General features: G+C 63.0%; 43 protein-coding genes. 29 read left to right on the plus strand and 14 right to left on the minus strand.

Going from position 1 to position 47,642, the window contains the following annotated elements:
* The 4 genes from KF724_12920 to KF724_12935 all read left to right on the plus strand — a co-directional run.
* Positions 1-957, plus strand: a 957-nt coding sequence (locus tag KF724_12920; GenBank protein ID MBX3356592.1) for a hypothetical protein, incomplete at its 5' end; no start/stop codon positions are given.
* A 1,090-nt stretch (positions 958-2,047) separates the two neighbouring features.
* Positions 2,048-2,293: a hypothetical protein gene (locus KF724_12925; GenBank protein ID MBX3356593.1), complete on the plus strand. Its 246-nt coding sequence runs from the start codon at positions 2,048-2,050 to the stop codon at positions 2,291-2,293.
* A gap of 366 nt (positions 2,294-2,659) precedes the next feature.
* Positions 2,660-3,739, plus strand: a complete 1,080-nt coding sequence (locus tag KF724_12930; GenBank protein ID MBX3356594.1) for a hypothetical protein — start codon at positions 2,660-2,662, stop codon at positions 3,737-3,739.
* Between the two features lie 458 nt (positions 3,740-4,197).
* Entirely contained in the window at positions 4,198-4,497 is a 300-nt protein-coding gene (locus KF724_12935) for a hypothetical protein (protein ID MBX3356595.1), read from the plus strand.
* 120 nt (positions 4,498-4,617) lie between these two features.
* Here KF724_12935 and KF724_12940 read toward each other — a convergent pair whose 3' ends face one another.
* Complete coding sequence (locus KF724_12940; GenBank protein MBX3356596.1) at positions 4,618-5,586, minus strand: IS5 family transposase; 969 nt, start codon at positions 5,584-5,586, stop codon at positions 4,618-4,620.
* A gap of 379 nt (positions 5,587-5,965) precedes the next feature.
* On the opposite strand from KF724_12940, the gene KF724_12945 reads away from it, so the two are divergent.
* A complete protein-coding gene (locus tag KF724_12945; protein MBX3356597.1) occupies positions 5,966-7,195 on the plus strand; it encodes a hypothetical protein in 1,230 nt (409 codons plus the stop codon).
* 412 nt (positions 7,196-7,607) lie between these two features.
* Positions 7,608-8,018 (plus strand): hypothetical protein, encoded by a 411-nt coding sequence (locus tag KF724_12950; GenBank protein ID MBX3356598.1) that lies wholly within the window; start codon positions 7,608-7,610, stop codon positions 8,016-8,018.
* A gap of 739 nt (positions 8,019-8,757) precedes the next feature.
* Here the strand turns inward: KF724_12950 and KF724_12955 are convergent.
* From KF724_12955 to KF724_12965, 3 genes are read right to left on the minus strand one after another with little or no spacing between them, the layout of a single operon-like run.
* Positions 8,758-9,231, minus strand: coding sequence for a hypothetical protein (locus tag KF724_12955; protein MBX3356599.1), 474 nt, complete (start codon positions 9,229-9,231; stop codon positions 8,758-8,760).
* Between the two features lie 40 nt (positions 9,232-9,271).
* Positions 9,272-10,225 (minus strand): DUF4238 domain-containing protein, encoded by a 954-nt coding sequence (locus tag KF724_12960; protein ID MBX3356600.1) that lies wholly within the window; start codon positions 10,223-10,225, stop codon positions 9,272-9,274.
* 41 nt (positions 10,226-10,266) lie between these two features.
* Complete coding sequence (locus KF724_12965) at positions 10,267-10,500, minus strand: HNH endonuclease (GenBank protein ID MBX3356601.1); 234 nt, start codon at positions 10,498-10,500, stop codon at positions 10,267-10,269.
* A gap of 646 nt (positions 10,501-11,146) precedes the next feature.
* On the opposite strand from KF724_12965, the gene KF724_12970 reads away from it, so the two are divergent.
* From KF724_12970 to KF724_12990, 5 genes are all read left to right on the plus strand, one after another.
* Positions 11,147-11,353, plus strand: a complete 207-nt coding sequence (locus KF724_12970) for a hypothetical protein (protein MBX3356602.1) — start codon at positions 11,147-11,149, stop codon at positions 11,351-11,353.
* Complete coding sequence (locus KF724_12975) at positions 11,353-11,967, plus strand: DUF2924 domain-containing protein (GenBank protein MBX3356603.1); 615 nt, start codon at positions 11,353-11,355, stop codon at positions 11,965-11,967. Before KF724_12970 ends, KF724_12975 begins: the two co-directional genes overlap by 1 nt.
* A gap of 95 nt (positions 11,968-12,062) precedes the next feature.
* Complete coding sequence (locus KF724_12980; protein MBX3356604.1) at positions 12,063-13,457, plus strand: recombinase family protein; 1,395 nt, start codon at positions 12,063-12,065, stop codon at positions 13,455-13,457.
* On the plus strand, positions 13,454-13,804 hold the full coding sequence (locus KF724_12985) for a hypothetical protein (GenBank protein ID MBX3356605.1): 351 nt from the start codon (positions 13,454-13,456) through the stop codon (positions 13,802-13,804). The genes KF724_12980 and KF724_12985 overlap by 4 nt, the downstream gene beginning before the upstream one ends.
* A 1,362-nt stretch (positions 13,805-15,166) precedes the next feature.
* Positions 15,167-15,847, plus strand: coding sequence for a hypothetical protein (locus tag KF724_12990; GenBank protein ID MBX3356606.1), 681 nt, complete (start codon positions 15,167-15,169; stop codon positions 15,845-15,847).
* Between the two features lie 254 nt (positions 15,848-16,101).
* Here KF724_12990 and tnpB read toward each other — a convergent pair whose 3' ends face one another.
* A complete protein-coding gene (tnpB, locus tag KF724_12995) occupies positions 16,102-16,473 on the minus strand; it encodes an IS66 family insertion sequence element accessory protein TnpB (GenBank protein ID MBX3356607.1) in 372 nt (123 codons plus the stop codon).
* Positions 16,470-16,799 carry a transposase gene (locus KF724_13000; protein ID MBX3356608.1) on the minus strand — a complete coding sequence of 110 codons (330 nt, stop codon included), beginning with the start codon at positions 16,797-16,799 and terminating at the stop codon, positions 16,470-16,472. The genes tnpB and KF724_13000 overlap by 4 nt, the downstream gene beginning before the upstream one ends.
* A gap of 187 nt (positions 16,800-16,986) precedes the next feature.
* Between KF724_13000 and KF724_13005 the strand changes: the two genes are divergently transcribed.
* From KF724_13005 to KF724_13020, 4 genes are read left to right on the plus strand one after another with little or no spacing between them, the layout of a single operon-like run.
* On the plus strand, positions 16,987-18,414 hold the full coding sequence (locus tag KF724_13005; GenBank protein ID MBX3356609.1) for an IS4 family transposase: 1,428 nt from the start codon (positions 16,987-16,989) through the stop codon (positions 18,412-18,414).
* Between the two features lie 31 nt (positions 18,415-18,445).
* Positions 18,446-18,619: a hypothetical protein gene (locus KF724_13010; protein ID MBX3356610.1), complete on the plus strand. Its 174-nt coding sequence runs from the start codon at positions 18,446-18,448 to the stop codon at positions 18,617-18,619.
* 32 nt (positions 18,620-18,651) lie between these two features.
* Complete coding sequence (locus KF724_13015; protein MBX3356611.1) at positions 18,652-18,900, plus strand: type II toxin-antitoxin system prevent-host-death family antitoxin; 249 nt, start codon at positions 18,652-18,654, stop codon at positions 18,898-18,900.
* Positions 18,900-19,316: a type II toxin-antitoxin system VapC family toxin gene (locus KF724_13020; protein ID MBX3356612.1), complete on the plus strand. Its 417-nt coding sequence runs from the start codon at positions 18,900-18,902 to the stop codon at positions 19,314-19,316. Before KF724_13015 ends, KF724_13020 begins: the two co-directional genes overlap by 1 nt.
* A 604-nt stretch (positions 19,317-19,920) precedes the next feature.
* Here KF724_13020 and KF724_13025 read toward each other — a convergent pair.
* On the minus strand, positions 19,921-20,862 hold the full coding sequence (locus KF724_13025) for a hypothetical protein (GenBank protein MBX3356613.1): 942 nt from the start codon (positions 20,860-20,862) through the stop codon (positions 19,921-19,923).
* Positions 20,863-21,625: 763 nt separating this feature from the next.
* Between KF724_13025 and KF724_13030 the strand changes: the two genes are divergently transcribed.
* Both KF724_13030 and KF724_13035 read left to right on the plus strand, forming a co-directional pair.
* Positions 21,626-22,372, plus strand: coding sequence for an FKBP-type peptidyl-prolyl cis-trans isomerase N-terminal domain-containing protein (locus tag KF724_13030; protein MBX3356614.1), 747 nt, complete (start codon positions 21,626-21,628; stop codon positions 22,370-22,372).
* On the plus strand, positions 22,369-22,776 hold the full coding sequence (locus KF724_13035) for a hypothetical protein (protein MBX3356615.1): 408 nt from the start codon (positions 22,369-22,371) through the stop codon (positions 22,774-22,776). The genes KF724_13030 and KF724_13035 overlap by 4 nt, the downstream gene beginning before the upstream one ends.
* A 123-nt stretch (positions 22,777-22,899) precedes the next feature.
* Here the strand turns inward: KF724_13035 and KF724_13040 are convergent, their stop codons facing one another.
* On the minus strand, positions 22,900-23,700 hold the full coding sequence (locus tag KF724_13040; protein ID MBX3356616.1) for a hypothetical protein: 801 nt from the start codon (positions 23,698-23,700) through the stop codon (positions 22,900-22,902).
* A 233-nt stretch (positions 23,701-23,933) separates the two neighbouring features.
* On the opposite strand from KF724_13040, the gene KF724_13045 reads away from it, so the two are divergent.
* Positions 23,934-26,990, plus strand: a complete 3,057-nt coding sequence (locus KF724_13045) for a hypothetical protein (GenBank protein ID MBX3356617.1) — start codon at positions 23,934-23,936, stop codon at positions 26,988-26,990.
* 264 nt (positions 26,991-27,254) lie between these two features.
* Here the strand turns inward: KF724_13045 and KF724_13050 are convergent, their stop codons facing one another.
* Positions 27,255-27,701: an META domain-containing protein gene (locus KF724_13050; protein MBX3356618.1), complete on the minus strand. Its 447-nt coding sequence runs from the start codon at positions 27,699-27,701 to the stop codon at positions 27,255-27,257.
* Between the two features lie 249 nt (positions 27,702-27,950).
* On the opposite strand from KF724_13050, the gene KF724_13055 reads away from it, so the two are divergent.
* Positions 27,951-29,546, plus strand: coding sequence for a hypothetical protein (locus KF724_13055; GenBank protein MBX3356619.1), 1,596 nt, complete (start codon positions 27,951-27,953; stop codon positions 29,544-29,546).
* A gap of 161 nt (positions 29,547-29,707) precedes the next feature.
* Here the strand turns inward: KF724_13055 and KF724_13060 are convergent, their stop codons facing one another.
* Positions 29,708-30,196, minus strand: a complete 489-nt coding sequence (locus tag KF724_13060; GenBank protein ID MBX3356620.1) for an SRPBCC domain-containing protein — start codon at positions 30,194-30,196, stop codon at positions 29,708-29,710.
* A gap of 203 nt (positions 30,197-30,399) precedes the next feature.
* On the opposite strand from KF724_13060, the gene KF724_13065 reads away from it, so the two are divergent.
* From KF724_13065 to KF724_13090, 6 genes are all read left to right on the plus strand, one after another.
* Positions 30,400-30,870: a hypothetical protein gene (locus KF724_13065; GenBank protein ID MBX3356621.1), complete on the plus strand. Its 471-nt coding sequence runs from the start codon at positions 30,400-30,402 to the stop codon at positions 30,868-30,870.
* A 381-nt stretch (positions 30,871-31,251) separates the two neighbouring features.
* A complete protein-coding gene (locus KF724_13070; GenBank protein MBX3356622.1) occupies positions 31,252-32,493 on the plus strand; it encodes a hypothetical protein in 1,242 nt (413 codons plus the stop codon).
* A 136-nt stretch (positions 32,494-32,629) separates the two neighbouring features.
* Positions 32,630-33,022 (plus strand): winged helix-turn-helix transcriptional regulator, encoded by a 393-nt coding sequence (locus tag KF724_13075; GenBank protein MBX3356623.1) that lies wholly within the window; start codon positions 32,630-32,632, stop codon positions 33,020-33,022.
* A complete protein-coding gene (locus tag KF724_13080; GenBank protein ID MBX3356624.1) occupies positions 32,955-33,482 on the plus strand; it encodes an arsenate reductase ArsC in 528 nt (175 codons plus the stop codon). The genes KF724_13075 and KF724_13080 overlap by 68 nt, the downstream gene beginning before the upstream one ends.
* Positions 33,479-34,444 (plus strand): arsenite methyltransferase, encoded by a 966-nt coding sequence (gene arsM, locus KF724_13085; protein ID MBX3356625.1) that lies wholly within the window; start codon positions 33,479-33,481, stop codon positions 34,442-34,444. Before KF724_13080 ends, arsM begins: the two co-directional genes overlap by 4 nt.
* Positions 34,441-34,890, plus strand: coding sequence for an arsenate reductase ArsC (locus tag KF724_13090; protein MBX3356626.1), 450 nt, complete (start codon positions 34,441-34,443; stop codon positions 34,888-34,890). Before arsM ends, KF724_13090 begins: the two co-directional genes overlap by 4 nt.
* Before the next feature lie 492 nt (positions 34,891-35,382).
* Here the strand turns inward: KF724_13090 and KF724_13095 are convergent, their stop codons facing one another.
* From KF724_13095 to KF724_13110, 4 genes are all read right to left on the minus strand, one after another.
* Positions 35,383-36,480: a recombinase family protein gene (locus tag KF724_13095; protein ID MBX3356627.1), complete on the minus strand. Its 1,098-nt coding sequence runs from the start codon at positions 36,478-36,480 to the stop codon at positions 35,383-35,385.
* The gene (locus KF724_13100) at positions 36,477-36,995 is read right to left on the minus strand and encodes a DUF2924 domain-containing protein (protein MBX3356628.1); all 519 of its coding nucleotides are present in this window, start codon (positions 36,993-36,995) and stop codon (positions 36,477-36,479) included. The genes KF724_13095 and KF724_13100 overlap by 4 nt, the downstream gene beginning before the upstream one ends.
* Positions 36,992-37,246: a hypothetical protein gene (locus KF724_13105; GenBank protein ID MBX3356629.1), complete on the minus strand. Its 255-nt coding sequence runs from the start codon at positions 37,244-37,246 to the stop codon at positions 36,992-36,994. Before KF724_13105 ends, KF724_13100 begins: the two co-directional genes overlap by 4 nt.
* Before the next feature lie 1,626 nt (positions 37,247-38,872).
* Positions 38,873-40,006 (minus strand): hypothetical protein, encoded by a 1,134-nt coding sequence (locus KF724_13110; protein ID MBX3356630.1) that lies wholly within the window; start codon positions 40,004-40,006, stop codon positions 38,873-38,875.
* Positions 40,007-40,656: 650 nt separating this feature from the next.
* On the opposite strand from KF724_13110, the gene KF724_13115 reads away from it, so the two are divergent.
* From KF724_13115 to KF724_13130, 4 genes are all read left to right on the plus strand, one after another.
* Entirely contained in the window at positions 40,657-41,019 is a 363-nt protein-coding gene (locus KF724_13115; GenBank protein MBX3356631.1) for a hypothetical protein, read from the plus strand.
* Between the two features lie 143 nt (positions 41,020-41,162).
* Positions 41,163-42,536, plus strand: coding sequence for an efflux RND transporter periplasmic adaptor subunit (locus KF724_13120; protein MBX3356632.1), 1,374 nt, complete (start codon positions 41,163-41,165; stop codon positions 42,534-42,536).
* Positions 42,537-42,584: 48 nt separating this feature from the next.
* Positions 42,585-45,941, plus strand: a complete 3,357-nt coding sequence (locus KF724_13125) for an efflux RND transporter permease subunit (GenBank protein ID MBX3356633.1) — start codon at positions 42,585-42,587, stop codon at positions 45,939-45,941.
* A gap of 26 nt (positions 45,942-45,967) precedes the next feature.
* The coding region (locus KF724_13130; GenBank protein ID MBX3356634.1) for a hypothetical protein at positions 45,968-47,642 on the plus strand (1,675 nt) is incomplete at its 3' end.

Below are 47,642 nucleotides of genomic sequence, written 5' to 3' on the forward strand. Positions count from 1 at the left end.
ATCGGTTGGGACGGGTATGTGTTCAATCCGGCGACGGGGGATTACCTCGTTCGGCACAGGACATACAGGCCGACGCTGGGGAGGTGGGGGGAGAGAGATCCGGCGGGGTATATGGACTCGGCCTCCCTTGTCCTTTACGCACTGGCTCGTCCCGTCTCGCTATGGGATCCCTTCGGGCTTGCGGTCAGAACTCCGGAGATCGGGACCTTTAGGTCGGATCTTCAGATGTGCCTGAGAGCACTCTGTCCAAGCGCTACAGTTGACGGCTCTGGGAACATCACTGTTCCGCCAGCGGGTGATGATTTGTACACACCGCCCAAGGGTCCGACCAGGACTCCACCCTGTAATTCCGATTGCGGTGCTGTCAACTGTGACAGCCCACCTGGCTGCGAGATACTCCGTCAACTCATCGCAAAATCCGCGCTGGCAATTCGAAACTGGGAGCATTTCCCCAAGGATCGATTGAATGACCGGATGCCAACGGACTTTTACGAACCTGGCACTCCTGGGACAGAGACCGATTTCTACGGCAACAAGCTAACTCGCCCCATTCCAGCTGTGGGGCAATCGGTGTGGTGGAAGAGGCAGGGCTTTTCAGAAGGGGGCTGTCGTCTAAGCAAGTGCGAGGTGTTGTGGCATGAGCTGGTTCATGCGTGGCGAGACGCGAATGGACTCTTGAACACTCTTCCTGGCGGACAGCAGAGTCACTCGGTCCGGAGCGCAGCGGAAGCCTGGGAGGAGATCCAGACGATCTCGTATCTCAATGACACTCTCAATCCGTGGTACAATTGCTGTGTTGTTGGCCGAGATGATTCCAAGAGAGTGGGCGGATGTTGGAGCTGGAGAGATCCTCGGGGGCATGGGTATGTATCGAAGGCCATCCGCGCTGGCCATATTCGTGATGATGAGGTGCCGAAGCGGCCACAACCTGCAAGAAAGCGGCAAGGAACAGAATGAGGTGGGCGATGTGTGTACGCCTTGCCATCTCGCTGCTCGGCGGGTTCGTGGCCGCCATTGGCGTATCGTGGGCCCTTGCTGCCTTTACTTCTCCTTGGGACCGTGGGAAAGAAGGCTCCATCCCAGCTGAGAGTTGGCCGTTGGGCTCCAGCTTTGTGAGCCTCGGTCCGGATGTCGAGATTGAGGCGATCGTTGTGTCAGGAACGGGGACCGCGTTGGCGATGGTGTCGCTCTGGTCTCCAGAGCACCAGGTATCAAGTACAACGATGTCTGAGGAGGAGGTACGACTCCTGCTGCCGAGTTGGGTCTGCGTTGATCTACTGAGGTGGCGCCGGCATCAACTGGCGCCGGGGGACCGAGTTCATGTAACTCAGTTTGCCGCAGGATGGCCAATGTTGGCATTGTCGTGCGTGCTCTCATCCGTAGGCCCAAAGGAATCCCGTGGACCGATGGTGCCATCTGGGATCGCAGTGCCATTTGGGCCTTGGCGGTACGAATACGCGCCCTCGGGTGTTCGAACACTTCCATTAACTCCGATCTCGGTCGGACTTCTGTTGAATACCATCACATATGCGATCACCATTTGGATCGGCTGGAGCGCATGCGGGCTCGCCCGCCTCTATTGGCGGCAGCTGCGTGGACACTGTCCTGCCTGTGGGTACACGTTGATAGAGGGGGGCGTCTGCTCGGAGTGTGGGCAGCGGTGCACCCCTTTCCCTATTGCCCGCGCGAATCGGGATTGAATTGAGTGGACGAATCGGCGGGCTCCGCAGACCGACGGGGCCTATCAGGGCAGATGTCAGGACCTCCCAATCGATCCCCACCGATCGGTGGCGACCGATTGAGCGGTCCGATCGATGAAACTGGCGCGCGACATTTCGCAAAGTGTCCGGTTCCCTCTACTTCGAGGCCGGTTGCAACAGAGACCGGCCGCAGAGATCACGCGAAACGCCGACGATTGACCTCGTCGGCGTTTTCGCTCTCTACGCACCGGCGCGACGGCACAGAAGTGCCCGCTGCTGGGCACCTATGCGACGTCGCCCGTTTCGAACGCATGCGGCTCCGGGGTCCTGATGACGGGGATGGTGTCATGAGCAACGGCGTAACCATCTATCCGTGCCCGCACCGTGACCGAGATCGTTGCACGCTCGGACGATTCCGCGGCAAGCCTTCAGTTGGCGCCTGCGCGGTGCACTGCGACATCGGCGCGAAGCTCGTCTGGCCGATGATCACCGCGCCGCGCGTGCAGGCGCCGTACCCGGGGACCGAGCTGCTGCCGCGGTTCATGCGCGAGGGCTGCTGTGGCGACGGTGCTGGCCCACCCGTTCGGCCTTGACGCAGTCGGAGGTGGTGCTACCTTGATCCCAGATCTCTCCTGCCCCCGGAAGCGCCCGGCTGAGCCGCAAGGTTCGCCGGGCGTTTTGCTTCCTGAGACAGGCCAGGAAAAAAGGGAAGTTTTTCTGGCAGCGGTTCTGGGATCTGCTATGTTGCCGCTATCTCGGCGTGTTCGCCGGGCCGCGCCGTGGGGAAGCGACGCACAGGTTGGACCGTGGGCCACAGGATCGAGGGCGTCGGCGTGGGATTTCTGCGGCAGATTAGAGAGATCGCGGGTGCCGGGATGCGGCAAAGGCGAGCGTCGCCCAACGCGCCATCCGCCGTGCGCTCGAAGCGCTTGGTTGCCTCAGCGAGGGGAGTGCGCGCCTTGGCTTCGCCCAACAGCATCTTCGACCGCCGCTTTCTCTACGAGGCTGCGCGCGCCGGAATCGTGGTTATCCCGTTGCTGCTCGGCGCGCAAGCAACAGCGTCGATCGCCGATGTTACGGATGGCGCGCTCTGGTGGTTTGGAGGCTTTAGATTCACGGCTACGCGATTACTTTTGGATTGTGAGTTGTTCGATGCGTTCGTTGGGAATGGCGTCAAAGGGTCATACGACCGCTTGCGCAGTACCTGCCAGTCCGATGGTGCGGCCGAGATTTTCGATGGTTGGTTCTGGGGAGACCCAGCCGCCACCTTCGCGAGTGTTGTAACCCGTCCTGACGATATTCCAGCTACTGGCTGGACAAGTCAGAACGCGATGAACACAGATCGCTTGTGGGAAGATCTGGCTGCCCCTATTTTTTTTGTCGGCAGAGGACCTGGATTCGGATGGTACGGATCCTCTGATAGCGCGATTGCGGTTCGTTGCGCCTCAAGCACTGGTCGCGATATTGCGCAACTCGGCTTCTGGTTAACACACAATATCTTCGAGCGCGCGGCGCGCCTCGTTGCAAATCCTGATTCGGCACGCCAGCATGAGGCGCGCCTCTACAGCGGTGCTGAGGAAACGGACTTCGCATGGTTGGCACACGATCGGGGAGATACTGTCGAAGCCCTCAAGCTCGAACTCCAGAATGGAGAAGTGATCTTACTGAGCCGACCAACCGCCAGCGGGGGCAGGATTGCATTACTGGCAGTACGGCTGAATCTGCTTAGCGAGACACGACTCTATTGTTTTGAAGGCGCACCCTTAGGTGCGCGGCGTCCGCTACCTATTGCGCCCCGAGACTTGGAGTTCGTGTACAGCACAAATGTGAAGTTTGCGCAGACACCGGCACTTGACTATACCGGATATGGCGCATGGAGCCGAGAGCACGTGCGGTATCTTTCGGATACCTGGGGAGACCGCATGCGTCGAGCGATTCAGGACGACTTGGGGCACATACTCATTAACGGTTGCATCGCCACAGCGATGGTTGTATTTTTCATTCGCCAACATCTTTTAACGAGGAGCATTGTGTCATGACGATCACAACAGCCATGAACGTTGTCAGGTTCGCGAGATCCGATTGGGCGATTCGATTCACAAGCGCGGGTGTCGTTTGTGCAGCCCTTGGCGGTTCAGCCTGTTGGGGTTTGGTCTTCGGTGGCAACTGTGGTACTCAACAGGAAGAGGGAGCCCTTTCATGCCCAGGCTATTTTGACCCGGTCACGGGCCTCGCAGTTCTATGCGGTACGTTCCCGGAGTACATTACGACACCCACGCCCATTAACAATTGCCAGAGTGGGTATCAAACCGGAGGTATGACCTGTTCACAGACTGGTAGCGTCTATGCGAAGAAGCAAAAGTACAAGTGTGAGTCGCCCGGAACGTCGTGTAACTGGGTAGCTGACGGGAGGCCCGAAAACACTGGATCTCCGTGTTCTACAGGGATACTGTCGCCCACAAGTTGCGTTCGCGGCTCGACCTGAAGGGAGCGCGAATTGGGCGATCAAAAGAGCGTGCGTCGAAGCCGGTTGCTACGCTATCTTTTGGCCGCGACCGTAGGTGTCGTCTTTCTCGTCGCGGGTCTTGGGGATGTCGCAAGCCAAGGCCGCGGGACTGCGGCATTTGTCCAATCGCTAGGTGTGCCGGCTGAGATCGCCGCAGTGTTACCAGCCGTCGTCCCAGGAGTGAACTTGGCGATTGGAATTGCGTTGCTCGGCGGCTGGCACTCCATCTGGTTATTTGCTGTTGCCTTCGCGGCGCTTCTGAATTACTTGATTGTCCTTTGGGACACCTGAACAAATGAGCATGAACGGCACTGTATGCGGTTGATCGGCTCTCAGGTGAGTAATGACACGACGGCCTCGGGCTCCACCGGGCCGCTCGAAGCGACTCGGGAGGCCGTGCGGGGCCCTCGCCTACGCCCTTGCGAGGCTCAAACTCCGTCTCCAGTTGTAGGCCACCAGGTGCAACGCGAAGTCGAACGCGTTCCGTCGCAGGCCTCGATACCGCACTCGGCGGTAGCCCGTCCGTTTCATCCAGGCAAAGGGATGCTCGACCACGGCACGCAGCGAGGCCACGATCCGGTTGAAGACGCGAAGCTCCTTCGCGAGCTCCTTCTCTCCACGCTGCCGCTTGAACGCGATCACCGGCGTCACGCCGCGGGCGAGCAGCTTCCGCTCCCGCTCCTCGCTGCGGTACGCCGTGTCCGCAACCACCATGCTCGTCTCGTCCTCCGTCAGCTCGTCGATGAAGTTGCTGTCGTGCGGCGCCGCGTCGCTGAATCGGAAGTCCGTCACCAGACTCGAGCGGTCCGCGGCGATGTGACCCTTGAAGCCGAAGTGCGTCTGGCCCGACTTCTTCGTGAAGCTCGCCTCCGGGTCGCGCGTGCTCGTGCCGTCGTCCCGATGCGATCCGCGCGACTGCTCGATGATCGTGGCATCCACCAGCGTTCCTTCCTTCACCAGCAGCCCGCGCTTCTCGAGCTGCGCCAGCGTCGCGTCGAAGATCGTCCGATCGAGCCCCGCGTCGCGAAGCCTGCGCCGGAAGACCACGAAGGTCGTCTCGTCCGGCGTCGCGTCGGTCAGGCTCAGCCCGACGAAGCGACGGAACGAGAGGCGATCCTTCAGGCACTCCTCGAGCTGCGGGTCGCTCAGGTTGAACCACTTCGCGAGAAGCAGGGCGCGAAGCATCGTCTCCGGCTGCCACGCCGGACGGCCGACGCCGCGCTTCTCGCGGTACTCCGGCAGCTTCGCGATCGGCGCAACGAGTTCCTTCCACGACACCGACTTGTCGAGACGGTCGAGCAGCCTCGCCGTCCTCGGTCCTCCGAGGTCCGCCGTCATGCCGTCGACCAGACCGAACTCCGCGTTGACTCGCTGTGCCATCGTGATCCTCGCTGGTCGGCATCATCGCCGAACACGGGAACACTTCGCGGCCGAGCGGCTCACGGTTTTTTGAAAGGCCCGATTTCATCGAGATTGTTCAGAGGTCCCCTTTCTGCATCCGCGCTCCTGGGCACATCTCCGAATAACTGTCCATGTTTCACTGGCGCGGCGGCAATGTGGTTTGGGGGATCTATTCAGATTGCGATTGGGCGGAATGTACTGCTAATATCAATGGTGGCATGGGCGGGTTGGCTTACATATTGTTACGGCCGACCTGATACTCGACCAGACAGAAAGAGGTATTTGAATGCGATCGACAGGTGAGAGGACTCCGACGCATCTGGGTATTGCCGTGAGCGTGGTGATCCCATTGTGGTGCATGGCGCTCCACGCTATGGCTGCGACGCGCAGTCAAAGTGTCGGCGTGTCGGTCCATCCCTGGGTTCCCGGGCTGGAGGCGCCCCTTAAACCATATTTGGAGCGGGCATCGGTAAAGCGTATCCTGGACCGGTACCCGCCCGAGGATCATTCGATTGCTCATCTAATTGCCCAGGAAGTGGAGCAGTTCGAATCGCGGTTTCAGGCGTTCGCTGCCGAATGGCAAGGCACTGTGCGAAGCCTCTATGAACGCGAGCGCGTCGTTCAGCCGAGCTCGTATGGCGCATGGCAGCTAGGCCTGGAACGAGAGCGTACCCTAGCCGATGTCGCGGACCGTCAAGCGTTCATGCATCGCGACGCGTTGGAGAGCATCGTGAATGCAATTCAGCCAGACTCAAAGAATTATGGCATTAGGTTCGTGTACGCGATCGAGCGAGAGCGATGGCAGCACGGTATGCTAGGCTTGGCATCGAGCGCCCCCGATCTCATGAGAATAGTGTACGAGACGCGCGATCAGGAGAATCGCCCACTGGATGTAGTGTGCCCAGATCTTCATGAGATAATGACCGGGTACTGCCGGGAGGTCGTCCATCGCATTCGAGAGGTCGAAGCGTGGCAGATTCAATTGGCGCGATATCACTATCGCTTCAATGACAAGCGGGTGCGGAACGTGGAAGGAGTGACGACATTCATTGATGCTGATGACTCATGGAAGCGGAGATCGAATGAGCTTGTTCGCAAAGGGGTCAGTTCGCTAGAGGGGCTACGAACCGTCAATTGGACGACTTTGGATCGATTGAGAGCGGCGTTACCGCCGGCGGTATCGCAGCTGATCGAGACATGCTTCTTGAAGGCAGCTATTGAAGACGAAGGAAACCCGGGATTTGGTGTCGGCGAAGCGCTGGTTGACCGGCTCTTGAGAGATATCGATGATCGGAGCGATGAACTCAATACGGCGATCGCCGCCCTTCGGGAGCAGTATCATCGCGACCTGTTGTCCGCAGCAAAGCGTCTGGTCGATGCGCGTGAGGCGCGATGCATCGAGCGCATAGGAGGAAAACCCAAGGGGCCCGTCGTGGATGTCGAGATTGCAGTTGCCTTGGCGGAGGACGCGCTGCAGTCAGTTGAGCAAGCGTTGGTGGATGGCGTGTGGGCTCGGCTCTCAGCGGAGCGGTTGGTCGACGGCGAACGCCCTGCGCTGCCATTCCGGACCGATGCGATTGCTCCATAGCCGTGAATCGCGCGTAACGGTGTCCTTTTGCAATGCTGGGACAACGAGTGTCGGTGCCGTGTCTCTGTCTGACCCCGGACCGATTTCGAAGACGGTCCTTCCCCCTCTACTTCCAGACCGAGCCGCCAGCGACTCGGTCAACCAGTTAACGATGAACGCCTCGGCCCAACAGCCGGGGCGTTCCTCGTTCTAGCGCGTGGATTCGCAAGGTGTTGCGGCGGGAGAGTGCTGGGTAGACTGGTCCGCGTGGCCGTCGAGAGACACGCAAGTCGCGCCTATCCGGTTATCGAGAGCCCCGAAAGTGCTCAAAGTCTCGCGAGATATAACCGGGAGGGCGGTGGCGGTTATGGGGGTGGGAGGCTGTTGGGCCGAGCGGTCGAAAATGAAGAGGCATGACTCGATAGTACTGGTGATGACCGTTGCCTTGTTGCTGGGTGCGTGCTACTCAACGAGCACCGCGCCGGATACGCGGGGATCACAATCGAGCGGCAATTCTTTGTCGCAATACGACGAAAGAGTACTGGCGCTTATCCGCGCGATAGATTCCGGCCGAGTGATGCGAGGAATGAGCATTGAAGAGGTCGAGAAGGAGCTAGCTGGTGGTCTTGTCCTGATGCAGGATCGCTGGTACGGCTACTCAACGCTTGGTGCAATTGAATTGTCTCCCCCGTTTGTGCCGGAGAACCCCGCTTATAGCGCAATGTCAACCGGTTGGGGAGCGCGATTGGGATTCGATGCGAATGGACGGCTCGTATCCTGTTGGATGATTCCGGAAGAGTGGGAAAGAGGTATCGGCCCATTGCCGCGGGTCAACCCTGGCTAAGCTCCGAAGATCAGGAATCGGGGCTGTTGATTCCGGCGGGCGGAAGGACCCGTCGGGGTCAAAAAATTATGGCGACGATGGATCGCACGATCTCGGCCGTAGAATGGGCGTTCGTTCATAGATCGCTCGCTACGCAGCGCGACGAAAGTAGTGTTTCAACACGCCGCCGAGCCGTTCGCGGCACCCGATCTCGGCGATCCGTTTCAGATCGACTTCGCCCGGCGGCGCCGGACCGCTTGGGGTTCGGTAACCGATCCCGGAATGAGGGCGCTCCTGGTTGTAGTGTCAACTCGCGCGTAAAACTGACCCACTGCCGAGCATCGAGACCGACTCCGGTCCGATCAGCCACGGCATCTGCGGATCGAGGACCAGTTCGGTAGGCTTCGACGCGTAAACGTGTTACCCATGTCCCCGGAGTAAAGTGGCACCTATGTCCCCGGCCGTTCAGTACTGTGGCGAACACTATCGAGCGTGAGGCGGCGCGGGGGCGCCACACTCCGGGCAATCCCGTCTGTGGGCGAGCAGAGTCGACCGTATGGAATAGCCGCAGCGAGGACAGTGGGCTCCTGCTTGCGCGTCCACAATCTTGACACCGTCGAGCGGAAACCAAAGCGGTGCCATCCGTCATGCGTTGTGCGCACCGCAGCATGAACCGCCGTCCAGAAGTGTTCGGGTCCGCCTCTGTCATCGGCTACCTCGCAATTGGGGGCAAGGCGCATTGAGAAAACCGGCTCGGAAGTCACGCCTTCCGATACCGCCCCGCGAGCCCTCGCTCACCGTTCGGCTTGAGGACTGGCGCGTGCTTCTTGCCGTGGAGGGTAACGCCCTCGGTGGCCCACTTCCACGCGGCGGCAGACTTGTCCACGCTCAGTCCAGCGGCCTTGATGATCTCAGCCTTAGTCTTCCAGTCGGACGGCGCCTTCGCGGTGATCGCGTGGTACATCTTCTCGACATCGGCGGCGGTGGTGCGGAACCGCTTGCCGCCGTTGCCGCTCTTCTTCGGTCGGCCCGGGCCGCGCTTCGCACCGGCACCTGATCCGCGTGGCCGTCCCGGTCCGCGGCCTGAACCGCCGAGCATCTTCTCGATCTCGGCCTGATCCTGCCGCAGCGCCTTCACCTCGACCATGAGCGACGCGTTCTCCTTGCGGAGCCGTTCGAGTTCGCCGCGGTCGGCGATGAGGGAGCGGAGGCGGGAGGCGAGGGATTGGGGCATGTCACCAGTATATCACCGCACGCATGCCCACACGACCATGTCAGGTTGCTGCAGACGAAGCCGCGCCGCCGTCTGCGAAGTTCGTGAGACCATTGGCCAATTCGGGACTCGTTCTAAGCATGTCGAGCGCCAGGTCGAGATCCGCCCTGCTTCGCCCAAAGACCCAGCGATGAGCCTCAATCACTTGCAGTGAATTGGTGAACGTGACATTCTCAGCTTGCATTGAGGTCGAAGTACCTTCTCGAAGTCCCTGCACGAACTCGTGTCGATTCGGGAGGGTGACCAAGGCGGCCTTGGTTAGCTCTGGGCAGATCAAGTGCAACACATATCGAGGTGAGATAGGAAAGTGCACCTCGATACCCGGTACTTTCAGCCCGAGAGTGCCTCGGCCGGGTCGCGGGAACATGTTGCTAAAGGCAATTGGCGAGTCTGAAATCAGGAACGGGGCGCTCGTAGGCCCTTGCGAGAGGAACCACTGCAGCCGCTGCAGTAGCTTGGCGATCGACGGCACTTCTTCTTGGAGTCCAACGAGGCAGCTCGCCTTGATGTCTTCAGCGGTGATATCCCCAATCCGTTGTTCGTCGCCCTCAAACCGTGCATCCGGTCCGGCGCGCTGGATCAGCCGCTGAAGCAGTTCGTGGTCATCACTACGAACGCGTGGCGCGCGAAGTAGCTGGCTCGCCATCACATATGACAACCAGACACGGTCTTGGCCCGCGAGGGGTATTCGACCAGTGCGATTAATCTCCGCGATGATACGGGCCCCGATGTCGTCTATCTTTGCGAGTAGCGGCTCGAATGAGAGAGGTTCACCCTTGTGGTTCAAGATGGCGTTGTACGCATTCTCGTGTGCGACCTCGCGAATTGAAGATCGACGAACTCGCCCATCGCGCTTATCAAGCACCCAAACATAGGGGTTGCCACCCTGCAAGACGGCGAAGTGCCGAAGTAGGTATTGCGGCACATAGTGATGTTTCTTGGACTTGGGCGTCATTGGGGTGCCAACAGCACTGGTCGATCAGCACGGCTCTCAGGTCACAGCGTCGATGTTACGGGCCGGTGCTCGTGATGCGAGAGTCGGTCCCGAAGTTCGTCCGGGTGCATTGGTGGGTCTACTCGGTGCAGCACGGCATGACAATTCGGGCAGACTGGGCGGAGGTCACGAACTGCGTCGACCATGTGCGCCTCCTTCTGTGTTGCGATTGGCCCGATGTGATGCACATGGATGAAGTCCGCCGCAATAGCTCCGTAGCGAGTTGCAAAGTCCATGCCGCAACTTGTGCATGAGGTCCCGTAGTGATCGATACAGGCTTTGCGCGCAGCTGGATCGCGTTCATAGTGAGTGAGCTCGCAGAGGAACGGTCGCCCCTCCTCGAAGGTAGCTGGCGCGGTGGGAAGTGCATGAGCTCCCTCTGCCGTCGCAGGGTTGAAAAGATCGCACTGACAATCGGGAAGAATGAGGACCCCGCGCTCGTTGATTCTCGTTGGTGTCGCGTCCTCTTCGTCCCGCCAGACGAAGGCAACCTGCCAGTCCTGATCGTGTCCAAAGACACACCAGGCGAGGGTCCGTCCGCGTCGATGTTCCAGTGGGCCTTTAGGGCTCCCAGTCGTGAACTCAACTTCCTGCGACACCCATCTGGTGTCGACTGCGGGAAGGTAGACGGTCGGCCAGCCTTGGACGCTGACAAGCGCAGGAACCCCTGTCGCATGGAGCTCCGCTGCGATTCGCGCCATCTCGGCATCCGTCGGTACCACAACATCTCGCATCTGAGCGCGAAGACGATTCGTGGGTCGAAGGCGTCGAGCGACCCCTTCGCATGGATAGATAGGGATCAAGTCCACACGACTCACTTTCGACGTGCTCGCGCCGCACGCGCGGGCGGTGATTGGAGCTTGACAGCGTACCTACTCCTTCATGGACGCCCCACATCGCCGCCACGGACCGGCGGCCCCCGACCTTGACCCAGCCGACGCCTTCACCGACATCTCCCGCATTTTGGCGCGGGCCGCGATCCGGCTGGCCAATCGGCGGCGGTGCATCGAACTTGCTCCCTCGCGCGGCTTGAGGCTCAGTGTCTCCACCGGTGCCGCGACCAATGCGGCCGTGAAGGAGACCTCGTGATGGCCCTCGATATCGCGGCAAAGCAGGCGGAGCTGGAGCAGATGGCCACGAGCGAACTCGCGGAGCGTTACGCCGAGGTCTGCGGCGAGCGGTGCCACAGCAGGAACCGCACCTATCTCGTTCGTCGCATCTTGTGGCGGATGCAGGCGGCCGTCTATGGCGGCTTGAGCGCGCGTGCTTTGGACCGCGCAGAGGAGTTGGCGCGCGACGCGGATGTTCGCGTGACGGCACCGCGGCCCCGGAACTCTCAGAACGCGCGCCGCGGCCCTTGCGGCCCACGCGGCCCTTGCGGCCCACGCGACCCTTGCGGCCCACGCACTGGCGGCCAGTCGCGATCGGCTGAGTTGCTTGCCACCGAAGCCCCTCGCCTCCGCCTTCGCCCCGTGCCGCCACCCAATCCATGTGCAGACCCCCGGCTGCCTCGCGTCGGTTCGATGCTCACGCGGCGCTACAAGGGCCGTGACCTCGTGGTCCACATCCGTGACGGCGGCATCGAATTCGACGGCGTTCTCTACGGCTCGCTCAGCGCCGTGGCCAAGGCGATCACAGGTTCGCATTGCAACGGGTTTCGGTGGTTCGGCTTGAGCGGTGCAAGCGGTGGAGCGCGATTATGAGGAAGCCGTCTCCATCGACTGCCAACGGTCGGCATGTGAAACCGGGAATCCGCTGCGCCATCTACACAAGGAAGTCCACCGACGACGGACTCGAGATGTCGTTCAACTCTCTCGACGCTCAACGCGATGCGGCCGAGTCCTACATCCGTTCGCAGGCGGGCGCTGGCTGGGTCTGCCTGCCCGACCGCTTTGACGACGGCGGCTTCACCGGCGCAAACACTGACCGTCCTGCGTTCCAGAGATTGATGGCAGCGATCGAAGCGGGCCGCATCGATTGCGTGGTCGTCTACAAGATCGATCGGCTGAGTCGCAGCCTCGCCGACTTCGCGCGGATGATGGAGGTCTTCGAGAAGCGCGGCGTGGCGCTTGTTTCGGTCACGCAGGCGTTCCGCACCAACGACTCGATGGGCAGGCTGACGCTGAACGTGCTGCTCTCGTTTGCGCAGTTCGAGAGGGAAGTGATCGGCGAGCGCATCCGCGACAAGATTGGCGCTCAGCGAAGACGCGGCATGTGGGCTGGCGGCAAGCCAGTGCTTGGTTACGACATCGATCGCACAGGCCCGAGCCCGCGGCTGGTGGTCAATCCTGAGGAAGCGGAACGCGTCCGCGCCATCTTCGATCTCTATATGGAGCTCGGTGGGCTGCTGCCTGTGGTCACGGAACTGCGGCGGCGTGGCTGGTGCGCGAAGGCGTGGACCACGAAGGCTGGCGTGCAGCGTGGCGGCCAGCCGTTCGACAAGGGCAACCTGCATTTGCTGCTCACGAACCCGATCGTCACTGGCATGATCGTCCACAAGGGCGAAGTGCATGACGGCGTGCACGAGGCGATCGTCGATGCCGCCACATTCGCAAAGGTGCAATCGCAGCTCAAGGCGAACGCGCGCGCGAAGAGCTCGTTCGGCATGGCGACCGCGACCGGTGCACTCCTGCGTGGCCTGCTCCGCTGCAAGGCGTGCGATGCGGCGATGACGCACGCGATCACCCGTCGCGGCACGCGGGCGTATCGCTACTACCGCTGCACGAAGGCGTGCCGACATGGCGCAGCTTCGTGCCCAAGCGGCTCGCTGCCCGGTGCCGAGATCGAACGCTTCGTGGTCGAGCAGGTGAAGGAGACGCTGAAGCGACCGGAGTTTGCGCGAGCTGCACTCAAGGAGGCGAAGCTGATGGCGAAGGGAGGCGGGGGAAGCGGGGGAAGCGGGGGAGGCAGTGGCACCGACGGCACCGGCACCATCGATCTCGCCTCGATCCGCGCCGCCATCGCCGACATCGATGCACTGTGGCCCACGCTGATGCCGACCGAGCAGTTCCAACTGGTGCATCTGCTGCTTGAACGCGTGGAGTACGACGCGGCCACAAGCAGCATCGCGCTGAGCTTCCGTGACGGAGTCGTCGCCGGTCACATTCCACGCAGCACCGAAGTCGCAGCACAGTCCAGCGCCGCTGCCTCAGGTGCCGTTGCCAAGTCCACCGCAACCGAGGTCGCAGCATGAGCGTCGTCGTCACGAAGTCGCTCCACTTCCGCACCCGCGCCCACGGTCGCAAGGTGGCCACGACGCGGATCTCACCGCTCGCGATCGTCGGCGACCGCGTGCCGCGAATCGCCCGCCTCATGGCGCTCGCGATCAAGTTCGATCGCATGCTCCGCACCGGTGAGGTGAAGACGATCTCCGAACTTGCTCGCCGCCATCATGTGAGTCAGCCGAGGATGACGCAGATCCTGAATCTGACGCCCGGCGTCGCCGATTCGCTGTCGTACCCTCGCCGACGCGTCCGATCCCACATCTGCCCCCACAACGCACCGCCCCGGCGTCCCACAAGGATGAGCGGAGCGGTGTGATTTGAGTCTGCGTCGATGCAGGTGTTCGAGCGAGTGCCTTCGAGAGCTTCGAGCGTCGCGGCAGCCTTTCCGCTGCAAAGTTCCAACTTCGCTGTCCCTCTGAGGCAATCGGCCTCGATAGGAAGATTGAGGGACGGATGTTCCGACCCTCAGAGGTCAGGTTCGAGGGCGTCGGCGTGGGCTTTCCCGGGCAGATTAGAGAGTTCCTCATTGGGCGGCATGTCGGGCGAGCGTCGCCCGACGCGCCATCCGACGTACGCGCTTCGTCGCGTGCGCGGGGCACGGACACGGGGGCCAGGAATCTGAATACACTCGAAAGGAGTTTGTTATGTCACTTGTCTCAGTCATGCGGTCGTGTCATCGCCTCATCGTGATCGTCTCGGCCGCCTTGTTTGTGCAGCTTTCCGGACAAGCGAGAGCTGATTCGCCGCTCACAGTTCGATCAGGGGACATTTCGACGGTGTGGCAAGAGGTTTGGGGCCACGCGTACTCCCCAAATGCATCTACGATGCTAGTCAGCCAGGCCACTGCGGGCGGTCTGCAGATTCAAGACCTCCTTGTTGACACTGACGAGCAGCGCGACCCGCGCTCTGAAATGATCTCGACGCTGAGCCGGGGCACCTTCGAGCGCCTCAACTCGACGCATCTCAGTTCGCTGGCTCCGACGCCAACCCAACTCGCAAGTTGGAGTCTCGACGCCATGGATTACTACGTAGTGGCAGCCGTGGTGCGGGGTGACACCCAGAATACCCGCTATGTTGTCGGAATCGAAGTCCGCATGACATTTGCAGACATGAGTGAGACCATCGTGTTTACTCCCAGCTCGGTGGAGACAAGTATCTCCGACGCCATCGGGGAGCAGATTTGGGCCGTGCAGATGCTAACATCGACCGTTCCCGCACCGTCGGCGCCGCAGCCGTCTCCGGGCACGCCCTCTGCCAACACGGTCGATTGCTTCTGCCAAGTCTGCTATGACGACTGCGAGGCGGATTGCTCTATCACGCGCAACTATTGCTTGGGAAGCGTTTGCAATCCCCTTCACCAAACATGTATGGCTGGCGCTGATCAAGTCTATGCGACGTGCATCGGCGCGTGTCCATGCACTGGTCTTCCGGGCTTTTGGTGCTCCGCCCGCTGCTATGGCTGTGCCATCGTACTCGGATTCCAACAAGGTATCTGTTGGGCTGCGCGACTTGGATGCCTTGGCGGCTGTCACGCGTCCTATCACACTTGCGAGGTGGGCTGCGTGATTGGTTCCACTATCACCTACTCTGTTCCGCCAGGATGTCCACCGCAATGACGGCGCGGTCTTGGTCGGAATTGCTTCTGCCGTTTCCCGACGCTGCCTTCGCTATCTAAGTAATGAGTTCCAAGAACGCGTGCCCCAACTGTGGCTCCAATGAGATTTTTGAGGGCCGCGTAATCGGCCAGCTTGATCTGGGCGGCGGCCTTGGCTTCCGCCCAGATCGAACGGGATGGTTCAGCGCGCTCTTTAAGGTCGACCTGCCGCTCGCAAAGGGATGGTCAGGATGTGCCCACTGCGGGATGATCTGGAGTTTCACCGATGCGGCCCGTCTCGCCCGAACCGTTGGTTCATCCAATCAAACACCCGACCCAGTGCAGAGCGGCGAAGAGGCCCGGGTGCCTCGGGGCACCCTGATCTGGAACCAAGGCGCGTTCGTGCCGTTGCTGGTTCGGCGTCGTCGGACGGCGCGACGCGTGCTTATGCGTTGCACAGTGGCGATCATCTTGATCGTCGGTTCGTTTGCGATGTACTCGATAAAGGTCCAGCGGCGCGTGCCACCGTGGCTTGGTGCGCTGTGCGTCGCGACGGCGGTCCTGATTCTCGCGCTGTGGACTTGGGAGCTCATTGCAACGCGGCGCCTCCGCTGGTGGGTGACTCGGCATGGTGCATCTATCTGTCCGCAATGCAACCATGTGCTGTCCCCAACCGAAGGCGTGGCTCGTTGCCCCGAGTGCGGAGTGAAGTATGACCCTGCAGAGTTGCCGAAGGTATGGGGAGAGACTCGCGCGGCCCGATGACAGGAGGCACCCCTCGCCCACTCCCGCGCTCGCAAACCGTCGGGTTCCCTAGGTTCGACCCGACCGCAGACAGCGCGAGACATTTCGCAACCAGTACAGTCCGCCGCGAGCGACGCATCCTTCTCCGCGACATGAGACATCAGCATCGCGCAGAGCGCCTTCAGGGCATCGACATCTTCGGGAAGCTCGATCGCGGCCGCGTCGTCCATGACGACATCCTCTCCGCGCCAGGCCCCGGCGCGGATGCAGGGAAATCACGAACTTCGTGCGGATCGCTTCACGCGCTTCAGGCTCCGCAGGTCGACGCCGTCGAGCAGCATCGCCAGCTCGCTCGCGCGCAGCTCGATCGATGCGGCTTCGTCGGCGCGAGGCAGACGGAAGGTGCCCGCCTCGAGCCGCTTGTACCAGAGCGCGTAGCCGTCGCGATCCCAGTAGAGAATCTTGAGGCGATCGCCTCCGCGCGAACGGAAGACGAAGAGATGGCCGCTGCGAGGGTCCTGGCCGATCACTGACTGTGCCATCTCTGCGAGCCGATCGAAGCCGCGGCGCATGTCGGCGGGCGTCGTCGCCAGCCAGATGCGTGGCGCGCCTCGATCGAGCTGCGCGAGCGACGGTAGCGAGATCATGACGCGGCCTCGGCGTCGAGACGCTCGAGCCGAACGACGAACCGTGCGACCCACGCCTCGTCGGCGCCGGATGCGATCTCGATCCGTCGTCCACCGGCAATCGTGATCACAACGCCGGGACCCGAGATCGAAGGTGGCGCCGCGAGCTCGACGAAGGACGGGCGATCGTCGCGTCGATGCGACGCCGAGCCATCGCCTGCGAGCATGCGTCGCCATCGATGGAACGAGCTCGGCGACACCCCGTGCACCCTGCAGAACTCGACGATGCTCAGTCCGCTCCGACGCTGCTCGCGCAGCAGCCGGCGCCAATGCGCGTGATCATGCATCCACGAAGTGTCGACGCCGGCGGCCCGTCATGGAAGACGGGTTTCGCGGGCTTTCAATTACCCACATCTTTGTCTGTTGGTTCCGCTGAACAGGGGTTGGATTGTGCGGCACGGACTGGTCATGCCGATCCACTGAGGGTACCGATGCCATGGATGGCATCGCACACCAACGGATGGAGTCGCGACCATGGGACCGTGGATCAATCAGGAGCTTGCTGGCTGCCGCTTTGCCGATGCCCGACTGGCTGGGCGGTTCGGTCTACTCATGGAGCAGCTCTCCAAGGGGCTTGGCCAGTCACTGCCGCTGGCGTGCGGTGATTGGGCCAGCACCAAGGCCGCGTATCGCTTTCTTGACAACAAGCGTGTGAGCGAGGCAGAGATCCTGGCCGGGCACATGCAGGCCACGCGGGCGCGTGTCGGCGCTGTCGATGGTCCAGTCCTTGCACTGCACGACACGACCGAGTTCTCATTCACCCGTGAGCGAGCGCACGCGATTGGTGTCACCAACAGGGTGGCCGCGGGTCACAAGGATGAGAAGGGTCGCCAGCGAATGCACACTGTCTGCGGCATCCTCATGCACTCGAGTCTCATCGTCACCACTGACGGCGTGCCCCTCGGTCTCGCGGCGATCAAGCTCTGGACACGCAAGAGGTTCAAGGGCACCAACGCGCTCAAGGGCAGAGGTCTCGACGCGGGCACGCATTCGGTCAACACCACTCGCATCCCGATTGAGCTGAAGGAGAGCATCCGCTGGCTTGAAAATGTGCGTCAATCGACCGCGAACATCGGTGACGCCGCTCGCTGCATCCACATCGGCGACCGGGAGAGCGACATCTATGAGTTGTTCAGCGAATGCGCGTCGCTGGGGACGAAGTTTGTGTTCCGCACTTGCGTCGATCGTCGCGTGGAGGACGGCAGGCGCACCGTGGCCAACGCGATGGACGAACAGCGCGTGAGGGCTGTGCATCGCCTCGAGGTCCGGGACGACAAGGGCCGCCCGTCGAACGCAGTGCTGGAGCTGAAGTACCACCAGATCGAGGTGTGCCCGCCCATCGGGAAGGAGAAGCGCTACGGAACCATGGTGCTGAGTGTGATCCACGCGAAGGAACGGGGCGTGCCCAAGGGCCGCGCGGCAATTGACTGGAAGCTCGTGACCAATCTTTCGATCCGATCGAAGGCCGATGCGATCGAAAAGCTCGATTGGTACGCGCTACGCTGGAAGATCGAGACATTCCACAAGGTGCTCAAGTCAGGATGTCGGGCCGAGGACTCGAGGCTGCGGACTGCCGAGCGACTGGTCAACCTGATCGCGATCATGTGCATTCTGGCATGGCGTGTGCTGTGGCTGACGATGATGAACCGCGCCTCTCCGGACCTCCCGGTGAAGCTGGTCTTCACGAACTCAGAGATCAACCTGCTCGAGCGCCTCGTCCCGGTCAACGACGGCTCAAGAAAGAAGACGGTAGGCAACTTCCTGACGAGGCTCGCTCGACTCGGTGGCTATCTGAACCGGGCCCGCGATGCGCCGCCGGGAAACATGGTCCTATGGCGCGGCATGGCGAGATTGACCGACATCCACCTCGGTTACTGTCTGGCCAAAGATGTGGGTAATTGAAAGTTTCGCGGGACGGACACCATCTGCAAGCATGTTGCAACCCGCGAGCCTGAAGGCGCTCTGCGCGATGCTGATGTCTCATGTCGCGGAGAAGGATGCGTCGCTCGCGCTCGACACGCCCATCACGACCATGACACGGCCGCAAGCGATGTTACAGGACATTGGTTTCTCGCTCTGTGGTCTGGAAATCGGGCTCCGTGGATGATAGACTGGTTGTCATCTAGTTGGAGAAGACTCATGGAAACGATCGGTGCCTTCGATGCAAAGTCCCGCCTGAGCGAACTCCTGGAGCGCGTGTCCAGGGGGGAGCGCTTTCAGATCACGAAGCACGGCCGGCTCGTCGGCATGCTCGTGCCACCTGACAGGTCGCGTGATGTCGCCTCGATCGAGCAGGCCGCCCGGAGGTTGAAAGCCTTTCGCGGTGTGCTGCGGGGAATCACTCGCGAGCAATTGTTGGCCATGCGGCGCGAAGGGCAGCGATTCTGATGGCGCTCGTTGCAGACGCCTCAGCGATACTCGCTCTCGCACTCAACGAGGAGGAGGCACGGTACGGCGAAGCCGTCATTAACGCGATCGTGGCCGACGAAGGATTCGTGCCCGCTCTCTTTTGGTTCGAGATTCGCAACGCACTGCTCATGTCGGAGAGGCGAAAGCGCTTCACCCCCGAGCGAACAGATCAGTTCCTCGCCGATCTGGAGGTGCTGCCGATCGTCGTCGACCCGCAACCTCGATGGGAGGCGACCATTGGGCTCGCTCGGAGGCATCAGTTGAGCGTCTATGACGCTGCGTATCTCGAACTCGCCCAGCGCAAGGCGGTGTCGTTGGCAACCATCGATGCGGCGCTGAAGAGAGCGGCAGGGAGCGTGTCAATCACGGTGTTCCAAACCACGAGGCGCAAGTGACCTGCCGCAGTCACGATCTCCTAGTCGATCCCCACCGCACGGTGGCGACCGATTGAGCGGTCCGACCGATGAAACTGGCGCGCGACATTTCGCTTTCTGTCAGGTTCCCTTGATAGGGGTGCGCTGAACAGGTCCAGGTCTTGTGAGAGACTTTCGCGGCCCGAGGGGCCGAGAGGAGTCTGTCATGAAGGGACCAGGACGCTTGCGCACTGTCGCCGTCAGGTCGCTCAGCCCCAGTCCCAGATCTTGCGAAGCCGCGTCCTCGAGCGTCTCGATCAACTCGCCGGCAAGACTCCACCGTCCGGCCTCTTCCGCGTATCGAGCGGCCCAAATGTTGGCGTTGCTGGCCTGATACTCCAAGCCCCCCAGGGAGCTCGGCGACACCCCGCGCACCCTGCAAAACTCGACGATGCTCAGTCCGCTCCGACGCTGCTCGCGCAGCAGCCGGCGCCAATGTGCTTGATCATGCATCCACGAAGTGTCGACGCCGCCGGCCCGTCATGGAGGACGGGTTTCGCGGGACGGACGCTTCACAGGAGCAAAAAGACAGAGGTGCGGCACGAATGCCGCACCTCTGCGTCGAGCGTTGCAAACTCTCGTCAGCTCAGTTGCGCCGACGACGAGTCACGCCAGCAAGCGCCAGGCCGAGCAGGGCCGCGGCACCCGGGGCGGGGATCGGACCAGCAACCGTGAAGAAGCCGGAGACACCGGGGGCAGTGCCCGAGAAGGTGGTCGCAACCAGCGTGTACTGCTGGCCAGCGGTGAGGCCAAGGAACATGTCGGCGCTGTTCGGATCGCCGAGCCCGCCAATGTCATCGAGGCCGATGAGGTTGGCCAGCGGGTTGGTCGGATCGAAGGACCCGCCCGCGTAGGCATACAGATATCCGTCGAAGGCCGGATCGATGTACATACCGAGGTGGTGCGCACCCGTGGCCAGCGCCGTGAAGGTGAAGGTCTGGTAGGTGTAGGTGCCAACTCCGGAGAGGGCGGTCAACGAGGTCGGACGCTGGGCCATCGACAGGCCGGTCGTCGCGGTGTTGAACGCGCTCGGAGCGAGGATGTCAGTCAGGAAGTGAACCTGCGCGTTGGCGAGGTTCGCGCTGCTTCCACCGAAGGTCTGACGCAGGCCCAGCGAGAAGTTGCCACCCAGGTCCGAAGTCGCGGCATTCGCGAGCATCGTGTTGTAGCCCCATCCAACCGGATTGGTCACATTGTTCACCCAAGTCGTGGCCGCAGGCGCCGCAAAGGTGAACGGATTGCCATTGTTAACGCCACCGTGAGTGCGCTCCAGAGCGCCGCCGCCCTGATTGGTCACGCCAGCGAGCTGAACCCGGAACTCGTTCGACCAAGGATCACCGCCCGCGACACTCCAGTCACCGGTGACATAGAACGCTCGCGCTCGGCCGGAAGCCCCGCTCGTGTCGATGTTGTAAAACGATGCGGTGTTGGTGATGACACCCGGGTTGAACGCGTATGAGAAGACATCCGCGCTCGCGACCGAAGCACCGGCACCAATCACCAGTGTTGAAACAAGAACCTTCTTCATGACTCTAACTCTCTCCTTGAACAACCAACCCCATCGCCGCACGGAACCAATCGGGAACACGGTGACCCAACAAGGGCCAAGTGCCGTGACGGCCAAGAATCTGTAATCGATTTGTAAACGCCCGCCGCTGCGATCGCAGCGTGCCTTCCCTACTCCTCAGTTCTCACACACTTGAAATCAAGATCTGCCCAACACCCAACGCCGCAGATGGCCAGTCCGAATGCGAATCATTCGCAACCTGAGCACCCCACTTGTCTTGGAGCATGCCTCAACGCCAAGCGCTGGTCAAGAGGATTTCAGCCGCATTTCATTTCCGACGGTCAAGTCCGTGATTCGACGGGCCGCCCCGCGCGAGGGTCGGATGGGCTCGAGGGCTCTTGAGGCCGCTTGGCGATGCGGGCCCGGGCTGTTTCGGGGGCACGAATCCGTTATAGGCCGTCGTCGGCGGCCATCGTCGACGGTGGTTGCTGTGGCGAGTTCCAGTGAATCGACGATCCAGTCGAGCAGGATGCGCCGGTGATCTCGATTGAAGTGGCTCGAGTTGGGACCGTGACAGGCCGTCCACAGGCCCTGGGATGAGCGTGCTTGCTCGATGCACTCCGGCCTCGCTCCCAAGCGAGGCGCAATGAAGCCCCGTGTGACAGACCGCGACGGTCTGCCTGTGGAGCGCTCCGCGTGTCGACGACTTGCTACGCTGACCACGGCACTGGACCGGGAGTTTCCTGTGGAGCTCCTCGACTTGTGCTGAAGAGGCTCCTCAGAAATGCCAAGTTCAAAGCTCCTGCTCGTGGTTTCGTGTGTGGGCTCGGTGGCAGTTTTGGGGTGCGTCAGCGACGGCACATCGTCGGCGCTCTCCCGACCCAATGACTCGGCCCGCTTCTCTTATGGCGTTGGCTTCGACCTCGGCCGGAAGGTGAGCGAAGGCCTCGCCGAGGATGACATGGTTGCGGACATGGCGCTCGTTCGTCGAGGCTTTGACGACGGGCTCCTTGGACGAACACCCGCCATTCCGGAAGCGGAGATGGACGCGGTGCTTCGAGCCGTGCATCAGCAGCTCTCGGAGCGTGCGGCGCGCCGACAGTACGACGAGAATCCCGAGTTCCGTTCACTCGCTGATCGCAACGCAGCAAACAGCGAGGCGGCCATGCGGGCCTTTGCTGCGAGGCCCGGAGCAAGGAAGATCGAGGACGGCATCTGGGTCATTCCCGAAGCCGATGGATCGGGACCCGTGGTGGGCGAGGATTCCGTCGCCATCGCCACGCTGACCGTCCGAACCGCTGACGGCGACGAGGTGAACCGTGCGGCCAACTCCCGCCTCGATCCTCGGAGCATGTTGCCCGCGCCGGGTCAGGTGCTTTCGAAGATGAGGGCCGGTGACCGATGGTCCATCGCGTTCGCGCCGTCGCGGGCGTTCGGACTCGCGGGCGATCCGCCACAGGTCGGACCCAACGAGGCAGTCTTCGTTGACATTGCGGTCATCGCCGTCGAACCACGACGAGGATCACGATGAGCCGCTTCCGCACACCGGTCATGGCAACAGGTCTGGTGGCCGCGACACTCCTCTGCGGCACATCGGCGTTCGGTCAAGCCGCAAGCGGTCACGCGCTCGATGCAAGCCTGCGCGTGGGCGATGGCGGCTACAACTACGCGACGAGTCGAAGCGGCCCGCCTCTCCACGCGACGCGCTACGCAGCATCTCGCGCCAGCAGCCGCGCGTTCTGGAGTCCGGCTGGAGGAAACCTTCAGCGCATCTCCGAAGACCGCGTCAGGAACGAGGACATCTTCTTCTATGAGAAGTCCTATGACGCCACTCGGCGCTCGTCGTCCTACTCGGGACCGCCGACCGGAGGCGGCGGCGGGCGCGGTGGTGGCTACAACCCCGGTGCGACCCGCATCGACACCCGCATCGAGTGAAAGAGGTCGAGTCGGCTCCGATTGATCGCAGGTTTGGAGAAACGCCCGCGACGGGCTGCGCTGACGGCTCATCGCCAGTCCGCACAGCGCCGCCGCGGGTCATTTCTTCGCTGTCGCTCTCGTTCAGTTGATCACGGTCCAGTTGCCGAGCAGGATCGCGATGTCGGCGCCGTCAACGACGCCGTTGCCATCGAGATCAGCCGCGCAGCCCGAGCAGGGGCCCCATGACCCGAGGAGCAAGGCGAGATCAGCGCCATTGACGAGACCATCACCATTCAGGTCGCCCGTGGCCGGCGCGGCCTCCCTGATCAGCACGGAGAACTGCGCAATGCCCAGGCAAGGGTCGGGACCGAACGCGAAGAGGCTCCAGTTGCTTCCATCGAAGAATGACGCGTTGTTCGTGTAGAAGCCGACGACCTGGTCGAAGCACGCGCCGACCTGGAAGCCGAAGCTGCCCTCGAAGTTGAAGTTCTCAAGCGCCACCGACCAGCCGACATTGTTGAATCCGCCCAGAGTCTGCACGGATGGCAGGGGAATCTCGATCGAGAAGTACTCGGGGAAGCCCTCGAAGGCCGCCGCAGGGAGCGTCACGCCCCGAAGGGTCGTCGAATAGAGTTCGGCGCCCGATCCGAAGACCATGCCTGATGGATCGCCATCGTTGATCGTGAGGATCAGGTCGGTCGTGCCCGGGCTCTCGGCGGCGAAGGTCGCGAGGTTCAGCGTGATCGACCCGAGCTTGACCGGGGGCGAGTCGGGCCCGCCGAGCCAGCCGCTGTCGCCGTACTTCACCGTGGATGCGTTGCCCGAGTTGAACGGGGTGAAAAAGCCGTTGCTGCTCTCGGTGAGGAAGACGATGGCTGGCTCGAAGGCAAGCGCTGCGGTCGCCGCGAAGCCTGCGGCCGCAATGCCGAGGGTGCTGATCATGCTTCGTGAGACCCGATTTCGCGATGAGATGCTGGTATGAGTGAGCATGTGAAACTTCTCCCTGATGTCAGAAGTGGGTCGTCGAGGCTACCGATCCGCGCGGGGCGATTCAAGATCTCGAATCGTCCATTGTGTGCGAAGCGGCTGTCTGTATTCTCGGCAACTGCGGGCCGACGGGGAATCGTGGCAGGCAAGGCCCTTCTTACATCTCTAGGTCGAAGGGAGAACTCAGCATGTCAATGGCCAGCCCTCATCGGATCGTGACCCGCGCTGCCATCGGTGCGGCACTTTCAACGGCGATGACCGGAGTGGGTGGCGTGGCGTCCGCCGGCGAGATCGTTTCGCTCTGGAACGGACCCGTCGGCGGCAGCTGGAACGCGGCCGGAGCGTGGCTGCCGATGGTCGTGCCCAACAACAGCGGTGGCAACACCTACGCGGTCGTTGTTGCACCAACGGGCAACGGACTCGTGTTGGTCAATATGAGTCCGACGATCAACTCGCTGTCCATCGACTTCGATGATGTCGTTCGTCTGCTGAACGGGCAGACGCTCACCATTGCGGGTGGATTGCTCACCGGATCGGGCGTGCTCGAGATGGGGTCCGTCGGCGGGGCCACCGATCTTCGATTCGCCTCGGACGCGCAGGCGCTCGGATCACTGACCATCGGCAACGGGTCGTCCCATGGAAACCGCGTGTACGGCCTTGCGGGCGCCGTGCGCCTCACGATCGGCCCGGACGCGAGCGTCGTCGGGGCGATGTTGCTCGGTATCGGCCAGATGCGCCTGACCAACGACGGACTGATCCAGGCGGAGGGGGGGGCGGGAATCAACCTCGACCTCACGGACGGGCTGGGGAACTTCAACAACGGTCTCATCCGCAGTGCGCCGGGTTCGCAGTTGTTCATCCTCGGGACGACGCTCGAGAACGAACTCGGCACGGTCGCGGCTGGTGCGGGCACGACGGTGAACTTCCAGAGTTCGCGCGTCAACGGCGGCGTCATCGACGACGAGGACGGCGTCGACGGCAGCGGCGTCGTGCGGTTCCTCGCGACCAACTTCCTCAAGGGGGTGACGATTCGCGGCAATGCGCTCGTGCCGAACGGGAACACGCTTCGCCTGGAGAATGATCTCACGCTCAACGATGCGCGGCTCAGTCTGGCCAGCGTCGGGGGAGTCGTGGACCTGATCATCGACACGCCACTGATCGCGCCGACGGGAGACGGTGAGATCATCGGCTCGAACCAGGTGGTCAACCGGATTTACGGCGCGGCGAGCACCCACCGGCTGGTGGTACCGTCGACGGTTCCTATCCGCGGCGGCTTCGCGATCGGTATCAACCAGATGCGATTGACCAACAACGGACTGATCCAGGCGGAGGGGGGGGCGGGAATCAACCTCGACCTCACGGACGGGCTGGGGAACTTCAACAACGGTCTCATCCGCAGTGCGCCGGGTTCGCAGTTGTTCATCCTCGGGACGACGCTCGAGAACGAACTCGGCACGGTCGCGGCTGGTGCGGGCACGACGGTGACTTTCCAGAGTTCGCGCGTCAACGGCGGCGTCATCGACGACGAGGACGGCGTCGACGGCAGCGGCGTCGTGCGGTTCCTCGCGACCAACTTCCTCAAGGGGGTGACGATTCGCGGCAATGCGCTCGTGCCGAACGGGAACACGCTTCGCCTGGAGAATGATCTCACGCTCAACGATGCGCGGCTCAGTCTGGCCAGCGTCGGGGGAGTCGTGGACCTGATCATCGACACGCCACTGATCGCGCCGACGGGAGACGGTGAGATCATCGGCTCGAACCAGGTGGTCAACCGGATTTACGGCGCGGCGAGCACCCACCGGCTGGTGGTACCGTCGACGATTCCTATCCGCGGCGGCTTCGCGATCGGTATCAACCAGATGCGATTGACCAACAACGGACTGATCCAGGCGGAGGGGGGGGCGGGAATCAACCTCGACCTCACGGACGGGCTGGGGAACTTCAACAACGGTCTCATCCGCAGTGCGCCGGGTTCGCAGTTGTTCATCCTCGGGACGACGCTCGAAAACGAACTCGGCACGGTCGCGGCTGGTGCGGGCACGACGGTGACTTTCCAGAGTTCGCGCGTCAACGGCGGCGTCATCGACGACGAGGACGGCGTCGACGGCAGCGGCGTCGTGCGGTTCCTCGCGACGAACTCCCTCAACGGCGTCACGATCCAAGGCAACGCGCTGCTTCCCAACGGCAACACCCTTCTCCTCGAGGGCGGCATTGTGAACGATGGGCGACTTCAGATCGCGTCCATAGGCGGCGTGACCGATGTGCGGCTTGATGTCGCCGCGGCAACCATCGGCGGTGGGGGTGAGATCGTGATGTCCGGCTTCGCGGTCAACCGGATCTACGCGCTGAACAACGCCTTCGAACTCACCATCGGCAACGAGCAGACCGTGCGCGGCGCCGGGTCGATCGGCATCAACCAGCTTCGTCTGATCAACGACGGCGCGATCATCGCCGAGACGAGCCCCGGCTTCACGATCGACCCGTCCGACAGCGGCATCGGTTTCGTGAACAACGGCCTCCTTCATGCGCAGGGCGCCGGCATCGTGCTGTCACCCGGGCCGGTGACAAACAGTGGCACCGTGCGTATCGACCCGACGCGCACGATCACCCGCACCGGCACGGCCTATGTGCAGCAGGCCGGCGTGACCGAGGTCAACGGCACTCTCGCGTCGGCGCCGGGTACGACGATCAATGGCGGCGTCCTGCGCGGCACGGGCCAGATCACCGGTTCGGTCGTGAACGCTGGGGGCACCGTCAGCCCAGGAACCTCTGCGGGAACGCTGTCCATCACCGGCAACTACACGCAGCAGACCAATGGCGCGTTAAGCATCGAGATCGGCGGGTCATCGCCGCGAGACTCGGATCGTCTCGCCATCACCGGTACGGCCAACCTTGGGGGCACGCTCGAGGTCGCACGGATTGATGGGTTCATCCCCGACCCGCGCGAGCTCTTCACGATCCTGACAGCAAGCAACATCGTTGGGACCTTCCAGTCGGTCGTGTCGTGCGACGACATCGAGGTGATCTACGACCTGCCGAATGCGGTCAAGGTGCGCTTCACGACCGCAAGCGGAGTTCCAGGAGACCTGAACAACGACGGCGTCGTGAATGGTGCGGATCTCGCGCTGCTGCTTGGAGCGTGGGGGTTGTGCGGCGGTGATCCGTGTTGCGTCGCTGATCTCAATGGAGATGGGATTGTCAGCGGAGCGGATATCGCAATTCTGCTCGGAAACTGGACGAGCTGAGGCCGGGTCGGGCTGAGCCAGTCCAAGCAGAATCGGAGCCGATCACCAATGCGCTTCAATGAGCTTGGATTGGCTGTGCTGTGATGCACTGTGATCCGCTGCACTGAACAGCGGTTTGTTGTGCTGTGATGGGAATCTCAGTGATGCATTGAGAGAAGCGCGCGGCACCCACCACCACCCCGCGATGGTCCCGTCACGGCGTGCGTCAGAACGAGAGGATCTGCGAGCGAACTACCAACAGGAAAGACCGACGCGCAGCGCCCTTCACTGCACGCGTCGGAAGGCGAGGATCTGCAAGCCGTTCTCGGCGAAGAGCCGCAGGTCGTCACTCACGATGGTCCATCGTCGCGCCTCGGGCAGGAGGCGAAGGTACTCCTGCTCAGCGCGCATGGCCGGCTCCGGTCCCGCCATCATGGTGCTGCCGAGCATGCCGACTTTGAAACTACCATCCTTCGATGCATTGAGCGGGCCGAAGTAGCGGTTCACCGCCGACTTGCCTGACACGCCGTCGTCGGAGATTTCGAGTGTGATCTCGAAATCGTTCGGGTTGAGATCGGGGACGGACCACGCAATCAGCCGCCAGGAGGTCGCGTCGAGGTTGTTCGACTGAGGGACCGCTTCCGGGCTGTTGCAGCCCGTGGCAAGGACCAAAAGGATTGTGGAGACGAGACCGATGAGTGAGGTCTTGATCATGCGGATGAGCGTACTCATGGGGCGACCGCCTCGGCAGCCCCGGGGCAGGTGGCAGCCGGTGAGACGGGACCTGCACGGGGCCATCGGCAGTCGGCGAACAGGAGCCAAGTTCGTCTCATTTGGGATCGAGTGGAGACACTCTGTCTCGGCCGGCCATTGGCTGAGTGTGCGAAGGGCCGTGACGCAGTTGCCAGTGCCACTCGAGCCGATCACTCGAGGGCCATTGATGACCTTTGCCTGAAGCGGCGTTCCGTGAAAGGAGACCTCATGCTTGGAGTCCTTCCTCTTGTTGTGGCGACACTGCTGGTGTCCGCACCTCGAGTGGCGGATGGCGCTCGTGCGTACTCCGCGTCGTCGCCCGAAGACGCGCCGCGCTCGCCTTCGGTGGCGCCGCGCGATGACACGCCGGCAACTGCCGCCGCTTCGGTCAATGCGTTCGGCGTCGACCTCTTCAAGCAGCTCGGTGCGACACGCCCCGGCGAGAACATCTTCTTCTCACCGATGTCGCTCGCGATGGCCCTCACCATGGCGGCGGAAGGTGCGCGAGGGCAAACCGAGGCGGAGATGCTCCGCGTGCTTCATGTTCCTTCGAGCGGTTCGCCCGATGAGCGGGCGGTCACCCGCATGCATCGCAGCTTCGCTTCGCTCGTCGAGGAGTGGAAGAGAGCCAGTGGAATGTCCACGCCTGAGATTGAGGCGAGGGTTATGGCTCTCCGTGCGCAGCTCAAGGATGCGGCTGAACGGACGAAGGCGGCTCATGCGAAGGGGAACTGGAAGGAGGCCGACATACTGCTGCAGAGTGAGGTTCGAATCGTGAAGGAGCTCAACGGGCTCCTTGAGGAGATTGACCGATTCGACCTTCGCATCGCCAATGCGCTGTGGGTCGATCAGCGATATCCGCTGTCGCCACGGTTCGTGGAGATCGTTGATCGCTGGTACGGCTCGGGGGCCGCGAGGGCGCTCGACATGACCGGGAACCGGGAGTTGGCGAGGCAGACCATCAATCAGTGGGTGGAGGAGCAGACGGCGAACCGGATTCGAGAGTTGATCCCACGGGGCATGCTCACGGAAGTGACGCGGCTCGTCATCACCAACGCGGTGTACTTCCAGGGAGAGTGGGTCACTCCATTCGATGGGGACTTGACGAGGGAGGAGAACTTCACACTGGCAAGCGGTGCGAGTCGCCGGGCGAAGCTGATGAAGGACCCCTGGTGCGGTGACGCTTCCTACGCAGCGTTCACCGGAGACGGCCAGTTCTTCGAGACTCCGAGAGAGGTTCCGCTCGATGAAAGCGAACGGCCACCCACCTATCCGGATGACGCCGGCTTCCAAGTGCTTCAGCTTCCCTACAAGGGTGGCGCGCTGGCCATGGTGTTGCTCCTTCCGCGCTCGCCGGACGGACTCCCGGCGCTCGAAGCACTTCTCAGTGCCGATCGACTCGAGCAGTGGCTCGCAGGACTGGTCAATCGCACGGTGGCAGTCGCGATTCCGAAGTTTGAGCTCGGGTTCGAGATCGAACTGTCCGCACAGGTGAAGGCATTGGGCATGCGACGCGCATTCACCTCGACCGAGCACGCGGAAGGTGCCGAGTTTCCCGGCATGACCTCGAGCACCGACTTTCTTGACCAACTCTATCTGAGCGCCGTTCAGCACAAGGCATGGGTCAATGTGACGGAGAAGGGAACGGAAGCCGCCGCTGCAACGGCGTTGATGGCGGCGCCAGGATCAAGGATGCAGCGCCGGGAGATGGTGCCATTCACACCCAGATTCAATGCCGATCATCCGTTCGTCGTGCTCATCCGAGACACCGAGAGCGGCGCCATCCTCTTCCTGGGGCGCGTCGCCGATCCGACGCAGGAGTGAGTGGTTCGCGAGAACCTCGCCATCGATGGTCGGATATCGCTCATTGAAAGGTGCCGATGCTGACGATGTTCTCATCAGATTCCGACTTGAGCGACACTTGCGGCAACCATGCGTCGCGGCGTCCCAACCGGCTGCCCTTGGGAGTGGTCTGTTCCTCGATCTCACCAAGAGGCCGACTTCACAGCGCGGGAAGCGATCTCGCGGAGGCGTCGGCGCAGCCACCATCGTGTGATGGTCCGAGAGAGTGGTACGACCACAGGGGTCAGGATCAGGAAGGCTGGGGACAACGCATGGATCACTTCGGGCGGGACCCTGTACTGGACTGTTGCAACAAGCTCGAGCTCACCCACGCTCGGGTGGATCTCGAAACTCAGCAGTCCGGGATACTCGGGCGAGTCATCGCGCCAGAGTGTGAAACCGATCGCGCGAGGCTTCTCGACGAACTCGATCACCGAGTGATAGGTGCCCTTGTTTCCTTTGCGGACTTCGAAAGTCCAGCCGCTCCTTGGAGGTGTCTCATCGCTGAGAAATGGCACGGGAACCTCGGAGATGCCAAGGAAGGACCCAATGGTTGCAGGATCACTCAATGCGTCCCACACCGACGCAGATGGCGCATGCGTTCGCACCCGCTCAGTCTCATGAATCTCCACGCGTCAAGGATAGCAACCATCCCGCAATGGTCTTGGTCGTGGAATTGCGCCGAGCAGCGATTGCACGCTGCAGATCTCATGGACAGGCGGCCCCCCGCAACTGAATGGGTCGGTTGTCGATTGGCGGGCAATGCGGTGGGAAGCGCATCGCCGTCCGATCAAACACGGTGGACTCCGCGAAACCTGATCGGTAGCGTGATCGCATGAGGCGAGCGCGGCTCGGCGTCTGGCGATTGATCAAGTGGGCAGCCGCTGCCGTGCTGGTGCTCTTCGTCGGGTGGGTCCTGACCCGCTCATCGGGCGTGCTGGTGGTCGTTTCAGGGTGGTTCGGGATCTATCTCGGAGAGCACAGGATCGCCGTCTACACTGTTCAGTCCAGCGTGCCGTCTCAGATCGTGCATGGGCCGATGTACTCGCGCGCCCACGGCGTGTCGCCTTGGACATTCGATTGGACGCGAACACCGACTCGCCTGGGGGTGACGGTCCCGCTTTGGGCGGCGACATTCGCTGCAGCACTTGCATTCGCCGGCACATGGGGGCTCGAGACACGATCTCGACGGCGGCAGAGTGTCGGGTTCTGGCCCCGATGCAGGTACGACCTCAAGGGCATCGCATCGGGATCGACTTGCCCTGAGTGCGGCGCTTCCGTGGTCGAGAAGTCGAAGTGCGCATGAAAGCGTTCGACGCACCTCGGGCGAGGCAGCAGCATCGGCACCCAAGCCGTCGGCATTCGCTCAGTGGCGGTGGTCGTTTGTGACCGCCGAGTCGAACCCGGCGCGCACGACGCGGACACCTCGTCCGCCCTAGGTCGGCGCGATCTGCCGCTGACCTATCGGGTGCGTTCGTACCAGGCCGAATGAGAGTCCATCGGTCAGACCACTTCGTGACCGTCGCATGAGGAGCCGGGGCGGAAGCGAGCGGAGACATTGTGCCTCGGCCGGCCATTGGAAGGGTGTGCCAAGCGCCCTCTTGCGAATGCCAGGATCGATTGTGTCGATCCCTCAATGGCCAGACAAGACCCTCGCTTGGAGCGTTGCCCTTTGAAAGGAGACCTCATGTTTGGAGTCATTCCCATCGTGGTTGCGGCACTGCTGGTGAACAACCCCTGGATGGCGGGTCGCGCTGAATCACACTCCGTGGCAGACCTCGGAAGCGCGCCAAGCGGACCCGCTACGGCGGAATCGGATCTCAAGGCCATGGCCAATGCCAACAACGCATTTGCCGTGAGACTGTACGGACAGCTTGCGGCCACGGAAGGGAATCTCCTCTTCTCACCCTTCAGCATCTCGGCCGCCATGGCCATGACCTACACCGGAGCGCGGGATGACACAGCCGCCGAGATAGCAAGTGCGCTGGGGTTCACCGCAACCCCAGAACAACTGCCTGCCATCTTCAAGAGTCTCAGCATGGCTGTTCAAGCGGGCGCCAGCAATGACGGAAGCAAGCTGGCCATCGCCAATGGCCTCTGTCTGACCGGCGGGGCGGTAGACAACGACTTCCTGGCGATCCTGCACAAGCACTTCGACGCCGAGATCTTCTTCGGCAAACTTGCCGAGATCAACGACTGGGTGAGCAAGAAGACCGAAGGCAAGATCGAGAGGATTCTTGAGGCTCTGTCGCCAAACTCCGTCTGTGTTCTCTTGAACGCCATTTACTTCAAGGGAACCTGGGCCAGCCAGTTCAACCGCGATGCGACCCAAGACGCCCCGTTCCATCTGGCGACCGGCGAGGAAGTCATGGTGCCACTCATGTATCAGAAGGGGGACTTCAAGCTATTGGAGGAGGACGCATTCCAGGCGATTGCCATGCCGTACAGTGGCACGACCTTATCCATGGTTCTTATCTTGCCGAAGGCCAAGGGGGGGCTGGTCGCGGTGGAACAGGCGCTGACGGCCGAAACGCTGGCCCAGTGGCTGGCGGCTATCGACAACCAACCGGAACGCTCGACGGAGGTGTATGTGCCCCGTTTCAAACTGGAGACCGACTTTGACCTGATTCCACCGTTCAAGGCGCTAGGCATCGAGGATGCGTTCTGCGCGAACACGAACGATTTTCGTGGTATGGGCTGGCCTCCGGGATCGTTGTGGATTTCACAGATCAAGCACAAGGTCCTTGTGGAGGTGAATGAAGAGGGCACGGAGGCTGCTGGCGCGACTGCGGTCGAGTTGATAACAAGATGCGTCCGGCGCGAACCGGTGTTCCGGGCCGATCATCCCTTCGTCTTCCTCATTCGAGACCTTGCGACCGGCAGCATCCTCTTCTGCGGGCGGGTGTCCGATCCCACGGGCAAGAACTAGGGTGCCCAACCGCGCATCGGGCAACGGCCAGATCGCGGCGGGTGAAGCCTCCATGACGAAGTGACGCGGCGATCGCGGCGGGCCTCGGCGGGGCAGGGGGTTGCAACCGGCCCGGCGGTTGGACTAGACTTGCATCATGACGCAAATGAGCAATCGACGCCCGGCCACGCCAAGGCAGGCCGCCCGCCGCTGCGGGCCCATTGACGACTTCCTTGATCCGGCCCTCTTCAAGGCGCTGTGCGATCCCACGCGGGCGAAGCTGATCGCATGCCTCGCGAAGTGCGGCCGCCCGTGCTCGGTGAGCGAAGTTGCCGAGTGCTGTTCGGTCGACATGTCTGTTGTCTCTCGTCATCTCGCGCTGATGGCTCGGGCCGGGCTCCTCGAGTCGGTGAAGGAAGGGCGCGTCGTCCTGTACCGCGTGCGGTTCCACGATGTGGTGGCGGCGCTTCGGGGCCTCGCGGATGCGATCGAGGAGTGCTGCCCCGACCACACCACCGGCGCCTGCGGAGCATGCTGCCGTGGAAAGTAGACGACTTCGAGTCCTTTTCCTTTGCACTGGGAACTCATGCCGCAGCCAGATGGCTGAGGGCTGGGCCCGGGCGCTATGGGCCGACTCGATCGAGCCATTCTCGGCAGGCACGGAGCCAACCGCGCTGAACCGGCTCGCGGTCCAGGCGATGGCCGAGGAGGGCGTCGACATTTCCCAACAACGGTCCAAGCGCATCGACGAGCTTGGTGGCCGTTTGTTCGATGTCGTCGTCACGGTGTGCGACTCGGCGCACGAGTCATGTCCAGTCTTTCCGCATGCAACACGCGTCTTGCATGTCGGCTTCGATGATCCGCCGCGACTCGCGGCCGGCGCAATGACCGACGACGAAGCGCTGCCTCACTATCGCCGCGTGCGCGACGAGATCCGACAGTTCGTCGAGTCGCTACCTGATGCGCTGGCGAATCCAGATCCACAGACCACCAAGGAGTCCATGCAATGACCGATCCGAACTCTGCCACCAATCACTCCCGAACCTGCTGCTCCGATGATTGCTGCACGCCAGCCGCTTCCGGCACGGCCCATCCCACTGCCCACGAGGTGCGCTCGAAGGTGCGCGAGGGTTACGCACAGATCGCGGAGGCGGGTTCGTGGTCCGCGGCGCAGTCGTCGACGCACGCTTCATCGTCAGGATGCGGCGCCGGCGGCGGATGCTGCGGTCCTACGGCCTTCTCGCCCGAGCAGCTCGCTGAGGCCGTCGGCTACTCGAAGGACGAGCTCTCCGCGACCCCTGACGCCGCCAACATGGGACTCTCGTGCGGCAATCCGACGGCGCTCGCGTCGCTTCGGCCCGGCGAGGTCGTCCTCGACCTCGGTGCCGGCGGCGGCTTCGACTGTTTCGTCGCTGGTCCGAAGGTCGGTGCGACCGGTCGCGTGATCGGCGTCGACATGACGCCCGAGATGCTCTCGAAGGCGCGCCGCAATGTGGCCATCTATCGCGAGCGATCCGGACTCGACAATGTGGAGTTCCGCCTCGGCGAGATCGAGCATCTGCCAGTCGCGGATGCGACCGTCGATGTCGTGATTTCCAACTGCGTGATCAATCTCTCGCCCGACAAGGCGAGCGTGTGGCGCGAGATCGCGCGCGTGCTCAAGCCGGGCGGGCGGGTCGCGGTGTCAGATCTCGCGCTCCTTCAGCCCCTGCCCGAGGTGGTGCAGCGCGATGTCGAAGCGCTCGTCGGTTGTGTCGCCGGTGCGGTGCTCGTGGAGGAGATGCGCCAGATGGCCACTGAAGCAGGACTCAAGGACATCGTCCTCACCTCGAAGTCGCACTACATCGACGCGATGACACGCTGGGAGGATCCGCTCTACCAGCGCATCATGGCGAGCCTGCCCGCGGGCACCAAGATGAGCGACTTCATCACGAGCCTCGATGTGAGCGCCAGGAAGGGATCGGGGGCATGAGCGCGGCGGACGAGAAGCCGCTGGTCCTCTTCCTCTGCACCGGCAACTCCGCGCGCAGCATCATGGCCGAAGCGATCCTGCGAGATCGCGCAGGCGATCGCTTCGAGGCCGCGAGCGCGGGCCTTGCGCCGACGGGCCTGGTGAACCCGCTCGCAATCGAGGCGCTCCGCGAAATCGGCGTGTCGACGGAGGGCCTGCACTCGAAGCCGTCGAAGATGTTCCTGGGCAGGATCGCCGTTCGCCACGCGATCACCGTCTGCGAGGCGGCCGACCGATCATGCCCCAAGGTGTTCCCGTTCGCGACTCGGCGCCACTCGTGGCCGTTCGAGGATCCGGCGGCATTCGAGGGCACCGAGCGTGGGCGGCTGGCGAAGTTCCGCGAGGTGCGCGATGCGATCAGCGCGCGCATCGACGAGTGGCTCGAGTCGGAGCCCGATGGGCCATGAATCGGTTGGTCGCTGAGTGCTTCGGAACATTCTGCCTCGTCTTCGCGGGGACGGGTGCGATCGTGATCGACCAGACGACTGGCGGCGCCGTGACCCATGTCGGCGTCGCGTTCACGTTCGGCCTCGTGGTGATGGTGATGATCTACGCGCTGGGCGATGTGTCGGGCGCGCACCTGAACCCGGCGGTGACGATCGGGTTCTGGATCTCGCGGCGCTTCCGAGGAGCGCAGGTGCCGGGCTATCTCGTGGCCCAACTGATGGGAGCGTTCGCCGCCTCGCTCCTCCTGAGCGCGCTCTTTCCTGCGAACGAGACGCTCGGTGCCACGATCCCCGCGGGTTCAGCGATGCAATCTCTTGTTCTCGAGGCTGTGCTGACGCTGATCCTCATGCTGGTCATCCTGCGCGTGTCGAGCGGTCCGAAGGAGATCGGCATCATGGCAGGGATCGCCATCGGCGGTGTGGTCGGGCTCGAGGCGATGTTCGCCGGTCCGATCAGCGGCGCGTCGATGAATCCGGCGAGATCGATAGCGCCGGCCATCGTGGCTGGGAGCGCCAGCTTCCTCTGGATCTACATCGTTGGGCCACTTGCGGGTGCCGCTGCGGCCGTCGGCGTGGCGCGCGCCATCGCGAAGCCGGGTGCAAGTCACGCTTGAATATCGAAGCCCATTCCGCTCGCCCCGCGCCGTGCTTGTTGCTGCTGCCGCGCCCGTTGGCGCTGCGATAGGCCTTCATCATCGCTGCCACTTGGCTGAACAGCCTCTCGTCCACGATCGCCTCGTGAAGGCCGTCGAATGCATCGCCCTTCTGCTTCACCTTCCCGAGGTAGGCGACATTCGTGAGTAGCGCCAGGAGCTGCGGTGGTTCGAATCCGCTTCCGCCCTTCGAGGCGCCAGCCTTCGTCGTCCAAGCCTTGTTCTTCCAGCCCATCTCGTCGAGCCGTCGCATGGTCTTGAGCACGGAGCCGCACTCGAGGTAGAGCGCGAAGATTCGACGCACGCGCTCTGCTTCGGCATCGTTCACCATGAGCCGGTTGCCGCCCGGCAGTCGATCGATGTCGTAGCCGAGGATCGGTTGCCCGCCGCTCCACATGCCCTTGCGCTTCGTCGCGGCGATCTTGTCCCGCGTGCGCTCGGAGATGATCTCGCGCTCGAACTGGGCGAACGAGAGCAGGACATTTAGCATCAGGCGCCCCATCGAGTCGCGGGTGTTGAAAGCCTGCGTCACCGATACGAACGAGACGCCGTGCCGCTCGAACTGCTCCATCATGCGCGCGAAGTCGAGAAGCGATCGGCTGAGGCGATCGACTTTGTAGACGACGACGCAGTCGATCAACCCGGCATCGATGTCGGCGAGCAGTCGCTGCACCGCAGGGCGGTCGATGTTGCCGCCAGTGAACCCGCCGTCGTCATAGCGCGTGGGCAGGCACAACCAGCCCTCGGCCTTCTGGCTCGCGATGAAGGACTCGGACGCCTCGCGCTGCGCATCGAGCGAGTTGAAGTTCTGCTCGAGGCCTTCCTCGCTCGACTTGCGCGTGTAGATCGCGCAGCGCACGGTCTTCGCGGGCGTTGAGTCGGCTGGTCTCTTGCTCATGCGTGCGCTCCGACCTTCGACTTGGTGAGCCCGAAGAAAAGCAGGCCGTTCCAGTGCGAGCCGGTGATCGCGTGGGCCACGGCGCTCAGCGAGCGGTAGATCTCGCCTTCGTACTCGAATCCGTTGGGCAGGACGGTGACCTTGAAGTCGCGACCCTTGAAGCGGCGCGTGAGCAGCGAGCCCGGTGGCGGCACTCGATCGTCGCGATGGACTGTGATCGGCGCGGTGACCGCACCGTGGGCCAGCGTCGGCGGCGGCGATGGTGGGGGACGAAGGCGCAGATCGGCGTCACGAGCCAACTCGCGGGCCAGCGCTCGCGAGCGCTCGACCGCCCTCGCCGCGAGGTCGCCCTCCGCGAGCGCTTGAATCCGCCACGCCACGCGGCGAAAGAGCCACTGCTTGTTGCCCGAGCGGGCGGGCTCGCCGAAGACCTCGGTGTATTGCTTCTGGAGCTGCCCGACGGTCATGCGCTCGAGGGCGGCGATCTGCTTGGGAATCGTCTCGGTGGTGCTCATGCGTGCTCTCCGGCCTTGGGCCCGATTCGAACGGGCGGTCCGGCCAGTGGCACACTGAGCCTCAAACCCGCCGAGAGTGCAAGTCCGTCAACGGCAGGATCTTCAGACTGTTGGGGCGGCTCCGCCCGGGCTGCAATGGCCCGCGCGATTCCGCTGGCGATGATCGCGGCGAGTTCACTCCGGCGCTGGCACGCCGACATGGTGGTCACGCGCGATGTCCTCGGACGCGTGAGTCCGCTGATTCCGTGCATGGGGATGTCCTTCCGCCCCCGCTGTCAACGGGCGGGTGGCATCCCTCTACATCTGCAGCAGAGAGGAGATCGTCGCGTGGCGCGCCGGAATCCGCCGAGATCGGGGGCCGCGAGCGTCTTGGCGGCGTGCTGGAGAGCTACTTTCGGCGCGTCGCGTAGCGACCGGGCGACCGTGAATCATTCACTCTTCGGTCGAGATCCTGTGATTTGACCGAGTGCGAATACTTGACCTCGATGGCTGTCACGATTGAGCATTCATTGGTAAGTACTTGCCCAGTACGACTTCGACACACGGCCGGAAGAGTCTGTCCAAAGATAGAGCATTGCCGAGCCGCCCTTCACGTTCCAATGCCACTTGTTCCCGTCCGTGTGGGTACCCTCGCTTCCGAGCATCGTCTGAGCTTCTGCCAAGGACAGTGCGCTTGGATCCTTGCGGACCGTCTCGTAGACACCCCACGCGATATCCGCATTCGCTGCCGAATCGGGCATGGCCATTTCCGTGGAACGGGAGGAACAACCCCCTGCAATGAGAGACAGGAGCAGGGCAAACATAGAACTCGCGCCGTGGTTGGTCTTGCTACGCATACGGAAGCCATAGCTCACATCATAGCTACTTGGGATTTCACATTGACTCGCCCCTCGGCATCCCAGACGACCTGCCTTGGCACCCATTTCAGGGGCACGGATCACCAATTCGGATCCACGACCGGTTTCACGAGGTTGGGGTCGCCATAACCTGGCGGGCGAGCCGGGAATCCCTTCTCTCGACGCAGTTCCTGCTCTACATCCACCGGAGTCACTTCATGCGGCGGGATATCACCTTGGCGTACGGGCCTACCCGGCGCGACCTGCGTTCCGTGGTTGAAGTGCAATAGATGACCGCACAGTTCGTGACCAAGGACCACCCAATCTGGTACCGGACTCCATTTGTCGTTCGGAGTGGGACGTTCAAGGAATCGACGCCGAGGGTCCCAGGGGACCTCGCCAGGCGTTCCCGGGCCTGGCGCAGGCGGACCATACTGTCCTGGCGGAAGCAGCGTCGGATTCTCGTCTCCAGGACGATCGGGGACGGTATGAGGAGGTTGGGCCGGAGCAAAACGTATTCGGTTGTCAAAGCTATTAGTGATCAGCTCGAACAAGCACTTACACCCTGCGCTGGGATTGCACCGAGCCTTGGGGCTGAGTACGACCCTGCCATCAGACTCCACTTTCACTTCGGGGCACAGCGCGAGAAGTGCGGTCTCGACTCGACTTCGGAACCCGTTGTCATCTTGGTTTGACGTTCCCCGAGGGACGACAAGTCGAAGTTTCAGTCCGGAAGGATCCGAGAAACGGATGGGAGCCGATCGTACTGCCTGATATAGGTTCATCCCATCTGAGTAGGCCTGAGAAGGAGTTGCGATCTGTGCTCCGCTCCCAATACGGGGCGACGTTCCCAAGGGATCTCGCTCGATCCACCGCCCTTTGCTCGGGTCGTAGGATCGCGCGTGAGCGCAAGGCACGAACCATGCGAGCAAAGCCATCATGATTAGAAGCATTCGTAGGGAGCAGGTCATGGTTGTGGTCCTTTCCGCGCGGGAGCTTCGATGAGTCGTCCTGGAGTGGACAAGGGTAGGCACCGTGCGTCTACGGTTGCGGTGATCGGTTCGCTTCGAGCCGGCGCTGATTCTCGCGGTTGATCTTCTCGATCTCCGCGAGACGGCTGAGAACATCGTCATGGCTGGTGTGCCGCCGGTGTTCGTAGTAGCGATCAAGCGGGTCATTACGACGGCCGAAGTAGCGCGAGGCTTCCTGAGCTGTGAAGAGTTGATGGGCTCGCTGCTCTGAAAGGACGAGCAGGTTTCTGAAGATGTCCCGGTTCTCGGGAAAGCACACGCGTGCGAGGAGCAGGTCCTCCTCCGCCCGGGTCCACTCGCCCATCTCACGAAAGTACCCGGCGCGCTGCTGCAGATAGACGCCGAGCGTCTGCCGCGCAGTCAAGGTCGTCAGATCCGAGCCGACCTCGATCGCCCTGGACGAGACATCGAAGTCGGTTCGGTAGGACTCATCGGGTGGAGTTGAGAACGATCCTTCACCGCCGGCGGCAGTGGTTGTAGTCGCCTCAAGATTGAATCTCTTGGTGCCGTCATCCCACCGGCACCACATATGGTCAGCAGCAACCACCGCCTTCAATGGCCAGCCGAGACGCCGGGCGACCGCCATGTAAAGGACAGGCATGTTCGAGCATGTGCCGCGTTTCGTGTCGATCAACCCGGGCACGAACAAGTCCGCGTGATTGCTCATGCGCACATCGCGGGTGTAGGCAATCCCGATGTCCGTGCTCGCGAGCGCGATCGCCATGCTTCCTGCGCGCCAGATGTCAGGATCGGCGGCGTAGGCGGGGGATGTTCGGGCTGCATCCGACTCGCCGATACGAATCCCGGCACCGATGCGCTGAGCCCATGCGTCGACCAGCCCTGAATATCGAGCCATGTCGAGGTCGGCGAGCTCGGGCACGCCCCGCGCCACGATCATGTTCATGACGAGCGGGTCCATCGCGCTCAGATCAGCATCAGACATCGCGACCAAGTCGCGCGCCGACAACTTGGCGAAGTCCTGGATCGAGGGCAATGACTCTCGCTTACCGCGGTCAGATTGCGCTGCAGAGGTCGTCGTGGAGGAAGCAATCGAGTTGGGCGATCTATCGGGCCAACTCGTGACGATCATGACCGTGACGAGCCCTCCCGAGGCCGCGAGCAGCGCCCCCAGCTTGAGCAACATGCGAGGCCGCGTGGACGGCGTCGATCCAGCCGATGTTTTCACCCGGCGAGAGCCCACGATCAGGAGCTTATCCGCTCGCGAGCAGTTCGAAGTCGGCCATCGGACGAACCTCAGCTGTGAAATCCAAGCATGCCCAGAACGAAGTCCATTCTGATCGGGACCCCGATCCCGAAATCCTGTTAACGGAGAGTTGGAGAGCGCGAGAGTCTGGGGTACTTTTGCAGCGCGGCGGTCCGTTGCGATCGGGCCCCTCAACTCTCGCTTCAAAGCCGAGAGCGCAGCCCCCTCGCCACGGGTCGCGACGGGGCAAAAGTGCATTTTTCCGGCTGTAAACGACACGGCCCGCCCCAACTTTGGGCGGGCCGTTGAACTCCGTATCCACAACCAATACGAACCGTTTCTCACTGTTCAATGTCGCAATTTTGGACTGAAAAGGCTGGTTTACGCGCGACGGTGCCCCGAGACGACCTGAACTGGCCGCCGAACCCGACGGGGGGTGTTGACGTACCAACTCGGCGGCCGATATACTCCCCCGCAGTATGCTCACTCGCAGCAGCCATTTTCGGACCTTCGTCACCCTGCTCTTGGCAGCGGTGGTGCCGTTCTGCTGCTGCAACTTCCACTCGTGGGTAAGTGCATGTGCTTCCTGCGTGCCAGCTTCCTCGGTTGACGGGGACCGTCAACTCGCGGCGGAAGAGCACGGCCACAAAGGATGCCACCACTCGGGCTCAAGGGGCAGTGATTCCGGTGGCGATCACAATCAGGACCCGGTCTCGCCCGAGGATGGCTCCGACAAGCACGACTGTACCTGTGGCAAGAACCAGGCGAAAATGATGGCGGGCGAGAAGCCGACCATCGAGCTACCGACCACGGTGCTCGTTGCGATTCTCAACTGGGCCACGGTTGCCTGGGCTGCTCCGGAACCTTCTCTCACCTTCGTGAGCGGCGAAGTTTGGGCCTGCGCCCGACCTCCGACGAGCCTGCTGCGCATGCATTGCGCGCTCATTGTGTAGCAAAGCGACTTGAGACCAGCCGTTGTCGAGCACCACTCGTCTAACGGATGGTTGCATCGCGCTCACAGCCCTGTTCGCGTCACGGCGCGGCGGGTGCATCCCCCACCACATTTCGGTTCCCCGTCCTCATTTGGAGATTGCTCATGGTCCGCTCACGCGCGGCCCTGGCAGCGGGCGCACTGGCGCTCGCGACCGCGGCCATCCTGATTCCTGTGTACGCGCACGAAGGTCACGGCAAGCCCACGGGCGCGACGTTTGACCCTAACGCCCCCAAGAAGGTCACCGAAGCGACCGCGTTCGCCATCGGGCTCAAGACCGCCGAGGTGGACTTTGGCAACGTCGAGGACGTCGTCCGTCTCACGGGCATGGTCCGCGCCCAGCCCGGGGCGCTTGCCGGTGTCTCAGCCACCTACGCGGGCGTGGTCCGCTCGATCGCGGTGCAACCCGGCGACCGTGTGCGCAAGGGTGATCTGATCTCTGAGGTCGAGTCACCGGAACTGGCCCGGGCCTTGTTTGAGGTCCGGCGGCTGGAGTCGGAGGCCGAGCGCCTTAGCGCCGAGCAAAGGCGGGCGACGTCGCAGATCGCGTCGATCGAGATCGAGGCTCCTGCGTCCGAACAGAGCGCGGCGCTCGCCGAAGCGGAGGTCGATCGGTTGGTGTCCGCCGGCGAGAGCGTGTCGGCGAACCTGCTGGCGCAGCGTAGGGGCGAGGCGATCCGTCTCCGCACCGACGCGTCGCTCCGCAAGGTCTCCCTCGAACAGGCAAGGACCGACGCCGAGTCCTTACGTCGTCAGATCGAGGCCACGCGGGCGTCCGTCGAGGCCCTCCGCGCGACGCTCCCTGCTGGAGCGGGCACTGACGCGTCGGGTGTTATCCGCCTCCTCGCGCCGTTAGACGGCGTGGTCGTGAGCCGAACGGCAGTGATCGGTGACGGCGTCGGCGCTGGAAGTCCCATCGTGAGCATCGGTGACTTCTCGCGGGTGCAGATCGAGGGAGAACTGCCCGAAGGCCTGCTCTCGCGGGTGGAAGCAGCGCCGAACGCAAAGGTACGGGTCCGCAGAGGTGTGGCGGCCGCGAGCGAGGTTGTTGCCGAAGGGGTTGTTCGGTTCCTCAGCCCCGTGATCGATGCGTCCAAGCGCACCGCGCACGTCATCATCGACGTTGATAACCCGCAGGGGCTGCTGCGACAAGGACAGTTCGTAGACCTGAGCGTGGTTCTTTCGACAAACGACGGCGCAGTTGTGGTGCCTGCGTCGGCGGTCGTGAAGGAAGGCCCGATGCAGTACGTGTTCGTGCGCGAGGGCAAGGGCGAGAATGAGGTCTTCAAGAAACGCGACGTCGCCGTCGGCGTGCGTGATGACCGGGTCATCGAGATTGTCAAGGGTCTCGTGCCCGGCGATGTCGTGGCCGTTAGCGGCGCGTTCAGCCTGTCGCAGCTCCGTGGATTCGTGCCCGGCGCTCCCGAACCCGTCGCTGAGCCTGCCAAGTCTGGTGACGGCCACGGCCACTCGCACTGATCACACCATCCACGCTCAACGCCCTACAGCCAATCGAGGAACCGCCCCGTGCTCAACTGGATCATCCGATCATCCTTGAACAACCGCGTGCTGGTGCTGATCGCCGCGCTGCTCGTCTCCGTCTATGGGATGTACGTGACGCTGCGGACACCCACGGACGTGCTGCCCGACCTCAACCGACCGGTCGTGACCATCATGACCGAGGCCGCGGGTCTCGCTCCGGAGGAGGTCGAGGCCCAGGTCACGTACAACATCGAAACCGCCGTCAACGGCTCGCCAGGCGTCGAACGAGTTCGGAGCGTCTCCTCGCTTGGGCTCTCGATCGTCTTCGTCGAGTTCCGGTGGGGCACGGACCTCAAGTACAACCGGCAAGTCGTCACCGAGCGGCTGGGCACGATCACGGGAAAGCTGCCCCCCGGCGTCGTGCCAGTGATGACTCCAGCTACCAGTATCATGGGCGAGATCGCCCTGATCAGTGTTTCCAGCAAAACACTCACGCCGATGGATGTGCGCACCGTCGCCGAGTTCACGCTGCGCCCGGCGATCCTCTCGATTCCCGGCATCGCCCAGGTGACGGCGATGGGTGGCGACCTCAAGCAGTTCCGGGTCCAAGTCGATCCCGACAAGCTCCGTCTTTTTGACCTCACCATCGAGGACGTTGAGAAGGCCCTCGCCGCCGCCAACCAGAACACCGGCGGCGGCTTCGTGGTCAGTGGTTCCCAGGAACTTGTCGTCCGCAACATCGGGCGGGTGCAAACCGCCGACGACATTTCACTGTCCCTCGTCGCCACCAAGCCCGGCGACCATGACAGCCCGCCGCGGGCGGTGCTTGTGCGCGACGTGGCGACGGTCATAGAGGCCGGTCCCACGATCAAGCGCGGCGACGGGTCGGACAACGGCACGCCCGCTGTCATCATGGCGATCCAGAAGCAGCCAGGGGCGGACACGATCACGCTCACTCGGGCCCTTGACCAGACACTGGAGCAGCTGAAGCCCACGCTCCCAGCAGGAATCGACATCAACCCCGATGTGTTTCGCCAGGAGCACTTCATCAACCCCGCGATCTTCAATGTCAAGGAAGCGCTCACGATCGGCGGGGTGCTGGTGATCATCGTGCTGGCGTTGTTCCTGATGAACGTCCGGACCACGCTCGTCACGCTGACGGCGCTGCCGCTGTCCATCATCTCCACTTTCCTGGTCTTTCACTGGATGGGAATGAGCGTCAACACCATGACACTCGGCGGCCTTGCCGTGGCGATCGGCGAGCTCGTTGATGACGCTGTCGTCGATGTCGAGAACGTCTTCCGCAGGCTGCGAGAGAACCGGCATGCGGCGTCACCCCGGCAGGCGCTCGTGGTCGTGTACGAAGCCTCTCGGGAAATTCGCAACCCGATCATTCTCGGGACGGTCATCGTCATCCTGGTCTTCCTCCCGACTTTCCTCCTGCCAGGCGTGGAGGGTCGTTTGTTCATCCCGCTGGCAACAGCATACATCACGAGCATCTTTGCGTCGCTCGTGGTCGCACTCACCGTAACGCCGGTGCTGGCGTACTACCTGATTCCCGGCGCCAGGCGGATGAAACATTCGGAGGATGGGCCGCTGCTGCGTGTCTGCAAGTGGGTGGCGCTCAAGTCGTATGCGGTGTCCATGCCGCGACCGGTCGCGGTGCTGGGGACGCTTGGCGCGCTGGTGGCGGTCGCCCTCTTCGTCGTCACGCGTCTGGGCTCGGAGTTCCTGCCGCCCTTCAACGAGGGAACGGCCGTCGTCTCGTTCTTCGGCCAGCCGGGCATCTCGCTGGACGAGTCCAACAAGCTCGGCACCAAGGCCGAGGAGATGATCCTCTCGATCCCCCAGGTCAAGAGCACGGCCCGCCGCACCGGCCGTGCCGAGCAAGATGAGCACGCGCTGGGCGTCAACGCCAGCGAGATCGAGGTGGACTTCTGGACCAAGGAAGAGGCGAAGGAGCCCGACAAGCACACGACCACTGCGGGCCGCAAGCCACCTGCGGTCAGGGACATCCTGCCGCGCGAGCAGGTCTTTTCGATGATCGAAGAGAAGCTCGCGGCCTTCCCGGGCGTCGCCACGGGCATTGGCCAGCCCATCAGCCACCGCATCGAGCACTTGCTCTCGGGCGTCCGAGCGCAGGTCGCCATCAAGATCTTCGGCGACGACCTCGGCACGCTCCGCACGCTCGCGGAGCAGACCAGAGCGGCGATGGAGGGCATCCCCGGCGTCGCCGACCTGCAGGTCGAGCAGCAGGTGCTGATCCCGCAGCTGCACATCAGCGTCAACCGCGAGGCGGCGGCGCGGGTCGGCTTTACGCCCGCGACGCTCACCGACGCGATGGAGACGGCCACCAAGGGCAAGGTCGTGGGCCAGGTGCTCGACGGTCTCAAGGTCTTCGACATCACGCTGACCTTGGACGACCATCACCGGACCGATCCGACGGCGCTGGGCCTGGTGCGGCTGGTGTCCCCAACGGGCGCGATCGTCCTCGTGCAGGACGTGGCCGAGATCGTCGAAAAACTCGGCCCCAACGAGGTCCAGCGCGAGAGCCTCCGCCGCCGCATCGTCGTGCAGTGCAACGTCCGCGGGCGCGACCTTGGCTCGACGGTCAAGGACATCCAGGCCAGCATCGCGGTGGACGTCCAGTTGCCGCAGGGTTACACGATCCAGTACGGTGGCCTTTACGAGGCGCAGCAGGAGTCCACGCGGCTGCTGCTCGTGCTGGGCGCGGGCTCGCTCATCGCGATCTTCGTCATTCTCTTCACACACTACCGCTCGGGCATGGTCGCGGCCCAGATCATGCTCAACGTCCCCTTCGCGCTCATCGGGAGCGTGACGGCGCTGGCGATCACCCGCGAGCCCTTTAGTGTGGCCTCGCTGGTGGGCTTCATCAGCCTCACCGGCATTGCCACCCGCAACGGCGTGCTGATGGTCAGCCACTACATCCACCTGATGACCGAGGAGCGCCAGCCCTGGAGCAAAGACCTCATCATCCGGGGCAGCCAGGAGCGCGTTGCCCCGGTGCTCATGACCGCCGTCACGGCGGGGCTTGGCCTCATTCCCCTGGTGCTCAGCAAGGGCGAGCCGGGCAAAGAGATCCTCTACCCGGTCGCGGTCGTCATCTTGGGCGGCCTCATCACCAGCACGTTGCTCGACTTCTTCGTGACCCCGGCGATCTTCTACCGCTTCGGCAAGACCGCCGCCGAGCGGTTGGCCAGGGAGCACGCCGAGAAGCACGGCGAGCGCGCACCGATCCAACCAGCGTCGGCCACGACCGAAAGCCATTCTAAACCCACCGTCGCCACACCAGCAGGGGCGAGCGATCGTGGAAGCGCGTCCGCCTCTGCATCACCCGAACCCGGCCGCCCCGCGGCCTCAGATCAAGGAGCTCAGTCATGAATCGTTCACGTCTCTCGGTCCTGTCGATGGTCCTGATTTCCGGCCTTGCACTCTCACCCGCGCCGAGTGCACTTGCCCAGCACCGCCACGGAGGGGGCGGACAGCCCGGCCACAAGGACGACGGCCACAGCCACGGCGAAGTGACCAAGGCCGGGTCGTTCGCCGATGCGGCCCTGCGCATCGCCGCGGACGTGCGAGCGATGGATGCCGCCCTCACGGCCGGCTCCATCGCGGGCGTCTCCGACAAGGCCAACGCCGTCGCCACGCTCGCCAGGACGCTGGGGGCGCTCGCGCTCGCCAAGGACAGCGGCGTGCCGCGGGAGAAGGTCAGGGAGATCAACCTCGCCGGCAAGGAGCTCGCCGACGCGGCGGACAACCTGCACAACATCGCCGACGGCGGCGACGTCGCCAAGAGCAAGGCGGCGTTCGTGCCCGTGAAGGCCGCGGCGGTCAAGGTCGCCGCGCTGGCGCCGGCGATGGCCGATGGGCACGGTCACGCGCACGGACACGAGATCGCCGCGCCGACCCACAGCGTCATCGTCGCCGCGGAGGGCGGCAAGGCGATCGAAGCGGGCAAGGCCGTGCCGATGGTGTTCACGCCCAAGGATGCCAAGGGAACTCCCGTCCAAGACCTGGACACCGTTCACGAGAAGGTGCTGCACCTGCTGGTCGTGAGCAAGGACCTCTCGTGGTTCGCGCACGAGCACCCCACTCGGCGCGCGGACGGCGCGTTCACGATGCCCATGACCTTCCCGGCGGGCGGGGAGTACACGCTCTACTTCGACTTCACGCCCAAGGGCTCGCCGCAGCAGGTGGTGCCCGTGAAGGTCACAGCGATGGGGACGCCCAAGCCCGCCGTGCCGCTGACGGTGGATGCCGATAAGCCCAAGACCATCGACGGGTTCACGGTCGCCCTGGACACCGAAGGGGCGATCAAGGCAAGCGGCAAGGCTCATATGTCCTTCACGATCACCAAGGACGGCAAGCCGGTGACCACGCTCCGTCCATACTTGGGCGCGATGGGGCACCTGGTCATCATCAGCGAGGACGGGACGCAGTTCGTGCATGCTCATCCTCACGAAGGCGGCGAGCACGGCGCAGACGGGCACGATGCGCACGGCGGACATGGCGCTGAAGCGAAGAAGGACGAGCACGCGGGCCACGGCGGCTCTGCGTCAAAGACGGCGGATGCGGGGAAGGGCCTGGGCGGCCCCAAGGTCGACTTCGAGGCCCACTTCAAGCAGCCGGGCACCTACAAGGCGTGGGCCCAGTTCAACGTGGGCACGGCGGAGAAGGAGCGGGTCCTGACCGTGCCCTTCACGTTCACGGTTGAGAAGGGAGCGATCGGCGCGGCACCTGTGAACAAAGTCTGCCCGATGACCGGCGACATCGTCAACGCCTTCCACACCCGCGACTTCAAGGGCCAGACGGTCGGCTTCTGCGATGGCGACTGCGCCTTGCGATGGGACGGGCTCAAGGACGAAGAACGGATGGCCAAACTCGTCGCGGCGATCGCGGGCTCCACGCCCAAGACGCCGCACGGGGCGCAGCCCGGCGCGGGGCATGACGGTTCGGACTCCGCGGGCGGACACGACGACATGCCCGCGGGCATTGATGCCGACGAAGAGCGGGCGCTCTACCTGACACCCGGCGGCATCTACACCGAGGCCGACATCAAGGCGAACGGCTCGATGACAGCGA

The sequence above is a fragment of the Phycisphaeraceae bacterium genome, assembly GCA_019636735.1.
Classification (GTDB): domain Bacteria; phylum Planctomycetota; class Phycisphaerae; order Phycisphaerales; family SM1A02; genus VGXK01.

Coding starts and splice junctions, on each gene's coding strand:
- KF724_12925 (MBX3356593.1), top strand. CDS start 2,048: ATGAGCAACGGCGTAACCATCTATCCGTGCCCGCACCGTGACCGAGAT.
- KF724_12940 (MBX3356596.1), bottom strand. CDS start 5,586: ATGGCACAGCGAGTCAACGCGGAGTTCGGTCTGGTCGACGGCATGACG.
- KF724_12945 (MBX3356597.1), top strand. CDS start 5,966: ATGGCGCTCCACGCTATGGCTGCGACGCGCAGTCAAAGTGTCGGCGTG.
- KF724_12950 (MBX3356598.1), top strand. CDS start 7,608: ATGACCGTTGCCTTGTTGCTGGGTGCGTGCTACTCAACGAGCACCGCG.
- KF724_12955 (MBX3356599.1), bottom strand. CDS start 9,231: ATGCCCCAATCCCTCGCCTCCCGCCTCCGCTCCCTCATCGCCGACCGC.
- KF724_12960 (MBX3356600.1), bottom strand. CDS start 10,225: ATGACGCCCAAGTCCAAGAAACATCACTATGTGCCGCAATACCTACTT.
- KF724_12965 (MBX3356601.1), bottom strand. CDS start 10,500: ATGGACTTTGCAACTCGCTACGGAGCTATTGCGGCGGACTTCATCCAT.
- KF724_12970 (MBX3356602.1), top strand. CDS start 11,147: ATGGACGCCCCACATCGCCGCCACGGACCGGCGGCCCCCGACCTTGAC.
- KF724_12975 (MBX3356603.1), top strand. CDS start 11,353: ATGGCCCTCGATATCGCGGCAAAGCAGGCGGAGCTGGAGCAGATGGCC.
- KF724_12980 (MBX3356604.1), top strand. CDS start 12,063: ATGTCGTTCAACTCTCTCGACGCTCAACGCGATGCGGCCGAGTCCTAC.
- KF724_12985 (MBX3356605.1), top strand. CDS start 13,454: ATGAGCGTCGTCGTCACGAAGTCGCTCCACTTCCGCACCCGCGCCCAC.
- KF724_12990 (MBX3356606.1), top strand. CDS start 15,167: ATGAGTTCCAAGAACGCGTGCCCCAACTGTGGCTCCAATGAGATTTTT.
- tnpB (MBX3356607.1), bottom strand. CDS start 16,473: ATGATCTCGCTACCGTCGCTCGCGCAGCTCGATCGAGGCGCGCCACGC.
- KF724_13000 (MBX3356608.1), bottom strand. CDS start 16,799: ATGCATGATCACGCGCATTGGCGCCGGCTGCTGCGCGAGCAGCGTCGG.
- KF724_13005 (MBX3356609.1), top strand. CDS start 16,987: ATGGGACCGTGGATCAATCAGGAGCTTGCTGGCTGCCGCTTTGCCGAT.
- KF724_13010 (MBX3356610.1), top strand. CDS start 18,446: ATGTTGCAACCCGCGAGCCTGAAGGCGCTCTGCGCGATGCTGATGTCT.
- KF724_13015 (MBX3356611.1), top strand. CDS start 18,652: ATGGAAACGATCGGTGCCTTCGATGCAAAGTCCCGCCTGAGCGAACTC.
- KF724_13020 (MBX3356612.1), top strand. CDS start 18,900: ATGGCGCTCGTTGCAGACGCCTCAGCGATACTCGCTCTCGCACTCAAC.
- KF724_13025 (MBX3356613.1), bottom strand. CDS start 20,862: ATGAAGAAGGTTCTTGTTTCAACACTGGTGATTGGTGCCGGTGCTTCG.
- KF724_13030 (MBX3356614.1), top strand. CDS start 21,626: ATGCCAAGTTCAAAGCTCCTGCTCGTGGTTTCGTGTGTGGGCTCGGTG.
- KF724_13035 (MBX3356615.1), top strand. CDS start 22,369: ATGAGCCGCTTCCGCACACCGGTCATGGCAACAGGTCTGGTGGCCGCG.
- KF724_13040 (MBX3356616.1), bottom strand. CDS start 23,700: ATGATCAGCACCCTCGGCATTGCGGCCGCAGGCTTCGCGGCGACCGCA.
- KF724_13045 (MBX3356617.1), top strand. CDS start 23,934: ATGTCAATGGCCAGCCCTCATCGGATCGTGACCCGCGCTGCCATCGGT.
- KF724_13050 (MBX3356618.1), bottom strand. CDS start 27,701: ATGAGTACGCTCATCCGCATGATCAAGACCTCACTCATCGGTCTCGTC.
- KF724_13055 (MBX3356619.1), top strand. CDS start 27,951: ATGCTTGGAGTCCTTCCTCTTGTTGTGGCGACACTGCTGGTGTCCGCA.
- KF724_13065 (MBX3356621.1), top strand. CDS start 30,400: ATGAGGCGAGCGCGGCTCGGCGTCTGGCGATTGATCAAGTGGGCAGCC.
- KF724_13070 (MBX3356622.1), top strand. CDS start 31,252: ATGTTTGGAGTCATTCCCATCGTGGTTGCGGCACTGCTGGTGAACAAC.
- KF724_13075 (MBX3356623.1), top strand. CDS start 32,630: ATGACGCAAATGAGCAATCGACGCCCGGCCACGCCAAGGCAGGCCGCC.
- KF724_13080 (MBX3356624.1), top strand. CDS start 32,955: ATGCGATCGAGGAGTGCTGCCCCGACCACACCACCGGCGCCTGCGGAG.
- arsM (MBX3356625.1), top strand. CDS start 33,479: ATGACCGATCCGAACTCTGCCACCAATCACTCCCGAACCTGCTGCTCC.
- KF724_13090 (MBX3356626.1), top strand. CDS start 34,441: ATGAGCGCGGCGGACGAGAAGCCGCTGGTCCTCTTCCTCTGCACCGGC.
- KF724_13095 (MBX3356627.1), bottom strand. CDS start 36,480: ATGAGCAAGAGACCAGCCGACTCAACGCCCGCGAAGACCGTGCGCTGC.
- KF724_13100 (MBX3356628.1), bottom strand. CDS start 36,995: ATGAGCACCACCGAGACGATTCCCAAGCAGATCGCCGCCCTCGAGCGC.
- KF724_13105 (MBX3356629.1), bottom strand. CDS start 37,246: ATGCACGGAATCAGCGGACTCACGCGTCCGAGGACATCGCGCGTGACC.
- KF724_13110 (MBX3356630.1), bottom strand. CDS start 40,006: ATGTTGCTCAAGCTGGGGGCGCTGCTCGCGGCCTCGGGAGGGCTCGTC.
- KF724_13120 (MBX3356632.1), top strand. CDS start 41,163: ATGGTCCGCTCACGCGCGGCCCTGGCAGCGGGCGCACTGGCGCTCGCG.